This is a genomic window from Campylobacter sp. BCW_6877, from assembly GCF_001762445.1.
Taxonomy (GTDB): domain Bacteria; phylum Campylobacterota; class Campylobacteria; order Campylobacterales; family Campylobacteraceae; genus Campylobacter_D; species Campylobacter_D jejuni.
Window position 1 is genome coordinate 1 of record NZ_MJWW01000061.1, and the last position, 57,671, is coordinate 57,671.

Genomic DNA, 57,671 nt, shown 5'->3' on the forward strand with positions numbered 1-57,671 from the left:
TTCCACCTACAACTATAGTGTCTAATTTACCCGTATCTTTATCTGTAGTAACAAGCCAATCTTTAATTCCAACACTACCACTACCATTGTTAGTTACTGTATTACCATGATCATCTTTACCTACTGAGCCTTGGTTGGAAATAACTAAATCAGCATTACCATTATTTGTAATACCTCCACCTATAGTAGCACCTTCTCCATTAGAAATTTCAAGTTTATTATCACTATTGTTAGTGATAGAACCACTTATACCTGTATCAGAAGTAGAGGTGTTAGTGATGGAATCAAGTTTACTATCTTTATCTACAGTAATTGAACCAGAAATAGCTCCATTACCCTCATTGGTAATGGAATCAATACTACTACCACCACTTACTTGAACACTTCCTGAGATACTTCCATTACCTTGATTAACAAGACCACCTTCTACCTTAGCTCCACCTTCTATCTTGATATCGCTACCTATAGAAGCATCACCTGTATTGATTATATTTCCTTCAAGTTTAGTGTTTTCTCCACTAACTGTAATGCCACCTGTTATACTTCCTGAGCCAGAATTAGATATGGCTTGACCTGAAGAAGAAGTTACAGTAGCTCCATCTTTTATTGTCATAGATCCTGTTATTTTTCCACCATCATTAGATATACCAGCACCACTTCCACCTTCTACTCTAGAACCTTTTCCAGATAAAATCATTTCTCCGCTTAAAGAAGCTGCATTATCTAATCTTATGCCATTAATATTACCTTTAATAACACCACCATTTTTAAGTTCTATTTTTTGACTGCTTGATCCAGTTTCTAAAACAATTCCATTGATGTCGCCATAAATTCCACTTACTGTACCATCTTTTTTTGAGCTTGCTCCATCTATGTATAAATCCCCTAGAGTTTGCCATTGGGCTATTGCTATTCCAGCATCTTTTCCATAAACTACGCCTCCATCTTTTATGGTAAGTGTTCCAAATTTACCCCAAGTTACAACTATGCCAGAATAATTTGATTGTATAGTTCCTGTGTTGATGATATTTTCTATAGTGCCACCACTTTCTAGTTTTATGCCGGCATTGGCATCATAACTACCGTTAGATATTATAGTTCCAGAATTAACAAGGGTTTTTATGTTGCCACCTGCTACAAATATACCAGAAGAGCTACCACTGATAGTTCCATTATTATTAAAACTATTTATAGTTCCTCCAGATAAGCTTACACCTTGTTGTCCACTGATTAGACCGTTGTTGCTAAAGCTTTGTATATTAGTATTCTTTCCTTCGAAAAAAACTCCATCATCATTTGATTTAATAGTCCCACTATTATCAAATTTATCTATATTAAGAGTTCCTGAGTTACCTCCCCAAACTCCCATATAGACATTTCCATTGATTTGGTTTTTATTTTCAAAGGTATTAACAGTAATGGTTCCATTAAAATTGTTATCATGTTCTACAGCTACCTTACCGTTAATAGTTCCATTATTGGTAAGATTAGTAAGTGTAAGAGTGTTGTTACCACTAGCATGAGCATAGATAATTTTATTGTTGTTATTCTCATTGCCTAAAGTTCCACCTGCTTCAATTATTATGGTATGTGGACCTTGATCGGTAATGTTGATTTGATTGCTTATTGAGCCACTTACAGTTGTATTAACTCTAGCTTCAGGAGTATAAACACTTGCTGATCTAGCTTTAGTATTTTTATGAACTTCATCATAAGTTTTTATTTCAGAATTTAATGTAGCATTAGCACAACTCGCTAAGAAAGAAATAGTAGCTAAAGATAAAACTATCTTTTTAGAATTTAAACAGGATTCTTTAATCCCCCCCCCATGGACACCTTACTTGAAATAATATTTTTACTCAAATATTTTTCTCCTTCCTTATTTAAAATGGTTTATTTTGAAATTAATTTCATATTATTTATTTTTTAATAATAATATAAAATATAAAAATAAAATAGCGGAATATTAAAATATTTAAACTTAAAATATAATTAAATACTGATTATTATATAATTATAAAATTTCAATTTAAATTTTATTTTATATAAAAAATTGATTTAATGAGAGTAAATTTGTATGAAATGTTGTAAATATTTTTGTGGTGTTTATAATTAATTTATATCAATTAAAGCTAGCCTGTAAATTCAGTAGCTTCATAGCCTATAGGTTTATCTACAAAACAAGATTTTTCTTTTAAAAATATAACCTCTATAGTTCCGACCGGTCCATTTCTATTTTTTCCAACAATAATTTCAGCATTTTCTTGCATAGGATTTGGTATAAAAAGCCTTTGATAAGCTTTACCTTCAGCTTTAGCTTTATTCTCTCTTTCTTTTTCTTCTTGCTCCCTATAAACCTCATCGCGATATACAAATAAAATAGCATCCGCATCTTGCTCTATAGCTCCACTTTCTCGCAAATCACTCATCAAAGGACGCTTATTTGCTCTTTGCTCTAAACCACGATTAAGTTGTGAAAGTGCGATAATCGGCATATCAAGCTCCCTAGCCAAAAGCTTAAGTCCTCTTGAAATTTCACTCACTTGCAAATGCCTATCATTAAAATTTGAATTACTCATCATAAGCCCTATATAGTCAATCACACAAAGTCCTACACTTTCATCTTGAGATTTTAAACGCCTTAAAATAGCCCTTACATCAGCAATAGTTGCATAACCACTATCGTAAATATATAATTTCTTTTGACTATAATCATTACAAGCATCTCCTAAACGCTCCCATTCATCATCGTTTAAATCTGCGGTTAAAATTCTTTGTAAAGGGATAGAAGTTTTTGAAGAAAGCATTCTTTGCATGATTTGAGTTGCGGGCATTTCAAGAGAAAACAAAGCCACACCTTTATTTTGTCTTAAAACTTTATCAATGAAATTTAAACAAAGGGTTGTTTTTCCCATACCTGGGCGCGCAGCGATTATTATAAGCTCACCTCCTTTAAAACCTTTTGTCATTTTATTTAAACCCTCAAAACCTGTATCAAGGCCTATGATATTTTTATTTTCTAAAGTTTTTTGCTTTTTAAATTCTTCAAAAAGTTCTGATATTATTATATTAACATCTTTAATATCTCTAAAATTTACACGATTTGTAATGCTAAAAATTTCTTTACCAATTTCATCTGCGATTTCACTTACAGCACGATTTTCATTAATACGAGCTGGTAAAAGATGTGCAAAACTCAAAAGTTGTCTTTTGATGGACTTTTCGCGAAGTTCATTTACATAAGCAGGCAAATCTATCATAGAAGGAGTGGCAAGAATTTCTGCTAAAATCTCTTCATCTATTTTTTTATGTTTTTTTAAAAAACTTATAGAAATAGGCTCTTTGTTGTTGCTACAAGCTATAATTGCTTTAAAAATATCTTCATGAGCTTTAAGACTAAAATCTTTCGGACTAATATCGCCTGCTATACTAGCGTAAGCTTCTTCACTCATGATGCAACTGCTTAAAATAGCTCGCTCTAAATCCAAGTCATAATACTCTTGTTGCACTAAATTTCCTTATAAATATAAATAATTTTAAAAATTTTATCTAAAAAAACTTAAAATTATAAACTTTAATTTTTTATAAATATTTAAAGTAATATTAGTTACAATTATAATCACAACATTTATTTTATTAGGAGAACACTTGAAAAAACATTTATTTTCATGTATTTTAGCTTCCATCTTAGCCCAGTCAGCTATGGCTGTAGATTTTCAAGAAGGTTTTAGTGGAAATTTAAGCATAGGTGTAGGTGCAAGAGATATTAAAAGCAATATTTCAACTTTAGCAGATAGTGATTACTTGGGTGGTTATGATGCTGATAATTCGGACTCTTCTTTTATTCCTTTTATCGGTGTAGAACTTTACTATGGCAACCTTATAGACAATGATAGAGTTTTTATCAAAAACTACAATGGAAGAGATATCAGCGGTATAGCTTTAGGTTATGAAAAAGCCTATTTAGAGCGTTTTAGCACTTCTTTTTCTGTAATTTCTTCTTTAAGAGAAAAAGCTTATGCAAATCCTTATCAAATAGGCAATAGAGAAGAAACTGATGTTGATAGATATGGTTTTAAAATCTCTCAACTTTACGAAAGTGATTTAGGAAAATTTACAGCTTCATATTTATTTAGCAAAAACAAATATGATAAAGACGCAGTTGAGTACAACTCTTTAAAAAGAAAGGGGTATTATCACGAGTTTGAATTAAATTACAATTATAGTTTGTTAAATTTAGGACTAAGCTATGATTATAATGATGCAGATGGAAAAGCTCAAAGTTACTCAAGATATGGTTTAAGCATGGGAGCAAATTTAGCTTTTGCTAATGACTATATCTTCACCCCAAATTTAAGTCTTAGTAAATATGAAGCAGTAGGAACAGACCCTATCTTCCACAAAAAACAAGACGGTAATATAGTTAAGCTTAATCTAAAAGTTGTTAAAAATCAATTTTTGGGCTATAACGGACTTTATGGTTTTGCAAATTATGGTATAGAAAAAAGAAATAGCGATATAGGATTTTATGATGAAACCTATCAAGTTGTTTTAACTGGAATAGGATATAAATTCTAAAAAATTATAAAAAAAGCTCCTTTGATAAAATTTAAAAAAGATCTATCCACTATAAAGATAGATCTTTAAAAATCCTTTTAAGAAAAATCCAAGCTAAAATCAAAACACAAAATTCAGCAAAAAATGGACTTAACCATACTCCATTTAAACCTATAAAATAAGATAAAAGCAAAAGAAAAAATAAAGGTATGAATAAATTTTGCATTAAGCTTAAAACCAAAGAAAAACTTGCTTTATTAAAAGCTGTCAAAAAAGAACCACTTAGGACATTAAACCATGCAAAAATATAATTAAAAGCAAAAAGCATCAAAGCTGTATAAGCAAAAGTTTTAAATTCTTGATCATTTTCTTTTGCAAAAAGTGCTATCAAATTTTCTCCAAATATCAATATAAATACTATAGAAAATAAAGATAAAATTCCCCCTGCAAAAAATACCACTTTTATAATAGCTTTAATCCTTAAAAAATCTTTTTTAGCATAATTATAACTAAGTGCAGGTTGCATCGCATCTCCCATAGCAATAATGAGCATTATAATAAAACTATCAATATATAAAACAATAGAAAAAGCCGCCACAGCTTGAGTGGTAGAAATTTTTAACAAAACAAAATTTGCAAAAATACTATATAAAGAACCCGAAACATTGCCAAAAAACTCGCTACTTCCATTATAAAGAATATTTTTAAAAATTCTCAAATTTATATATAAACTTGAAAATTTAAGCTCTAAATTTTGAAATAAAAAAGGAATAATTCCAAAAATACCACTTAAAACAATTCCTAAACAAGTTGCAAGGGCTACCGAAAACAAGCCCCAACCAAATACAACTATAAAAAGATAATCAAATATAATATTACTTAAAGCTATGATTATGTTCATAATCATACTATAGGTTGTTTTTCCACAAATTCTTAAATAATTATCCAAGGCAAAAGAAAGCATGGTAAAAGGTGCAAATAAAGCAAAAACAAACATACATTCTTTAGCCATGGTTTTAATCTCATCGCTAACATTTAGACAATCAATCAAAACAGGTCCTAAAAAATACTCCAAAATTCCAATAAAACAAGAGATTAGAAAAATAATCAATATACTAGAACTAAATATCTTTCTAGCTAAATTCTTCTTGCCTAAACCCAAATGCATAGAAATTTGCACTGCTGAACCTATAGCTATCATATCAGCCAAAGCAAAAGACATCATAATAAAGGGAATAATCAAGGCTAGTGCTGCTAAAGCATCACTTCCTAGATATTTTCCAACAAAAATTCCATCAACTATATAATAAAAAGAAATAAAGGCCATGCTTATGACATTTGGCACGGCACATTTTATAAAAAGCCTAAAAGGGCTTAAAGTGCTAAAAATATTTGACATACAAATCCTTTAAAAATATTAAAATAAAATATTTTTAAAGACGCTAGTAGAGTGCTTGAAGTCCTAAAATATAGAAATTTAAACGATAAGTTCTTATTGTTGTTTTTGTATTAGTTTTATTTTGCATTTTCATAGATTTAAATTAAAATAACTAAGAATTATAAAATTTACTTATTAATAAGTCAAATTTAGCCCGAAGGCTAAAATTTAAAGCACGGAAAGAATTTTTACAGCGTCATTTAACCCTGTAACTATACTTGCTCCATTTTTAGTAGCAATATCTCCTGCTACAAAGATACCTTTAACATTGCTTTGTTTATTTTCATCCATTAAAGGCACTCCTTTATCATCAACATTAATCCCGCATTTTTGTAAAAAATCAAGTGGAGTAGAACCACCAATAGCATAAATAATTCTATCATAAATATCGCTTGTACCATCGGTAAAATTTACCTTAGCCTTGCCACTATCATCTTCTACCTCATTAATATCAATTCCTAGTTTTAACTCTACTTTACCCGAATTTCCAGCTTCGTGAATATCTTTAAGATTGATATCATTTAATCTTGTAAATTCTTTTTTGCGATAACAAAGGCTAACTTGATTTGAATTAGCCAAATCCACAGCGTATTCTGCTGCTGAATTTCCACCACCTACAACAAGAATTTTTTCATTGCCCAAAACTGAATTGGCATTAAAATTAATGATTTTTGTTAAAGTCATAGGAAGTTTGTAATCAGGCTTATTAGGCTTACCCATTCTACCTATAGCAACGATGATGTTTTTACACTCATAAGCGCCTTTAGCTGTGCTTACTAAAAAAACTCCATTTTCATTTTTAACGCTCTCAACTTCAGAGCCAAATTCAACTTCTATATTGTGCTCTTTTAATGCGTTTTGAAAAGTTTCTATAGTACTTTCTTTGGTACCATCTTCAAAAGGAACATGTCCATGATTAGTTCCTTCGCATCCCTTATAAGCTTTATCTACTCTTTTGCCATCTTTATAAAATTGCATTAAAGTTTGACAAATGTTATTTGATTTTTCCAGTATCAAAACTTCTTTGTTTTTAAGCTTAGCTTCAACCGCACAACCTATGCCTGTTGGACCTGCACCTACTATAATTAAATCTATTTTTTTCATTTATATTTACCTTTCAATTCTGATTTTTTTTGTATAATTTATCAAGTTTTTTGTAAATAAAGGATTAAAAATGCGAAATTTGCTTGAAAATATTAAGAAAAATTCTCAAAAACTACTTAACTTAACACCTAAAGATAAAGAAAAAATTATTTTAAAATTAGCTCAAATTTTAAGAGAAAATTTCAAAATTATCCTAGAAGCAAATGAAAAAGATATAGCAAATTTCACAAAAAGTGGAGCAATAAAAGATAGGCTTTTATTAGATGAAAAACGCATTTTAGCTCTTTGTGAAGGCCTAGAAAAAATCGCTTATATCGAAGATCCTATAGGTAAAATTTCTAAAGGCTGGAAAAATTATGCGGGTTTAAGCATACAAAAAATAAGCATTCCTTTAGGACTCATTTGTGTTATTTACGAAGCAAGGCCTAGTCTTAGTGCTGAAATCGCAGCTTTAATGATAAAAAGTTCTAATGCTTGTGTATTTAAAGGTGGAAGTGAAGCAAAATTTACAAATGAAGCTATATTTACTCTTGTTAGCAAAACACTTAAGGAATTTGGTTTACAAGATTGTTTTGCTATGTTTACTCAAAGAGACGAGATCAAACAAATTCTAACTTTTGATGATTTAATCGATGTGATCATACCTCGCGGTAGTTCAAATATGATACAAGAAATCGCAAACAATACCAAAATTCCTCTTATTAAACAAGATAAGGGCTTGTGTCATGCTTTTGTAGATCAAAGCGCTAACTTAGATATGGCTTTAAAAATAATCCTTAATGCAAAGTGTCAAAGAGTAAGTGTTTGCAACGCTTTAGAAACGCTTTTAATACATGAAAAAATTGCTAAAAATTTTATAAGTCTTTTAATCCCTGAATTTAAAAAATTTAAGGTAAAAATTCATGCCTATGAAAATGCTTTGGCTTATTTTAACAACTCAAATTTAGAAGTTTTTAAAGCAAATGAAAATACCTTTGATACAGAATGGCTTGATTTTGCTTTAAGTGTAAAATTAGTAAAAGATTGCGATGAAGCTATAGAGCATATCAATAAACACAGCTCCTTGCATTCTGAAACCATTATCTCAAATGATGCTTCAAATATCGCTAAATTTCAACGCCTTATAAACTCATCTTGTATTTATGCTAATGCTTCAACGCGTTTTAGCGATGGAGGAGAATTTGGCTTTGGTGGGGAAGTTGGAATTTCAACTAGCAAATTGCATGCAAGAGGTCCTATGGGGGTTGAAGATATTTGCACTTATAAATATATAATTAATGGAGAAGGACAAATTCGAGAGTGAATAAAATAGAAATACTAAAACAACACTTTAAAGAAATTGCTAAACTAAATTCAAGCGAACAAGTTTGGCAAATGCCTTTTTTTGCGGCTTTAGGCGTGGGTATAGTTTTAGGGTTTAGTGTATTTTTTGGAAAATTAAACTATGGACTCATTGCCATGATAGGAGCTTTATCTTTTTTATATGTTCCAAACACTCCTTTATATCATAGAATGGCTGTTGTAATGTGCTGTTCTTTTGGCATAGTTTCTAGTTTTTTCTTAGGAATTTTAACCCATTTTTTACCTTCAGTTTTTGCCTTCATCCCTATAGGACTTGTGGCCATGGGAAGTTCTATTTTAATTAGATATTATAACATTGGTGCACCTGGATATTTCTTCTTTGTATTTTCTTGTGTTTTAGGAGCTTATTCTCCTTTTGAAGCTAAGGATTTTATCTTTTTAGTGGGTCTTGTTTTTCTTGGAGCAATGGTAGCTAATTTAATGGCTTTTTTATACTCTATCGTTGTGATTTATGGATTTAAAAATGCTTTACCTAGCGAAATTCCACCTAGAGAATACATAGGTTTTGATGCAGTTTTTGTGGATTCTTTGATTATGGGTTCTTTTGTAGCTTTTTCTATATTTTTAGGAACTTTTTTAGAACTTGAAAGAAGTTATTGGATAGCCATTTCTTGCACAGCTATTATGCAAGGTGTAACTTTAAACTCTATATGGATTAAACAAATTCAACGTATCATAGGAACGGCCTTAGGAGTATGTTTTGCTTGGTGGCTTTTATCTAAACAATTTCACAATATAGAACTTGTTTTACTTATGATGTCTTTGTTTTTTATAGGACAATTTTTAGTCAATCGAAACTATGCTTTAGCTATGATTTTCTTTACTCCTTATGCCACTTATCTTTCAGAAGCAGCTAATTTTATGAGTGAGAATGCAAATACATTAATACTCGCTCGTTTAGTTGATGTCGTAATAGGAAGCATTTTAGGACTTTTGGGTGGTTTTGTAATTTATAAACCTTATCTAAGAGTACATTTTGAACGCATTGCAAAATACATCTTTAGGATAAAACGAAAAGCTTAAAAGTCAAATAAAACACAAGCATTATCCCCTAAAATTTGCTCTTGTTCTTTTTTAGATACGACAACTTCATTAAAAGCTGCTAGAGCCGATGAAAAATTAACATTTGCTTCAAAATTTGTATGTGGCCAATCGCTTCCAAAAACAAAATTGCTAAGTGGAAAATATTCTTTTAAAATTTCATATATTTTCTTTGCAAATTTTACAGTTTGTTCATTATTAACATAGTCTATTTTTGCCCTATAAAAACCGCTAATTTTAAAAAATATTCTAGAATTTTTTAAACAAATTAAATCCTCTAAATTTGTTAAGTTTGCATTAGCTCTTGCTAAATGATCAATAACAATATTACAACCATAAGGAATTAAATTTTTAACAATATCAACAAGATTATTATCCAAATCTCTTTGAATTTCTATTTGCATTTTAAGCTTACTTAAATTTTCAAAAAATTGAGTCCAAACCGTACTTTTAAAATTTGGCAATTCTTTGCCAATTAAATTTAATCTAACTCCACAAGCTTTTCTTTCTTTTAGTTTTTGAAGCTCATCAAATTTAATACCTTCATCAACCACAACTATAGCTTTTATATTTTCATCTTTTTCGATACTCTGAAGCAAAAATTCATTATCAACACCTAAAAAACTTGGCTGAACTAAAACCCCTTTATCAAAATCATAATGATCTAAATTTGCTTTATAATCTTTAAAACTAGCGTCATAATCAGGCTTATATCTTGCATTTGCAACTGTATTTAACTTTTTCAAAAATATATGTGCATGAGTATCAATCTTCATTAAATTATCCTTATAAAATAAAACTCATTATAATAGTAGCTAAAATCGCCGCCATAAATCCTATTGGCACAGCTTTAATAAGTAAATCTTTAAATAATTTTTCCTTATATTTATCAGGACAAGATCCTAAAATTAAACTTCCTCCAGAAGAAAAAGGAGAAATAGCGGAAGCTTGAGCCCCTACAACAATACAAGAAAAAAGCAATGCCTCGCTTAATCCACTGCTTGTAGCAATGCTTGGAACTATAGGAAAAAGCGCTGGAGTAACCACACCCAAAGTACTTGAAAAAAGCGACATAAAAGCTGCAATAGCACACATTATTAACGGGATAAAAATCACATTGATCTCATTTTCTACAAGATCTGAAAATAATTTTATAGCCCCTGCTTCAACTGCTATGCTAATTAACATCCCTACTCCACAAATCATTATTAAGGTTCCCCAAGGAATTAAAGCAACAACTTGTTTCTCATCGGCTAATTTTAAAAATAAAGCAATGGCAACAAAAATCATGGCTATCATAGCTATATCTATTTTTTTATTAAAATAACTAATTGTCTCATTATGTGGAAAAATAATATTTAGCACAGGAAAGATTAAAACAACAATAATCATCATAAACATGAGAATTAAAGTAGTTTTTTGTTTACAATCAAATGGATCAGGTTTTGAAATAACACTGGTTTGCATCTTATTTTTAAAAGCATTAAACACAAAAAAAGATAATACCACAATAGGCAAAATTATAGTAAAAGCAAAAATAATACTAGAATTTATAAAAGCTTCATTTGCTTCAATACCTGAATTTTGCATCAATCCTCGAAAAATAATCCCACTTTGAGAAGTCATAAAATTTGCTCCTCCTAAAGCACCATAGTTTATGGCCATAGCTCCGGCAATTTTACTTAAACCGATTTTATCGCAAAGTAAAAAAGTAAGGGGTGCCATAAAAGCCAAAACCGTATAAAAACCCGCTCCTAAAGCAGCTATAATAGCACTAACCACAAAAATAACAAAAGGAAGTAAATAGGGATGATTAGCAAAACGATACATCAAATGTCCAGCTAATTTTTCAAGAGTTCCATTTACGGTTGCAAAATTATAAAACAATGAAACAGCAAAAATAACAAAAAATATAGAAATAGGCCAAAAAGCTATGATTTTTTTAGGAGCTAAATCCATAAAAAAGGCTCCTATAATATAAGCAAAAATCATAGCAAAAATTCCAACATTATGTCTAGTAATATAGCCTAAAATGATGGCTACTATAATACTAGAGATGATTAAAAAAACCATTATCATCCTTTAAAATATTATAGGGCTTATGATATCAAAAAATATATTTTTCAAAGCATAAAAACAAAATCTAAAATTTAAAAAATATCTATTTAGTAACAAATTTACTCATCTTATAAAATATTTTACAGAATATCTTGAATTATAACAAGCAAAAACCCCTTTTTAGGCAAAAAACAATACCATAATCCCATCTAAAAATATTTGAAAATAGAAAGAATATTCTCATAAGCTCATCTTTATAATATAGAATTAAAACACTACAGAAAAGTCAAGTTTAAAAATTTAAAAAATGTCTTGAAGAATAAAATAAAGAAAATAAAAAATTGTATAAATTTAAAAAGCTTTGGAATACTCCAAAAGCTTTTTTTATATTATTTGTTCGCTCTTTCTATATACTCACCACGCACAGTATCAACGCGTATAACTTCACCTTCTAGCACATGAAAAGGAATTTGCACTACTGCGCCTGTTTCTAAAGTAGCTGGTTTTTTATTTGATCCTTGAGTATCGCCTTTGAAATTTGGAGCTGTTTCGATGATTTTGAGTTCAACAACTTGTGGAACTTCTACGCCAATAGCTTTACCATTATGAAAAAGTACATCTACCATCATACCATCAAGCATCCATTTTTTTGCCTCACCCACATCATCATCACTGATAGCTACTTGTTCATATGTTTGTGTATCCATAAATTGGCAATTTTCACCATCATCATAAAGATACTGCATAGTTTTATCTTCTAAATTTGGAGCTTCACATTTATCGCCTGCATGGAAAGTTTTTTCAAGTACTTTACCATCAATAAAAGATTTGATTTTAATACGCACAAAAGCAGGACCTTTACCTGGTTTTACATGCTGATACTCAACTATTTTAAAAGGAATTCCATCGATTTCTATTTTAAGTCCCTTTTTTAAATCACCCATTGAATAAGATGCCATAAATTTCCTTTGTTAAAAAATAAAAAATAATTCTATCAAATTTTGATTGATATCACAATAAAATTATTTTATTTGATAAAAAAATAAGTAAAATTACGCTAAAATTTAAATTTAAAGCATAGTAAATGCTCGCTTCTTTTTAGAAGAGGAAAGTCCGAGCTGCTAAAGACAAGCATTCCATCTAACAGATGGCTAGGGCAACCTAAGGGATAGTGCAACAGAAAGAAAACTACCACACAAGTGGAAAAGGTGAAACGGTGGGGTAAAAGCCTACCAGCGATTTTGGCAACAATTTCGGCTATGTAAACCCAATGTGCAGCAAGAAGGGATGGTTAGCGTCTTTGTTTTAACCCTTCGCTTGATTTTGTTTGTAAAAACAAAACTAGATAAATGAGCATTCAAGACAGAACTCGGCTTATCGCTATGCTTTTTAAGATCTAACATAGGTCAAAGCTTTTTGAAATTTTTGAATTTCAACAGCCTTTGCTTTTTTCTTTTGTTCAATTAGTGCAACAGCTTCTTGCAAAAGAGCTTGAATTTGATAAAATATATCATTTATATTTTCTTTTATAAAGTCTTCTGAGGGCGATCTTTTAGCTAAATTTTTAATAAAAGCTTTCATATCAAGTTTATCAAGCAAATTTTCAAGCTTATTAATATCTTCTTGAATTAACGCGAGTTTAAAATCATTGATCCACTGTTTCATTACTATGCACTTCTCTCCAAGCTTCTAGCAAACCTTTGGTTACATTTATAACTTCATTAATTCTTTCTTCGTTATTTTCTAAATTTGCCAAAGATAAAAGTTGAATTTCTCTTGTATAAAGCCCACTTAAATAATGCGCCACATCTCCACCTTTTTCATAATCTAAAGTATTAATAAGCTCTATAAAAATAGCTGTTGTTCTTTTTACAAAGTATACTCTTTGCTCTATATCCTCGTTTCTTATCGCTACTTTAGCCCTTGCACAAAAACGCAAAATTCCCTCATAGAGCATTTCGATAAGTTTTTGCGGAGATTCTATCCCCGCTTGATTTTGAGAATAAGCATTATAAGCTAAACTATTTTGCATCTTTTTTATCCTTAATTATTAGAATTATTTGCTGCATTGATCATATTAGTCACAGTTGTTAATTGCTGATTAAGTTTATTTAAGATACTCTCATATTGCAACCATTGATTTGCCATTGTATCATACCTTGTATCAATCAAAGTTTGAGTTGATTCTTTGGTTTGGGTTAAAGACTTAGTATCATTTGTTAAACTCTCATCGTATTTTGTTAAAGAGCCATCTTTGCCTGTTATACCTTGTAAAGTTGTTTTAAGTTGCGCAAAAACACCCACACCTTCAACTGCCTCAGCAGCAATGCTCGTTTGGCTTAAGCCAAATTGTTTAAGAAATTCGCTATCTCCTTTTATGGCAAAATCAGAACTTCCGTCGGTTTTAAAATTAAGCTTATATCCTTTTTCTCCATCTTTTTCATAAGTTTCAACTTTAACCGTTAAACCTTCAATACCTTTACTATTGATATGATCAGCTAGATTTTGAAGCATTTCTTGTTCTGTTTTTCCTGTTAATTTAAAATCAGTTCCATCAGCATTTTTAGATAAATCATAAGTTTCAAAATTCGTAACAATTTGAAACTTACCTGAAGAAAAACTTATACCTTTATCATCACCTTCGCCCACATATTTGTTAAGACTACCTTCTTTAATTAAATCACCAGTATAGTTTATATCCTTGTATTGAGTAATGCCTGAAAAAAAGCTTTCAGTTAAATCAGGATTTTCTTTCATCTTGCTTTCAAAAGTGGAAGAGTCAAAATTTAGAGTTCCTGACTCAGTCATACTTAAACCATAGTCTTGTAAAGAAAGCATTACCTTAGCACTTACTTTATTTCCATTAGTATCTTCTACGGTACCATCAACTGATTGAGTTTTAAAAAGCGCAGAAATAATACTTGAGCGTATAGAGTTTACTTCGGTTACGCCTTGTAAAGAACCTTTGGTTCCTGTTTCGCTGTTATAGTCTGTAGCAGCATTAAGATTTAACACTAAATCATTATAGGCATCAACCATATCTTGCATAGCTTTGGTAACAGACTCACTATCTTGCTGAACATCAAAATTAATTTCACCTGTTTTATTTAAAGTCAAAGTAATACCTACACCAAGATCGGTTATAGTATTGCTCGATCTTGTCATCTTGATGCCATCCATGGTAAATTTAGCATCCTGAGCTTTTTGAATATGCAAAGGATTATCTTCGCTATCAATAATGCCAACACCTTTTTTACTTTTAGCAGGATCAAAATCTTCAGCTTTTAAAGCATCTTCATCGAGTTTCCAACCAAGACTTTCAAAAACACTTTTAGCATTTTCATCAACCTTATATTTACCATCAGAATCTTTTGCACCCGGATAAAAGCTTATAGCACTATCTTCACCTGTTTCCTTACTCGTTAAGGTTAAGCGATAAGGTGCGTCTTTTTCTCCTGTATTTACCATCTTAGCTACAATTTCTCCACCCGTAGCAGTATTAATCTTATCAACTAAATCACTATAGGTTGTATTTTTATCTATAGTAACGCTATATTCTTTTCCATTAGAAAAAAAAGTTAAATTTGTAGGTTCTTTTAAACTTGCATTGATAATTCCTGTATCATTTACCAAACCCTTGCTTTGATAAACATCTTTTTGGGCAAGTTGAGTTACATTGATATTCATGCTTTGCAAAGCAACACCTGAAGTCACACTAAGGCTTGCAGGAGGATTATCAGTGATACTTGCTATAACCTTTCTTTTTGCAAAAGCCGTAGAGTCTCCTAAAGACGATACAGCTGCTTGAAAAGCAGAAAGCTTGGTTTTAAGCTCGGTTAAATCTTTTTGTTTGGTTGTATTTTCTTCGATTTTTTTAGTATAAGGATCAATACGAGCTTTTTGTTCTGCTTCTTTTAACTTGTCTAAAGTTTCTTGAGTTAAAACCCCAGAACCAAATCCTAAACTAGATAAACTACCAAATGCCATTTTTAACTCTCCTTATCAAATATCATTCCTATCACATCTCTAAAATACTCAGCTAATCTCATAGCTTCTTCGCTAGGAATTTGACGAATTTCCCTTCCAGTACTTTTTTCAGTCACGCTAATATACATAGAATTAATTTTATCACTATAACCAAAACGAACATTAGTATCTAAAGAATCCATTTGTTCATTTAACTTTTTTGTAATATCAGCTAACTTTTCACTCACACCTTGTTGTTGTCCATCATCGCCTCCTTGGCTTTGACTTCTATCGGTTTGAATGTTTAAACTAGCCTGTGTCTCACTTGTTCTTTGGCTAATGTTTGCCAAAGCTGTATCCATTTGCCCATTTGCCTTCGATATTTCCATTTTAAAATCCTTTTTAAAATTTCTTATTGCTAGTTACAAGCTTATATCGACAAATTTATAAAATTATGAACACCTAGTAAAGAAAAAATTTATTTTTCAATATAAAAAATAGTAAGCAAAAACTGTGCCAAAATTTTAAAAAAATCTCAACTATCTTAAAAAATTTCAAATTTATTAAAAAGATCTGGATTATTTTCTAAGATATTACGCAAGATTAAATCTTCTATCACACTTTTAGTGCAATCTGTTTGCTTAGGCCAAGTTCTTAAATAGCCCTCAGCTTCACCCTTAGCACTTGCATCCACTCCAAGTCTTTCTTCTTTGATAAAAATATCTCTTTTAGCATCTATATTATTTACCACACGCCAAACAAGCATATAAGGGTTTTCAAGCTTATTTGCGGTATCCAAAAATACTAAAATCCTAAAATGTTTTTTAAATTCTAAAAGTTTATTAAAACTTTGTTCGATTTTTTCTTTTTTATCAAGCAAAATGCAAACTATAGGACTTTTGCTTTCTTTATAAAATTGCTTTAAATTTAAAAGCTCTACCTTGGTTTTAAAAAGTTCTAACAATTTTTCATCTTCTAAAATTTCAAGCTCTTCTACTTGCGTTTCCTTGCAAGCATCAAGTCCTGCTTTACCCCCAAAACAAGCATTAGGCGAAGCATGATCTAATTGATCGCAAATTCCTTCTGAAATTAAAATTTTTTCCGTATCAAAACGATTTAAAATATAAGGAATTAAAGCATCATAATCTTTCAAAGAAGGTGCATTTTTATCCACAAAAATTGCATGTTTAACAAAGCTCATTTGCCCCACTCCCCAAAATGCATGCATGATTTGTTGCGCATGAGCGGGATATTTTGCATCGATTTTTGCTAAGATAAGATTATGAAAGACTCCATTTTCGGGCATATTATAATCAATTAAATCAGGTACTGAAGTTTGAAGCAAGGGTAAAAAAATTCTTTCGGTACCAAGCCCCATAATCTTATCTTCTAAAGGAGGCTTTCCTACAACCGTTGCTTGATAGATCGCATCTTTTTTAGTATAAATTTTTTCTACTTTCATCACAGGAAAAAGTTCGGCAGGAGTGTAAAAACCCGTATGATCTCCAAAAGGACCTTCAATTTTAAACTCTTCTAAATCCACATAACCTTCAATAACCACATCACTATCATAAGGTACAAAAATACCATTTTCACAAGGGGTAAGTTTTGCAGGAGTTTTTTTAATAAAACCATAAAGCAAAAGTTCAAAAATTCCTTTAGGTAAAGGTGCTTGAGAACACCAAATATAAAGCGGATCTCCGCCTATAGCTATACTTATAGGCATTTTTTTAAAACCAGCATTTTTGTATTCGTGATAAAAATTTGCCCCATCTTTATGAATTTGCCAATGCATTAAAAGTTCATTTTTATCGCTCATTTGCAAACGATACATTCCAAGATTATTTTGAGTTTTATCTAAATTTTGTGTATAAACTTGCCCCATAGTGATAAATTTACCCGCATCATATTCCCAAGTTTTTAGTATAGGAAGTTCTTCAAGTGAGTTTAAAATTTCATAATCATACAAGGCTTTATTTTTTTTCAGTCTTTTAGGAGGAACATTTTTAAAACTTAACAAATTCATAAAAAAATCCATTTTTGCTTTAAAACTCGTAGGAATATGAAGCTTGGTGAGTTTTGAAATTTCTTCAGCCACCTCTTCATAATCACGCCCAAAAGCTAAATTTAAAGCCTTTTCATTACAAAAAGTATTCATCAAAACAGGAAATTTATATTGTTTATTTAATTTTTTATCTATAGGATTTTTAAATAATAAAGCCTTACCTTTTTCTCCTTTTTTAGCTTCTATATAAGCTAAATGAGCGATTTCAAGATCTACATCTACAGGCTCTTCAATTACCCTTAAAAGATCATTTTCTTTTAAAATTTGAATAAATTCTTTCATATCATACTCTCAGCTTTTTTTAAAAGTTCTTTAGCACCTTTAGCAATAAACTCCTTAGCCAAACTCTCCCCAAAACCTTTAAAATCATTCTTTTTAATCATTCTTTTATCTTTTAAAATTTCACTTCCATCGGGTAGTCCAAGCACCGCACGCACACAAATTTCATCCCTTAAAAGCTCTGCGTTAATACCTATAGGAACCTGACAACCCCCTTCTAAAGTAGCGATAAATTCCCTTTCAATGCTTGTTTCAATCAAAGCATTTTCATCATTTAAACATTTTAAAAGTTTTAAAATTTTTTCATCATTTATACTTTCTATACCTAAAGCTCCTTGAGAGGCTGCAGGAATTAGTTCATCCTTGCTAAATTCATAAACAAAATTCACTTGCTTATCTAAGTTTAAGCGTTTAATTCCCGCCATAGCTAAAATAATCGCATCAAATTCATTATTTTTTAATTTCTCTATACGAGAATTAACATTACCGCGCAAAGAAATAATCTCTAAATCAGGTCTTAATAATAAAATCTGCATCTTGCGTCTAAGACTAGTAGTGCCTATTTTTGCACCTTTTGGCAAAGAAAGAAAATCTTTATAATTTTGACTTAGCATAGCATCATTGCTTTGCTCTCTTTTACTTACCGCTGCCAAAACTAAACCTTGAGGAAAAAAACTAGGCACATCTTTTAAACTATGCACCGCCAAATGTGCTTCTTTTCTTAACATACTTTCTTCAAGTTCTTTTGTAAAAAGTCCCTTGCCACCAATTTTTGCCAAAGGAGAATCCAGCAAAACATCGCCTTTTGTTTTAAAACCTTCTAAAAGCACTTCAATTTGATGTGTATTTTTTAAAATTTGGGCTACATGTTCACTTTGCCAAAGAGCTAATTGACTTTTTCTTGTTGCGATAATAAGCTTCATTTTCTATCCTCTATAATTTCAACATCAATGATTTCTTCATTAGAATTTTGATACTCTTGCTTAGTGTATTGATATTTTGATTTAGTCATTATTTTCAAAACAATACCAAAGAAAAACACAAAAATTCCAAAAACACTTGTAATAATCCCTGGAAAAACAAGTAAAAACCCTGCGATAACAAAAGAAAATTGTGTTAACATATCCTTTAAGCCACCCATTTGAAATTCAAGCATATTTTTCCAAAAAATTCCCAATAAAACCACACCAAAAATCATACTCAAAAGTATGAAAAATAAAAAATTACCAAAACCAAAAAACACTATAAAAAATATACTTGCAATAATTTCAAGTACAAATAAAGGACTTAAGCTTAATTTATAATTCATAACACTTTCTTTTTAAGAATTTCCATAAGTTCATCAGTTTTTATAAGTTCTTTTATCAAACCCTCTCTTTGGATAAACTCTATTTCATTATTTTCTAATCCTTTGCCAATAACTAACGCATAAGGAAAACCCATAAGTTCAAAATCATTCATTTTAACCCCAAAACGCTCATTTCTATCATCAAGCAATACCTCTAATCCAAGATTAGTTAAATCCTCATAAAGCTTATTAGCAAATTCTAAAGCCTTTTCATCTTTGAGATTTGAAACAATAATTTCAAGCACAAAAGGAGCTAAAGTTTTATTCCAGATACATCCTTTTTCATCATGATTTGCTTCAATAGCTACAGCCAACAAGCGTGAAACACCTATGCCGTAACATCCCATATAAAAAGGCTGACTTTTGCCATTTTCATCTAAGAAATTTGCATTCATCGCTTTAGAATATTTTTGTCCTAATTTAAAAATATGCCCTACTTCTATACCTTTGCTTTGTTTTAATTTTGCTCCACATTTAGCACAGCAATCCCCTTCTTTAACTTCAATCAAATCTTTAAAACGATCTTTGTTTAAATTTACAACATCAATGCCGATTAAATGATAATCTTTTTCATTCGCACCCATAATCATTTGCTTTTCGTTTTCAAGCTCAAAATCTATATAAAAATCTATATCTTTTAATCCCACAAAACCTATAAAACCAGCTACTAAACCAGCTTTTTCTAATTCTTCTTCGCTTGCATCGACTAGTTCAAGGGCATTGCAAGCATTTTGAGCCTTGATTTCTTGTAAATCATCACTTCCTCTTATAAAAAACACAACTAACTTGCTTTCATTTTCATAAATAGCTTTTTTTACCACTGCTTTAATCGTATAAAAAGCATTGATTTTAAAAAATTGTGCTAAAGAATCTATAGTTTTAATATTTGGAGTGTGAAATTTACTTGCATAATTTGCTTCAGGACGCTCATCTTGACAAATTTTTTTAGCTCTTTTTGCAGCTTCAACATTAGCCGCATAATCACAATTTTCGCAAATTAAAATATCATCTTCCCCATTTTTTGCCAAAACCATAAATTCCTTAGAACCGCTTCCACCAATAGCCCCACTATCAGCTTCAACTGCTCTAAAATCAAGTCCCATTCTTTGTAAAATTTGAGAATAAGTTTTATACATAAGCTCAAACTCACGCCCTAAATCTTCTTCATTAGCATGAAAACTATATCCATCTTTCATTAAAAATTCACGACATCTTAAAAGCCCAAATCTAGGCCTTGCTTCATCACGAAATTTAAGTCCGATTTGATATAAATGCAAAGGAAGTTGCTTATAGCTTGTGATTTTGTTTTTTACCAAAGAAAGCATAGCTTCTTCATGTGTTGGGCCTAAAACAAATTCATTTTCTTTTCTGTCTTTAAAACGCAGAAGTTCTTTTCCAAAAACATTATAACGCCCACTTTCTTGCCACAAACTTGCAGGAGTGATAAAACTAAGATTTACTTCTTGTGCTCCAGCCTTATCCATTTCTTCTTTAACTATATTTTTAATCTTATCTAAAACTCTTTTTCCTAAAGGCAAGAAATTATAAAGTCCACTGCCAATTTGTTCTACAAAACCTGCACGCGTTAAAAAAATATGACTAGGTAAACTGGCATCTTTTGGTGCTTCTTTTAAACTTGGTGCATAAAATTTAGTAAATCTCATCATTATTCTCCATATCAAATTCACATTTATATTGATTTAAACCTTCAAGATTATTTTGCAAATCAAAAACATAACGCATAGCATTAATCACTGTATCGCTTTGCATTTTACCTTGTAAATGCTTCAAATTTACAGTAGGTGTGTGTAAAAAAGCCTTAAAAACTTGATGAATCAACTTTCTAGCCTCTTCTTTGTCGGATTTTTTCAAGTATCCTTTTTTTAACGCAATTTCAAGTTGTTTATCTGCATATTCTTTAGCTTGCAAGCGTATAGCTTTGATAATAGGCATCAAAGCCAAATCGTTTAAATACCTAAAAAATTCACTTGTTTCACGGCCTATTATCCCATAAGCCATGCGAGCTTCTTGTTCTCTTAGTGCTAAATTTTTTTGAACTACAATCTCAAGATCATCTACAGCAAAAACAGATATATTTTCATTTTCATTAATATCAATATCCCTTGGAACTGCAATATCAAAAAAATACCTTTTGTAAGGAAGTTCTTCTATTAGAGAATTTGTAATAATAGCATTTGGTGCATTAGTAGCTGAGAAAAAAAACTCATATTGATTTAAATATTTTTTTAAATTTTCTAAACTATCATATTCGCTTAAAACACCAAGTCTCTCACACAAATCTTTAGCTTTTTGCAAGTCACGATTTAAAATAATCACTTTAGCACCCGCAGCAATTAAATGTTTTGCCGCAAGTTCTCCCATCTCTCCAGCTCCAATAACAACAGCTTTTTTTTGCGTTAAATCTGCAAGTTCTTTTGCTTTTGCTACAGCAACGCTAGCTACAGAAATAGGATTTTTAGAAATTTGAGTTTCATTGCGTACCTTAGCAGCACATTTAAAAGCACTATGTACCGCTCTTGAAAGGTGTACTCCGCAAAAATTATTTTTTACAGCAAAAGCAAAGGCATCTTTTAATTGCCCTGCTATCTGAGTTTCTCCAACCACCAAACTATCCAAAGAACTTGCTACAGAAAAAAGATGGTGAATTGCTCCACTATCTTCAAAAATATCAGCTTTTTCAAGTAAAATATCTTTATCCATATCACAAAGCAAAGCCAAAGATTTAACAATAAACTCCGCACAGGCCATTTTTACAAAAGCAACAATTTCAACACGATTGCAAGTACTTATAACCAAACATTCTTCAATATTTTCATGAGTGCTAATAACTTTTAAAAACTCACTTTTTTTAGCTTCATTGGAAAAGCTTAACCTTTCCCTTAAGGCAATATCTGTATTTTTATGAGTAAAAGATATACAATAATACATTAAAATTCCCTATCTATCATAGCTTTAATAATATCATTAAGCTTGTTATTATCATATTTTTCAATCGCTTTACTAGCCTTTTTTGCATAAGTTTTAGCTTTCAAAATAGCTTTTTCCAAAGCTTTTTGTTCTTCAAATTTAGTTTTTAACCATTCTTTTTCATTTTCATTTAAATCTTTTTTAAATAAAGTCTGCAAATATGTCCTATCTTGTTCTTGCAAATTTTCATAAAGATAAATATAGGGTAAGGTAGTTTTACCCTCTTTAAAATCATTCATAGCAGGTTTTCCAAGAATTTTTTCATCGCTCTTAATATCTAAAATATCATCAATCATCTGAAAAGCGAGTCCTAAATTTTTACCATATTCTGCAAAATCTTTTTCATATAATCCAGCCAAAATAGCTCCGCATCTCGCACTTGCTTCGATCAAAACAGCTGTTTTATTATAAATCATTTTCAAATAAGCTTCTTTATTGATATTAAATTTCTCTCCCAAATCAACATCCATAAGTTCGCCTATAGCAAGCTTTACAACAGCATCTGAAATAATACTTGCAAATCTAGCATCCATTTTGCTTAATTCATAAAAGGCTTTGGAATACAAAATATCGCCCAACATAAGAGCATTTTTTGTACCAAATTCAGCATTAACAGATCTTGCTCCACGTCTTAACTCACTCTCATCAATAATATCATCATGTAACAAACTAGCAAGATGTATCAATTCTATAGCTGCGCAAATTTTAAAAGCAATCTCACTCTCATCTGCGATAGCTAATAATAATTTAGAACGTAATTTTTTTCCTGATTTTACATTTGAAAGCATATTTAAAATAGGTTCATAGCCAAGCTCTTGTAAAAACTGTTTTATTAATTCATCTATTTTTTGCACTATCTTTTCCTTGTTAATTACTATTATTATTTTCTTTGCTTGTTAATGGTTTTACCTGAGGTTCGTTAAAATTAATCATAGGAACAACCTGATTATTTTGCGGTGGATTTTGTAAAGCTTTTTTTCTTGGATCTAAAAATTCTACCATTAAGCGAGATTCCTTATCTTCTATATAAACTGTAAAAGTTGCCAAACCTTTATTATAAGCACTAAATTCTAAAATCAGTCTTGCTCTATCAATATGTGGATTGGTATAATCAGGTATTAAAGTTTGAGTTACCCAATCTAAATTTCTTCTTAAACTCATCACAAATTGACGCGGATATTTGCGAAATTTCGAATGTACGATGATATTAGTATTATCAAACAAAGTCCAATAAAAATCAAAATTTTGCACCTTATCTTCATAGCCTATTTCTTTAATCTGCACACTAGCTCTCTCATCTTTTTTAAGTATAAATTTATAAGTATAATCAAAAGTTGGTTCAGATGCTAAAACATTGCTAAAAATAAAAAAAATACAAATTAAACAAGGGCTTATTTTAAACAATTTTAGCCTTCGTGTCCTAAAATTTTTGCGCCTAATTCTATATAAATATCATTTTGCCTTTCTTCTATAAAATCACCATTTTCTAATATGAAATTTTTTACATCCATTTCTGTTAAACCTTGTTTTTCTAAAAGTTCTACCATGGCAATATGATCAGCAAAAAATTCCTCAAAAACTTTTTCTAAGGCTCCTAAATTTCCATTTTGTATAATTTCTATAAATTTTTCTTTTGGAGTTTTATTAAACATTTCATCAAAAAAATCCATTAATTTTCCTTGAAAATATAAGTTTTTGATTATAAAATTTTAATCGTTAAAAGTAGCTAAATTAAAATAATTAAAATTTAAATTTTATTTGCAATATGTAAAATTTTAGAAGTTAAATTCCGCATGGTGCGGAATTTATTATGAATGTGGTTTTGCTTGAGTGGCGTATTTTACACCCAAATCAAAAGCTTTAGCATTTGCATCACGAGTTTTTGCAGGAACCATATGAAGCATAGTGTCTTTTAAAACATCTAAATCTATACATTTGCTCATATAAGCAGCAATTGCAAGTGCTACAACTGATTGAGTAGCCACATTTCCTACCTCATCTTTAGCTATGGTAATAATAGGAATTTCAAAAATTTGCCATTTTTTATAATCTTCACTTTCAGGATGCACCAAATTTGGCTCTACAACTATGATGCCTCCTTCTTTTACACCGCCACGAAAACCTTTATAGCCCTTATCTGCAGTCGAAAGCATAAAGTCTATCTCCCCTTCTACAGCATAAGGAAATAAAATTTCTTTATCATCAATGATAATATCCACTTTAGTAGGACCGCCACGTACTTGTGAAGTATAAGTTGAAGCCTTAAAAGCTTGACGGCCTTCTTTAATGGCTGCTTCTGCTAAAATTTCTCCTGCGGTGATAACACCTTGTCCGCCTTCACCGCCAAATCTTAATTGATATTTCATTTTAAAACTCCTAAATCCACCATTCTTTTTTCTTTGGCTGCACGACGTACTTCTTCATAAGCGTGGCAGTATTCTGGCTGAGAATTATCTTCATGTAAAATTCCTGTTGGAAATTTATCTTTTCTTTCTTCAAAATCCATGCTTTCAAATTTAGCTTTATCCACAACGCGATTTTTAATCCAATCAAGCATAGCTACAGCTTCGCCCATTTTGTTTTTTCTACCTAGATTAATATGACAATTTGAAAAAACATCTACAAAACTATAACCCTTATGCGCTAAAGCCTTATAAATTAAATTTTCAAGCTTATTAGCTTCGATCACATTACCCCTTGCCACAAAAGAAGCTCCTGCAGCTTTAGTTAATTCACACGCATCAAAATTTGGATCAATATTTCCAAATTGAGCTGTTACTGTATAAAAACCTTTTGGAGTAGTTGGACTTGTTTGAGAATTCGTAAGTCCATAGATAAAATTATTGATCACAATATGTGTTAAATCGATATTTCTACGACAACCATGTATGGTATGATTTCCACCAATTGCCAAAGTATCCCCATCTCCACTTACTACAATAACATGTTTACTAGGATTGGCTAATTTAATACCTGTTGCATAAGCTATGGCTCTACCATGAGTTGTATGAACTGTATTGCAATTTACATAAGAACTCATTCTACCACTACAACCTATACCCGAAACAAGACAAACATCATCCATATTCCAACCAAGTTTTTCTATTGCACGGATAATACATTTTAAAACAACACCATCGCCACATCCCCAGCACCACTGAGTAGGCATTTTATCTACTCTTAGATATTCATCATAATTAAAAGCCATTTATATACTCTCCTTTACCTTAGCAATAATTTCACTTGGAGTGATAGGACGACCATTTGCACGGTGCAAGCTAATAAAATCGCGACGCGAAGTTACTCTTTCAATCTCTTCAAGATATTGCCCCATATTAAGCTCGCTTACCATTACTTTTTTAAATTTGCTTACAACTTCAGCGATTTTTTTCTCAGCCACTGGATAAAGAGTAATTGGACGGAAAAGTCCCACTTTAATCCCTTGCTCTCTTAATCTTTGTATAGCTTCTTTTGCTGAACGACTTACGCTTCCATAAGCAATGATTAAAAATTCAGCATCATTAAGCATATACTCTTCATAAGCACAAATATCTTCTTGATTGTTTTTTATTTTACCTATGAGTCTTTCCATATTTTTTTTCACTATAACTCCATCTTCAGTTGGAAAACCTATATCTCCATGATGAAGTCCTGTAACATGATAACGATAACCTGTAAAGAAAGGATTTAAAGTTGCAGGCTCATTTTCTCCTGCTGCATAAGGTTTATAATCCTTTTTGTCTCCTTCAAATTTTTTACGGTTATACACTTTAATATCTTTTAAATCAGGTAAAACCGCTTTACCATTCATGTGCCCTACAGTTTCATCCATAAGTAAAAATACTGGAGTCATATATTTTTCAGCTAAATTAAACGCTCTAATGGTTTCTGTATAAGCTTCTTCAAGACTTGCAGGAGCAATAGCAATGCTTGCAAAATCCCCATGAGTTGGTGCTTTAGCTTGAAACAAATCTCCTTGTGCTACACGAGTTGGAAGACCTGTCGAAGGACCACCTCTCATAACATTTACAATCACAAGTGGAATTTCAGCAATAAATGCAAGTCCTATTTGCTCCGCTTTTAAAGAAATTCCAGGACCGCTACTTGCAGTCATGGATTTTACTCCACTCATTGCCGCACCAATAGCCACACTAATACCTGAAATTTCATCTTCCATTTGTATAAAAGTTCCATCATTTGCAGGAAGCATATGACTTAGCTCGTGAGCTATCTCACTACTAGGGGTAATAGGATAGCCTCCAAAAAATTTACATCCACAATCAATCGCAGCTTTGGCGATTAAAACATTACCTGTTGCTATAACTTCTCTCATTATTTTTCCTATGCTAATTTTTTGTATTTGTTATTTTTTACGGCTACAGCTCTATCTTTAGACTCAGCAGTAAGTTTGGCAAATTTAAATTCATCTCTTTTTGCCACCATAATAGCAAAATCAGGGCAATGTGTCTCACACTCGGTACAGCCTATACAGGATTCAGGGTGTACCACCTCTATCATTTGTCCTAAAACCGCATGCACATCATCGCGCATAGCTAAAACCCCAGCGGGGCAATAGCTAACACAAATATTGCATGCTTTGCATCTATGCTCATCTACCCAAACAGGGGTATCTTTTGGAGCTGTCATACTCATGTTTTTCCTTTATCAACCTAATATTTTTTGAATTTCTTCACCAATTAAAGCCGGAGAATCCACCACATGAATTCCGTAACTTTTCAAAGCTTCTTTTTTAGCTGCAGCACTTTCATCAGCACTTCCTACTATGGCACCTGCATGCCCCATTCTTTTACCTTTTGGAGCAGTTGCACCTGCAATGAATGCTACCACAGGTTTGCTAATATTTTCTTTAATAAATTTAGCCGCTTCCACTTCCAAACTACCACCAATTTCACCTATCATTACAATAGCTTTAGTTTCATCATCTTTTTGGAATTCACTTAAAAGTTCTTTATAAGCAAGACCTATGATAGGATCACCACCAATTCCTACTGCAGTAGAAATTCCATAACCACCTTGAACTACCTGATTAGCAGCTTCATAAGTTAAAGTTCCACTTTTTGAAATAAGCCCCACGCAACCTTTTTTAAAAATAAAACCTGGCATAATACCTAATTTGCATTCTTCAGAAGTGATAATACCTGGACAATTTGGTCCAATGATTTTCATACCCTTTTTATTGGCATATTGCTTAGCAAACATCATATCTTTTACAGGCGTATGCTCGGTGATTACAACTGCAAGCTTAATACCCGCATCAGCTGCTTCAATCACGCTATCACCCACAGCAAAAGCAGGTACAAAGATCAAGCTCACATCAGCCTTTGTTGCTTTAACCGCATCTACAACGGTATCAAAAACTGGTTTACCTAAATGAGTTTGTCCGCCTTTATGAGGGGTGACACCTCCAACTATATTTGTACCATAAGCCATGCATTGCTCAGCGTGAAAAGTTGCTTCTTTACCTGTAAAACCTTGAACTATTACTTTTGTATTTTTATTAACCAATATACTCATTTTCTATCCTTATCCTACTAAACTTTTTACAAGCTCTGCACCGTTTTTAAGATTGGTTGCTGCTTTGATATTTTTAAGATTTGAATTATCTAAAATTGTCTTTGCTTCTGCTGCGTTAGTGCCATCAAGACGCACTACAATTGGAATATTTACCTCAACATTCTTAGTAGCTTCTAAAATTCCATTTGCTATCCTATCACAACGAACAATACCACCAAAGATATTGATAAATATAACTTTTACATTCTTATCTCTTAAAATGATTTCAAAAGCCTTTGCAACAGTTTCAGGAGAAGCTCCCCCGCCTACATCTAAGAAATTTGCAGGTTTTGCACCACTATAATTAATAATATCCATAGTTGCCATTGCTAGACCCGCACCATTTACCATACAAGCTACATCTCCATCTAATTTCACATAGCTTAAGCCAAATTCAGCCGCTTCTCTTTCAGCAGGATTTTCTTCAGTAATATCTCTAAGTTCAGCAATTTCAGGATGACGATAAAGCGCACTATCATCAAAACTGCATTTTGCATCAAGGGCATAAAAATCCCCTTCTGCAGTTTTAATTAAAGGATTGATTTCAAGCATATTCATATCTTTATCCATGTAAAGCTTATAAAGTTTAGCTATCATAGAAATAAGTTTTTTGCCTTCATCTTTATCAAGTCCTAAAACTCTCGCTACTTCAAGTCCATGAAACATTTTAAAACCAATTTGTGGATCAATGCCTACTTTTGCAATTTTTTCAGGACTTTCTTTGGCTACTTTTTCTATATCCATCCCTCCTTCACTTGAAGCGATAATGGTAATTTGCTCTGCCATTCTATTAAATAAAATAGCCAAATAATACTCTTTTACTATATTAGCGCCACTTTCTATATAAAGTTTTTGCACGAGCTTACCTTCAGGTCCTGTTTGATGAGTTACTAAATTCATTCCTAAAATTTTACTTGCATAATCTTTTACCTCATCTAAATTTTTAGCGATTTTAACACCACCACCAAGACCACGGCCTCCTGCATGAATTTGAGCTTTAACCGCCCAAACACTACCGCCTAATTCTTTAGCATTAGCCACAGCTTCATCTACGCTAAATGCAACTTTTCCCTTTAAGGTAGGGATACCATTATCCGCAAAAATTGCTTTTGCTTGATACTCATGTATGTTCATTTATTCTCCTTTATATTGATATTTGATTAAAGATTTTTCCAATTTGTCTTTTTCTTGTGAACTAAGATCTAATCTCATGATTTCAATCACACCTTCAAGTCCTAATCTTGCCATAACTCCCAAGGCTTTGTTTTGCACTCCAAATTCTCCATGTAAAATCACACTCATGGGTAAAAACTCGCCACTTCTTATGGACTCAAGCATTCTTATGCAAGCACTAGCAGGGGCTAAATAAGCTGAAGTTTTAAGATGTTTGATTACTTTAGCTCCACCTGTTTTAACTTCATTTTCCAAATCATCAAATTCTTCTTCATTTAAAAATTCGCTTATATTTTTATTTTTAACACTTGCGTAAGATTTTACCAAAACCATATCATCATTATGAAAACCAATAAGTCTTGTATCCACGCTTGACATTTTGACATTAAGTTTTTTGGCAAGCTCATACTTAAATCTTGCATTGTCTAAAACTCCCGCCATGGCTATAATTTTCTTTGATGAAAAAATTCCGCTTTCATAAAGAGTATTAAGTAGAAAATCCACAGGATTAGTTAAAATAATAAAAAGCGGATCTTCTGTAAAATTTTTAATTTTTTTAGCGCAATCAAGCATAATGTTTGTATTCAACTGAAGCAATTCTTCTCTACTTTGCCCATCTTTTCTAGCAAAACCTGCACTAAAAAGCACTATATCTGAATTTTTGGTATGAGTATAATCTTTAGTGCAAAGTAAATCTATATTTAAATTTAAAGCAGCTATGCTTTGAGTAAGTTCTAGTTCTTTTGCATAAAGTAAATCCTCATTGATATCTACTAAAACAATTTCATTTGCTATTTCTCTTAAAATCAAAGCATAAGCTACGCTTGAGCCCACATTACCAGCCCCTATAACAGTAATTTTCATCTTTGTCCTATTTTTTCTAAAATAGCGTTAAAAGTTGCACTTGGACGCATGATTTTATTTGCTTTTTCATCATCAAATTTATAATATCCACCCAAATCCACTTTCACACCTTGTGCATCATTAAATTCGGCTCTGATTTTTTCTTCATTAGAAGAAAGCTCTAGGGCAATATCTTTAAAAAAGCTTTGAAGCTCCATATCACTTGCTTGTCTTGCTAAATGATTTGCAAAATACATTGCTAAATAAAAATGACTTGTTCTATTATCATCTTCTTTAACTTTTCTTGATGGAGCTTTATTATTTTCAAGCCATTCGCCTATAGCCTCATCAAGACATTCTGCCAAAACCTTAGCTTTATGATTACTACACTTATTTGCATAAAATTCCAAACTTGCTTGCAAAGCCAAAAATTCACCCAAACTATCCCAACGCAGATGATTTTCTTCGACTAATTGTTCTACTTGTTTAGGCGCTGAACCCCCTGCTCCTGTTTCAAACATAGCTCCACCCTTTAACATAGGCACAACAGAAAGCATTTTTGCACTTGTTCCAAGCTCTAAAATAGGAAAAAGATCGGTTAAATAATCCCTTAAAACATTACCCGTGATAGAAATAACATCTTTACCTTCTCGGATTAACTCTAAACTTCTTAAACAAGCTTCTTTTGGAGCTAAAATGGCTATATTTCTACCCTTTTCTTTTAAACGATTTTGTACCAAAGTTATCATGATTTTATTACTAGCTCTTTTGCTATCTAACCAAAAAATAGCTTCGGCTCCACTAAGTTCTGATCTTTCTATACCTAAATCAATCCAATTTAGCACCGCATCAAATTTAGCCTGATTGACTCTATAAATATCACCTTTTCTAACCTTATGCTCTAATAAAACTTTACCGTTAGAAACTATTTTAAAAGTTCCTTCTTCTTTAGCCACAAAGGTTTTATCGTGCGAGCCATATTCTTGAGCCTTTTTAGCCATTAAACCTACATTAGATACACTGCCAAGTTTTGAAGGATTTAAAGTACCATTTTTATGCAAATCTTCAATAACCGCCTCATAAATAGTTGCGTAAGTTTGATCAGGAATTACGGCATTTGTGTCCTTTTCCTTACCTTCCTTATCCCACAATCTTGCGCCATTTTTAAGCATTGCAGGCATAGAAGCATCAACGATAACATCGCTTGGAACATGAAGATTTGTGATGCCTTTATCTGAATTTACCATAGAAATATCTGCAGATTTAGCTAAAATTTCATTGTATTTTTTTAAAATTTCATCTTTTTTGCTTGAATTTTCGATCTTACTTAAAAGCTCACTTAAACCATTATTTGGATTAATACCTAATTTTTCAAATTCATCTTGAAATTCGATAAATAATTCTTTAAAAAATACTTTTACCGCATAGCCAAAAAGTATAGGATCACTTACTTTCATCATTGTAGCTTTTAAATGCAAAGAAAAAAGCACATCATCATCTTTGCTTGCTTTAATTTCTTTTGCATAAAATTCCTGAAGTTTTTGCACATCCATAAAAGTAGCGTCTAAAATTTCATTTTTTTCAAGTTTTAAGCCCTCTTTTAAAATTTCATTTTTACCATCAACGCTTGTAAATTCTATATTAGCCACACAATCTTGATCGATTAAAACCGCTTTTTCATTAGAGAAAAAATCCCCTTCTTTCATGTAAGAAACACGAGTTTTTGAGTTTGGATTAAACTCAACCACACGATAAGGATTGTTTTTTGCATAGTCTTTTACCGCTTTTGTTGAACGACGATCTGAATTTCCTTGTCTTAATACAGGATTAACCGCTGAACCTAAAACTTTTTGATATTTTGTTTTAATTTGCAATTCTTCATCATTTTTTGGCTCATCTGGGTAATTTGGTAACATGTAACCCTTATCTTGCAATTCTTTAATCGCCGCCTTAAGCTGAGGAATAGAAGCTGAAATATTTGGGGTTTTAATAAGATTTGCATCCGATCTTTTGACAAGCTCGCCTAAAAGCTCTAAAGCATCTTCACATCTTTGCTCCTCTTTTAAATACTCACTAAAAGTAGCTAAAATCCTTCCAGATAAAGAAATATCCGAGGTTTTTACTCCTATATACGCCCTACTTAAAAAAGCTTTCACTATAGGCAAAAACGAATAAGTCGCAAGAGCTGGGGACTCATCTGTTAAGGTATAAGTAATTTGCATTTTTAGTCCTTTAAAAACTTATTTTTATTTTCATTTTTAAGTATATTACAAATAAAAAAAAATGCAAGAGTAAGTTTAAAGTTTGTTTTAGTTTTCAAACAAACTTTAAATATTTTTAATTAAGTAAATTAGCAGGAAGTTGTATGATATTTTTAATAAGATTAAAAGGGGTTTTTAGGGTATCTGTTAAAATTTCGGTATGAAATTTAGGGTCATCTATACTTCCATCTATTTTTAAGTTTGTGCTAATTTCTTGATTTTTACCTAAAATTACATAATTTAAAATTGGAACCTTGGATATAGCTTCTGAAGCTGATTTTAAAGTTTTAAGCTCTAAACTAAAATCCACTGTATTTAATCTTAAATTTGCTGATCCTAAACCATATATATCTACACTATCGCCGTTTAAATTAATAGCTGAAACACTTAAAAGATCTTTTTTTCTATTAAAAATAATCTTTCCATCATGTAGGCTTAAACCTTTTTGATTAAAAGTTGGAGATTTAAACATCAATAAACTTGGTACAGTATCAATAAAGGAAATAAGCTGATTTACACCTTTTAAATCCTTCACATAAGTGTTTTTAAAATCGATCTGTCCGTCAAAATACTCCAATCCACTTCCTTTTATACTTAAGTTAAACACTCCATCTTGAACAGCTTGTTTTTGTAAAAACTCATTTAAATAATTATCATCAATATTGCTAACGTTTAAATTTAAATCATTAGAAGAATAATAAAGATCAAATTTTGCATTTCCTCTAGAACCTTTAAGATCCAAAGCATTGCCTTTTAAATCAGCCTCTACCCTATCAAAAGCCAAAGTTTTATTAGAATCTGGCAAAATTAAAGCTACATTTGCTCCACCAAAACTAATATTTTGGGTATTAGTAGAAATATCAAATGTTGAATTTGAAGAGTTGGAATCTTTTCTATAAATATAACTTAAATTTTTCAAATGAATTTCTTTATTATCAGAACTTATTTTAGCACTTGCTGTATCACTTTGAGTATGAATTTCCATAACGCCTTTATTTTTTACAATATCAAAGCTATCATTTTCATAAGGAGTTTGACCGTTGATAAGTAAATTATTTTTAAAATAAGCATCATTAACGCTTGCATTAAAATCTTCGAAATTTAAAGTTTTATAATAAACATTTTTAGCATCGATAAACCCAAACTTTTTAAGCAATGGAGAAAATGAAAATAAAATCTTAGGATTACTAAGATTAGCCTCAAGTCCATCTTTAAAATTTAAAATCAAATTCCACTGAGGAATGCTAATGTTAACATTTTGCGAATAATCTAATTTTACTTCTACATTTTGATTTTTTAAATCTAAAAGCTCCCCATTGTCAAAATAAAGCCTTGAAATCTGAGTATTGAAATTTCCTTGCTGTTTTTGCAAGTCAAATTTAGCATTAAAATCAGCTTTTAAAAAGCCATTTTCAACACTAGCATTTTCTATATTTAAATTATTTTGATTTAATTTGACAAATGCTTTTGCAATATTAAAATCAGCCAAAGAAATACTAGCATTCTCTAAAGCTAAAATACCACTATAAAAAATTTCACCCTTATCATGAAAATCAATTTTAAGCTCTAAATCACTTTTAATTTTTCCGCTTTTTTGATAAAAAGGTAATGAAAAATGATAATCTTCCAAAGCTTTAGCAAGTTTTTCGTCAAATTTTAGATTATTAGACTTAATACGCAAATAAATCCCAGCTTTTTTTTCATCAAATAAATCATATAGATAAACCTTACTAGAACTTAAATCAGCACCATTATAGAAAGCTTTATTAAAGACAAAATCAAGCTTTTGTTTGTTTAAATTTAAATCGAGTTTTGGAATTTCAATAGCATTCATTTTATCATCCAAACGAACTTTGACATTATTAACATAACCTGATGCGCTAATATTGTCTAAATAATAATTATTTTTAGTAAAATCTATAAAGCCCTGTAAATAATCTAAATGATAAAATTCTCCCTTAGCCCTATATGCCATCCAAAGATTTAAACTCTGTGGAAGTTCTATTCTTTTATTAACTCTTTTAAAAATTTCCGTAATATTTCTAATATTTAAATCTTCTATTTTATAAGCTAAATTTTTATCTTTGTAAGAGATACTTGCGTTAAAGTCAAGCAATTCTCCAGTTGCTCTACCTTGAAAATAATAAAACTCGCTCTTAGTATTGATACTTAAATTTCCATCAATATTTAAATCATAATCTTTTAATAAAAGTTTTTTAATACCAGCTATAAGTTCTTTATTTTGACGCTGTAATGTTAATTTTAAAAACAATAAATCATTATCTATAAAAAATTCATTATCTTTAAATAAAATACGCACATGATTATCTTTTATATTTAAATTTTGTATATCAATCTCTTCAACAAAAGTATATAGATATTTTAAATTTTTTGTTATTTTTAAAATCTCTGTTGAAGCATTATCAGAAGAGTGAGTTTGTGATGAAATTTCGGAATTTTGAGTCTCATTTATAGTGATATTTTTTGCTCGTACAATTAATTTTTTATCTAATTTAATATATAATTGTTCTAATTTTAAAAAATCAAATTGGATACTAGAGATGACAATCCCATTTTTAAGCACTATAAACAAAGCTAATATAAGCACAACAAAAAATACAACAATATATAAAATTTTCTTTTTCATACGCAACTTCTTTTTGATATTTATTTTGGGGATTTTTTATTATCTAACTCAGCCTTTAAAAAGCAATTCTGTGGTATTTATTCCCCAAGGTTCAATTTCTCAAATTATAACATATTTAAAGCAAAATAAATATCAGATGAGTAGTATTGATAAATATATTTTATTTTTTTTAGGACACCCTCAATCAGGCTGGATCAACATAGGTACAAAAGATTTAAATAGGGCTGAATTTCTACATAAACTCACTATTGCCAAAGCAGCGCTTCAAACCATTACTCTTATCCCAGGAGAAACAAGCGTAATCTTTTTAGAACAAGCAGCCAAACAACTTGGACTTGATAAAGATATACTTTTAAAAGAATTTCAAGCTCAAGCTCCTTATGATGAAGGAGTTTTTTTACCAGAAACTTATAAAATCCCAAAAGGCATTACAGAAAATCTACTCATTCAAATGCTTTTAAACCATGCTGAAATTTCCAATAAAAAAACTTCTGAGAAAATTTTTGGGGATTATAATCCAAAAAAATGGCACCAATATATCATCATCGCTTCTGTAATACAAAAAGAAGCTGCCAATGAAAATGAAATGCCTATAGTTGCAAGCGTAATTTATAATCGACTTAAAAAAGGTATGAAGCTTCAAATGGATGGAACTTTAAATTATGGAATTTACTCCCATGTAAAAGTTACCCCACAAAGAATAAGACAAGATAATAGCTCTTATAATACCTATAAATTTACAGGATTGCCTAAAGAAGCGGTTTGTAATGTTTCTTTAGCTGCTATTCGTGCAGCTATTTTTCCTTTAAAGACAGATTATTTATATTTTGTGCGTGATAAAAATACTGGAGTTCATATTTTTAACACAAATATAGATGATCACAATAAAGCCATAAATTTACAAAAAGGAAAATAATTTTGATATTTTTATGCAAAATAGTTAAATTGGAACAGTATTTGCTTGTTAATATTAAAAATTATAAAAAGGATAAAAAATGATCAACCCATTTAAGTCAAAAGAACTAGTCACTGGTGCTTTAGCGGGTAGAAATCTAAGAAATCAACTCATCAATGCCAATCTTGCAAATGTTGATACTCCTTTTTATAAAGCAAGAGATATTGAATTTGAAACAGCTTTGGTAAATCGCGCAAATGAAATTTTTAAAAAAAATGATAATAAAGAATTGCAATTAGCCATAACCGAAGAAGGACATCAAAAACCTTGGAAATTTCCAGATCCTAGTAAATCTACTATTTACTTAAGAGACGGACATTTAGCAAGAAATGATGCAAATACTGTTGATCTAGATGTAGAAACCACAGAAATGAGCAAAAATACAGTTATGATAACAGCTCTTGATGGAGTTTTAAGAAGACAAAGCAATATCTTTAGTTCTATACTTGACGCAAGCTCTAAATTAAGTTAAAGGTAAATTATGGCATACTTAAGTGATTTTGATATTAGTGGTTATGGTTTAAGTGCTCAACGTTTTAGAATGAATGTTATTAGCTCTAATATAGCTAATGCAAACACTACAAGAACAGCTGAGGGTGGGCCTTATAGAAGACGCGAAGTGATCTTTAAAGCAACAGATTTTGATAAGCTTTTAAATGAGCAAATTAACAAAGATAATAATTTTTTAAAATATGAAAATCCTTTAAATGATCCAAGTTCGCCAGAAGAAGCTAAACCTGCTATTCAAAGTGTTGTAGTGGATAAAGTGGTCAGAGATGACAAAGATTTTCGCATGAAGTATGATCCGAGCCATCCTGATGCAAATGCTGAAGGTTATGTAGCGTATCCAAATGTAAATCCTGTTATTGAAATGGCAGATTTGATTGAAGCTACAAGAGCTTATCAAGCGAATGTAAGTGCTTTTACAAGTGCAAAAACTATAGCTCAAAGTGCGATTGATTTATTAAGAGGATAATAAAAAATGAACAATATTAATGATTTAAGATTAAATAATAATATTTCAAATACCAACAAAAGTCAAAATTCCACAGGAATTGGTGATGAATTTGCCAAGATGCTTAAAAATGAAATCGATGATTTAAATAAAGCACAAGAAAGTGGAGAAGCTGCAATGACAGACATTGCCACAGGACAAGTAAAAGATCTGCATCAAGCAGCTATAGCTATCACTAAAGCTGAAAGCAGTATGAAATTTATGCTAGAAGTAAGAAATAAAGCGATCAGTGCTTATAAAGAAATCACAAGAACTCAAATTTAAACCCTAATGCAAGAATATAAAAAAAATAGGGTTTCAAAAGTTGCCTTTGCCTACTGCATGGCACTTTTGTTTATGATTATTTTTATCAGCTCTACTTTTTTTCTTACATCAAAACGTCATATACCTAACACTGAAAAAGATCAATACGCTCTTGCTCTAAGAGGATCGATTATAACTAAAGATAATTTTACTATCACAAGTTCTAAACAAATTTATCGTGCTGAAATTGATCTTAGAAGTATCAACAAAGATAAATTTGATCTATTTTTAAAGCTTTTTCAAATTTATAGTGGGATAAGTAACGATCAAATAGCAGATATTAAAAAAAGAATGCAAAATCAAAAAAAACGTTCTTATAATTTTGTTCTTTTACAAAACTTAGATTCCAAGCAAGCAAGCTACCTTAAAGACCTTGCTAAAAAACTTTATATACAAGGCTTTTTCAAAGCTTTTACAAATAATTCTGGAAGAGTTGAAACAAGAGGATTAAATATCATCGAACATGAAGAAGATAGAATTTACATGTCAAAAGATTCTTTTACTCCTATTATCGGTTATACTAAAATGATATTAGATCCAGAAAGTGGAATTTTAAAAAATATAGGAGTTAAAGGTTTAGAAAAATACTACGATGAATGTCTAAGTCCTGTTCAAAATGAAAAAATTCAAGGACTTAAAGATATAGGTGGAAATATTATTTTAAATCTAAATTCACTACAGCAAAAAAAGATCAATGGTTGTGATTTATATTTAAATCTTTCTTTGAAACTACAAAAAAGCATAGAAAAAGCTATAGATCAAAGAAATGAGGATTTAAAAGCCAATGAAATCATCGTTGGGGTAATGGAAAGCAAAACAGGAAGAATTTTAGCTTTAGCAAGCTCAAGGCGCTATGACCCGCAAAATCGTGGAAAAGATCTATCAGTTCTTAATGCAAGTGCTATAGAATACGGCTATGAAGCAGGTTCTGTTATAAAACCTTTTATCTTTACAACAGCCTTAAGACTTGGTAAAATAAAAATGGATGAAGTCATTAATACTTATGGCGGTTCTTATAAGCTAGGACGTTTCACCATCAAAGACGATCACAAAATGGACAAAATGACTATGGAGGAAGTTATAAGATATTCTTCAAATATAGGCATGATACAAATTGCTAAAAGACTTAACAATATAGAAATCGTATCAGGACTTAAAATATTTAAATTTGGCGAAAAAAGTGGTATTGACCTACCCTATGAACAAAAAGGAGAAATTCCAAATCCTAAGCGCTTAAGAGATATAGAAAAATCTGTTTTAAGTTATGGTTATGGACTTAAAACAACCTTTATACAACTCCTTGCAGCTTATAATGTTTTCAACAATGATGGGTTTTATATCACACCGCGTTTAGCTGAAAAATTCTATCAAAATGGACGCTTTACAAATCTTGATAATGATGTAAAAAAAGAAAAAATTCTTTCTAGCGAAGCCACTAAAACGATGCAAAATGTTCTTATAAATGTTATAGAAAAAGGAACAGGAAAAAAGGCAATTACACAAGGTATTATTGCAGGAGGTAAAACAGGAACGGCAAGAATAGCCGAAAGACAAGGTTACACCTCAAATCGCTACAATGCATCCTTTTTTGGTTTTGCAAATGATTTAAATCACGCCTATACCATAGGAGTTCTCGTAAGACATCCTACTAAACCTTATAGTTATTATGCTGCACAAAGTGCTTTGCCTATGTTTAAAGATGTTGTTGATATTTTAATCAATGAAGAATTTCTAACGCCTATACAAGACAATAACCAAACTAACACAAACAACTAGTTTGATATATCTTTAGAAAATATCACCTCAACAGCACCTATAAGTTCTTCAGCAATCTTAGCAGCAAAAGTTGTATCATTAAGTATTGAAATTCCTTCAGCTGTTGTGATTTTTCTTACTGAAATAAGATGTTCAACATTGCTCAAGGTTAAAGTATCGATTTCTTTTAAAATTTCTTTTCCTTTTTGAAGATTTTTAATAATCAAATAAAGCTTTTCACGATCTTCAACCACTCTAAGCTCTTCGATACTTCTTAAAAGCTCTCCTAAATTCGATCTAATTTTATTATACTCTAAAGCCAAAAATTCATTAGAAGAACTAGAATATTTCTTAATATTTGCTTGGATAATTTTTAAATTTTTAGTTGTTTCGACTAAATTTTTAGCTGCCATCTTAAAGGTAAAAATTTTATGATTCTTTGTTTCATCGTTAATATAAACTTGTGCTTTAGTTGAAAAATCAATAATAGCTTCAAAAAGAACCTTTATCCTAGTTTGATACAAATAGTCCAAATCCACATTTTTACTAAACCACCTTTTATTTTCTAAAATTTCTTTAAAACTTTTATCACTTTGTATATCTTTACGACTAAAACCTATAGCATGAGCAACAATTGCATAGGTATTGTTATAAAGATGCTCGCTTTCTTTCCTTAAAGCTTCGATGGCTGTGTCGCTAAACTTAACCAAACTACTATCAAGATATAAAGGTTTGTCTTTATTCTTATCTTTAGGAGCTTTTACTATCTTATTTAAAAAAAGAACAATTTGAGGAGTAAAGAATGAAAAAAGCACAACACCAATTAAATTAAACAAAGTGTGAAATAATGCTACTTTCAAAGCTATATCTTCTATGTTTAATATAATGGATAAAAAATTAAGAAAATGTATAAAATAAGGAAAAATAAGCACTATTAAAAAAGCTATACCAAAATTAAAAATACAATTTGCAAACGCTAATTTCTTTCCTTCAATATTGGTACTTAAAGAAGCTAAAACAGCCGTTACAACCCCTCCAACACTAGTACCTAAAGTTGCTGCTAAGGAATTTTCCAAACTGATTTGTCCAGCAAGTAAAGCAGCAACAATAATAGCCATTGTAGCTGTGCTTGATTGTATAACTCCTGTAAGCAAAGCACCTAATCCTAAAAAAACAAAAACTCCTTTAAAACCAGCAAAATCAAAGCGAGAAAGATCAATTATATGTTTAAAATTTTCAAAACCACTTTTAATATAATCCACACCCAAAAAGAAAAATCCTATACCAATAAAAATATTACCCAAACCCTTTAATACACTATCTTTTTGAAAGAAAAATAATACTCCAATAATCAAAAGTGGGATAGCTAACATTGAAATTTTAATATTTGTCAAACCAACAATCAGCCAAGAACTTGCCGTATTTCCTAAATTTGCTCCAAAAATAATCCCTATGCCCGCACCTAAAGAAATAAGCCCTGCACTCAAAAAAGAAATCGTAATAATAGAAACTAAAGTTGAAGATTGCATAATTAAAGTACTTAAAGTACCAAAAAGTATACTTTTTATCTTTGTATCAGTTGACTTTGCTAAAATTTTTTCAAGCAAACCACCACTAAAAGCTTTAAAACCTATACCTAAATTAGTCATTCCAATAAGAAGTATTGCCACTCCTGCTAAAAGATTGGCAAGCTCATCATAACGAATTAAAATAAAAATCAGAACTAAAGTAAAAATGCTCCATGAAATAAATTTAAAATATTTTAAAGAATTTCTTTCCTCTTGCAATACCTAACCTTTTAATTTTTCAAATTCATTCATCAGAAATTCCCTCAAATTTTCAGCTTCTTCTTCCCCTTTTTCTAGATACTCAAGCAATAAATTTTCTAATTCTTTTAAAAAAGAAAAAAGTTCGTTTTGCCAAATACTATCGTTTTTATTACTCAAATTCATGGTTTGTATGAAAGTCAGCTCCCTGCTTAAATCCCCAAGTTTTTCTAAAAATTCATCTTTTTGATAAGAAATTTTTAATGCTAAATTAGTATTTTGGATATTTTCTTTAAATTCTCTGATTTTTTCATCGATTAAATCACAAAATTTCGGATAAATATCCATTTTAATAGGCTCTAAAAGAGTTCGCTCATCTATATTTAAAGTAAGCTTTTTAACAGCAAAATAAAGAGCTAAAAAAGACAAAGCTGCTATGAGTAAATAAATTCCTAGCATTAATAACCCTTAAGGGCTAGCATGCCGCCATCTAAATTAATGCTTTCAAGTCCCAATTTTTCGGCTATAAATTCAGCTGCAACCATGCTTCTATGACCACTACGACAAATAAAAGCAAGTTTTTTATTTTCATCTCTTTTACTTTGAAATTCATCTAAAAATTTAGCATTTAAAAGCCCTTTATTATCATATAAAGCCACACATTGCGCATTAGGTAAAATACCTTCTTCCCATTCTAAAGGAGTGCGCACATCAAAAATTTGATATGCGTTTAAATCTTGCTTTGTCCAAAGACTTGCAGGGATATTCTCTATCATGAAAAAGCCTTGTTGATGATTTTTGTAAGGCTTGCATTAAATTCAGCAGGATTATCCACGCCCATACCTTCGCTTAGTTTTGCCATATTTAAAACTAGGGTTGCTATATCTGCGCTAAAAGTTTCGTTGTTTTTAAGACCTGTAAAAATAGCGTGTTTTGGATTGATTTCTAAAATAGGTTTGAAATTTTGCTCTTGACCCATTTGTTTTAAGAGTTGCTGCATAGCAAAATCAGGTTTATTTTTATCATAAACTATACAACTTGGGCTATCTTTTAAACGACTGGTTAGTCTTACATCTTCGACTTGATCTTTTAGAAGTTCTTTAAATTTAGCTACAAGTGGAGCAAAAGTATTTTTTTCTTCATCACTTAGTTCATTTTTATCTTCTACTTGATTGATGGCTACAAATTTCAAACCTTCAAATTCTAGCATAGGAGTTACTAAAGAATCAATCTCATCGTCCATGAGTAAAACTTCTATATTTTTTTGTTTATACTCTTCAAGCAAAGGAGAGGTTCTTAATAAACTTTCATTATTTCCTGCTATATAAAAAATTTCCTTTTGTTCGCCTTGAAGGTCATTTTTATACTCCTCTAAAGAGCGTAAATTTTCACCTTTAGTGCTTTTATAAAGCATGAGTTTTAAAAGACTATCTTTTTCTCCGCCAAAACCATAAAGTCCTTCTTTTAATACTTTACCAAAGGTTTTAAAGAAAGATAAGTATTTTTCTTTATCATTGTTTTTTAGTTTTTCAAGTTCACCTAAAATCTTTTTAACGCTAGCTTCTTTAACACCTTTTAAAATTTGATTTTCTTGCAAAATTTCACGGCTTACATTAAGCGGCAAATCTTCTACATCGATAATCCCACGCACAAAACGCAAATAAGTTGGTAAAAGTTCTTTATCGTCATCGCTGATAAATACGCGTTTTACATAAAGTTTTAAGCCACTTTGATAATCCACACGGAATAAATCAAAAGGTGCATTTTGTGGTATAAAAAATAAAGAATTGTATTCTAATTTTCCTTCGCTTTTAGTGTGAAGATAAAGTAAAGGTTTGTTTGAATCATGAAAATTTTGCTCATAAAATCTTTCATAATCTTCTGCTTTAAGGCTTGATTTTTGCATTCTCCATAAAGCATTGGCTTTATTGATTTGAGAAATTTTAAGTTCAGTTTTCCCTTCTTCTTCGCCTTCTTTAGCAGGAGTAAATTCTTCTTTTTCCATGAAAATTGGAAATTGAATATGATTAGAATATTTTTCTATAATGCTTTCGATTTTATAAGTATTAGCAAACTCATCATCTTTTAAGTATAAAGTAATGCTTGTACCTTGTTCTTCTTTGCTTGCGTCATTAATCTCATAACCATTTGCATCAGAACTCCAAAGATAAGCTTTATCATCTAAAGCTTTTTTGCTTAAAACTTCGATTTTGCTAGCCACCATAAAAGCAGAATAAAAACCTACCCCAAATTGTCCTATGAGTTGAGAATCTTTTTTAGCATCACCGCTTAAATTTTCTAAAAAACTTTTAGTGCCGCTTTTTGCTATGGTTCCAAGGTTGTTGATAAGATCATCTTTATCCATACCTATGCCATTATCACTAATGCTTAAAGTTTTTCTATCTTTGTCAATTTTGATTTCAATTTTAGGTTCGAATTTTAAGCTTTTATATTTATCATCACTTACGCTTAAAAAATTAAGCTTATCTAAAGCGTCACTTGCGTTTGAAATAAGTTCTCTTAAAAAAATTTCTTTATTAGAATATAAAGAGTGTATCATAAGCTGTAAAAGCTGATTTACTTCGGTTTGAAATTGCATTTTAATCTCCTTTGTAATTTTTTAAAGTGGTATTTTAGCAAAAAATACAAATTCTAAAGTAAATTTAAAGATTTATTTGAAAATTATAAAACCAAGCCATGCGGCAAATAAACAAAGAAAGACATTTAAGAGAATATTTAACGCAAAATAAAGATAATTTCCACTTTGTAAAAGAAGTAAATTTTGATAAGAAAAAGTAGAAAAAGTTGTAAAAGCTCCTAAAAAACCTGTACTTATAAAGCTTTTAAGCAAAGGAGATAAACCTTTATTTTGCGCATAAGAAAACAAAAGTCCTATGATAAAAGAACCCAAAACATTAACAAAAAGAGTTCCAAGGCTGATAGAATAAGGGAAAAATTTATTCACTAAATTTATAGAAAGCATTCTTAAGATTGCCCCTATAAATCCCCCAAAACCAACAACTAAAAGGGTATTTAGCAAAGCTTAGCTCTTTCTTGATCGAGCAATTCTTGCATTTTTTTTCTGGTGTTTTCAAGCCACTTTTCATCATTTGTATCGACTAAATCCATACAAATGATTTTAAGCACTCCACTGCTTGCACTAAAACTTTTTGTGTCTAAAATTTTTGCAGAATCCACAATTAAAATAGGTTGAACTTTAAGATTTAATTTTTCACTTAAAATTTTTGCTCCACTTTGAAATTTAAGCATTTTTTCATTTTTAGATCTAGTTCCTTCTGGAAAAATAGCCAAAATCCTATCTTCACTAATTCTTTCTTTTGCTTCTTTTAAAACTCGCACTAAATCACGCGGATTTTTTCTATCTATACAAAGAAGTTTTGGTTTTTTCATAGCAACTTTGAAAATAGGAATTTCTCCTAATTCTTTTTTGGCAATCCAGCATAAATTTTTAGGATATAATTCTTCTAAAGCGATAATATCTAAAGCACTTTGATGATTCATTAAAATCATCTGAGCTTGCGGATTAAAAGTGCCAATGATTTCTTGTTTATAAGAGATGGTGTATCTTTGAAATTTAGCCCAAATTTTGCGGATTTTCCAAAGTGTGTTTTGAGATTTTGTAAAGCAAAAACAAAAAACCACTAAAGCAACGCTTAAAACAAAAAAAATCCAAAAATAAAGAGCTTTAATTTTTTTGTAAATCATCTTTATTAATCCAACCTATTTTTCCATCAGAAAACAGTACTTTAATATAATTTTGTCTTTTGCCTAAAACTTCTACTTTTTCATCTGCATTTGCCGTATAAAAATAAGTTGAAGGCTCTGTAGGTAAAATTTTAGCCCTAGAACCAGCCTTGATAATCGCATTTTGAGTATTGGTATCTACAAGAAAACTAAGTGCAAAACAAACAACTGCCAAAGCCAAAATAATGTAATTTTTTCTCCATACAAATAAAGCTCCAAATAAAACCGCTAAAAACCATAAGGTATATTGTTTATAAATATTTAAGTCTTTATTTATAGGATTTAAATCACTCTGAGTACTGATCTCATCGTCACTAATTTTTAGTTTTAAATTTATATTTTCAAGCTTTTTACTGTCCTTATTGAAATACGAAAATTCAAAATTTGTTTTACTTAATGGCAAAATAGCATAATAAAAAGCATTAGAAGCATTAAAATCCCCTTTTAAATTTTCAATGCCTTGCTTTTGAATTCCTTCTATAAAAAAGCTTTTAAGATTTGTATTGGTTGCGTTTAGTTCTACCATCATAATGATATTAGCATCATCAAAATAACTCGCTTTAACTTTTTTAATTTCCAAAGAACTTGCCACAAGGTGTGAAAAATCTTTATTGGATAAAGTATTTTCAAATTTGATAGGATTAAGATTGATATCAGCCTCTTGAAAAGCTTCATTATTTCTAAGAAGTTTGATAGAAATTTTACTCAAACTAGCATTTGAATTTTTAGCTTCAAACCATAAAGTTGTTTTATATTCGTTATTGATAAATTCCCATTTTGCATCTGGATTTAAAAAAGATAAATTAGTTTTTTCTACGCTTATGTTAAAATCAAATTTTGTATTTTCCGTAGTGCGAGCATAGATCGTAATAGGAAAAACTTCTCCAACATATACCCTACTTGGATATTCATCATTTGTAAGAACCAAACTCCCTTTAGCTATAAAAGGATCATCTACATTGCTTTCAAAGTCATTATTTTCATCGCTTGGCGGAATATTTTGATAAATTTTTTGTTCTTCTTGGGGTAATTTTTGTAATTCTTTTTGCATATTTTCATCTTGGCCGCTAAATACAGAAATTTCACCTCTGCCAAACAATACAACAACACTAAAAATTAAAGTTAATAAAATTTTCAAAATAAAAAGCCTTTAAGCATTTTCAAACCTAGATCATTACCTAGAACTTTTTCACAAGCACGCTCAGGATGTGGCATGAGTCCAAAGATTTTTTTGTTTTCATCACAAATTCCTGCGATATCAAATACAGAACCATTTGGATTTGACTCGTATTTTAGAGTAATAAGATCTTTATCTTGCAATTCTTTTAAAGTAGCCTCATCAGCGTAATAATTTCCCTCTCCATGGGCAATTGGTAAATTAATAATTTCATCTTTTTTGAAATTTTTCAAAAAGGCATTATCATTAGAAACTACTCTTAAATTTTGGTTTTTTGAGATAAAACTAAGATTGTTGTTATGCTTCATTGCACCTTTTAAAAGACCGCTTTCAAGTAAAATTTGAAAACCATTACAAATACCTAAGATATATCCTCCCTTTTTTGCATGATTAAAAACACCTTGCATAACAGGAGCAAGTTTTGCAATAGCTGCACATCTTAGATAATCTCCATAAGAAAATCCGCCTGGCAAAACAACTAAATCTGTATCAAATTCTTTTTCTTCATGCCAAACAATCTGCGTTTTTACTCCAAGTTTTTCAAAGGCATAAGCTGTATCAAATTCACAATTTGTCCCTGGAAATCTAATAATAGCAACTTTCATTTTACTCTTTCTCAATTATAAGCTCATAATCTTCAATGACGCTATTTACCAACAACTCTTCACACATTTTTTTGACTTGTTCTTTGGCTAATTTTTCATCTTTCTCATCAAGAGAAATTTTGATTTGTTTTGCTATTTTTACTTCTTTTACGCTATTAAAATTTAAAGAATGCAAAGCTTTTTCCACCGCTTTGCCCTGTGGATCTAAAACCCCATTTTTTAAAGAAATATTTACAATAACTTCCATATTTTTCCTTAATTTAATATTCTTTTTAAAACTTCTTCATAAGCCATTTTTACATTACCTAGATCTTGACGAAATCTATCTTTGTCTAATTTTTCATTACTAAATTTATCCCAAAATCTACAACTATCAGGACTTATTTCATCAGCTAAAACAAGTTCATTATCTTTAGTTAAACCCAGTTCGATTTTAAAGTCAATCAGCCTTAAATTCTTATTGTCAAAAAATGGAGTTAAAATAGAGTTAATCTTTCTAGCTATATTTTTAATTTCACTAATTTGAGCTTCATTTTGCACTAAATTTAAAATCAAACAATGCTCATCATTGATAAAAGGATCGCCTAAGGCATCATCTTTAAGACAAAATTCCACCAAAGCAAAAGGTAGTACAGTGCCATCTTTAATGCCCAGTCTTTTTGTAAGAGAACCTGTTGCAACATTGCGTACTATAACTTCAATAGGAACAATTTTACATTTTTTAACCACTTGTTCTGTATCGCTTATAGTTTCTACCAAATGGGTTTTAATCCCATTTTTTTCAAGCAAATGAAAAATTTCAGTACTGATTTTACAGTTTAATGCGCCTTTTCCACTTTCATTGCCTCTTTTTTCTGCATTAAAAGCAGTTAAATCATCTTTAAACTCACTAATTAGTAAATTTTCATCATCGGTTTTGAAAAGTTTTTTACCTTTTCCTTCGTAGAGCATTTCTTTTTTTGTCATTTTATTGTCCTTGTTTGATATTTAAAATTTTAATAGTATCAATAGCTGATTTTAACTGTGCGTCATCATTGATTTGTTTTTGACTGATTAGATTTTTATTGTCTTTATTTTCTTGTTTATCTTCTTTTTTATTTTTATCTATTTTTTCAAGCTCACTTTCTAAATGTTGTTTTAAGTCGCTTTCTTTTATAGAAAAACCATCTTCTTGAGTATTTACTTTACCTGGAAAAACTTCAATATCAGGTTTTACACCCACTGCTTGAATAGTACGCCCGCTTGGAAGATAATATCTTGCAATAGTAAGCCTTAAAGCTTCAGTTTTATTAATAGGTATGATTTGTTGAACACTACCTTTTCCAAAAGTATTTTCACCCACAATAACACCGCGTTTAAGATCTTGTAAAGCTCCGCTTACGATTTCACTTGCACTAGCACTTCCACCATTTACAAGCACAACCAAAGAAGCATTAGAAATTTTGTTTTTAGGATCGGCTTTATATTCTTGATTTTCACTTGCAATGCGTCCTTTTTGAGAAACAATAACACCTTTATCTACAAATAAATTTACAAGTCCTATAGCTTGATTTAAAAGTCCACCAGGATTATTTCTAAGATCTAAAATAACCCCTTTAACATTAGGATATTTTTTAAGTTCTTTACTTGCCACATCTACAACATTTTTATCAAAATTTGTAACTCTAAGATAAAGAATGTTTTCATTTTCTATCATTTTTGCATAAACACTTTCTATCTTAATAATTTCTCTTGTAAGTGTAACATCAAAAGGTTTTGTTGCACCTTTTCTAAAGATGGTTAAAGTGATTTGAGTTTTTGGCTTACCACGCATTTTATCTACAGCATCATTGAGATTAATTCCTAAAGTGGCCTCATCATTAATTTTTAAAATAATATCTCCTGATTTTATCCCTGCTTTATCTGCTGGTGTTCCTTCTATAGGAGAAACAACTGTTAAAGCGCCATCTTTCATACCTACGGTTATACCAAGGCCACCAAATTCACCATTGGTTTGAATTTTCATATCATTAAAATCTTTTTCATTTAAAAAAGAAGAATGCGCATCAAGATTGCTTAAAAGCCCTGATAAAGATTTATCCACCAAATCGCTGATATTTTGATCATCCACATAATATTGCTCTACTATGGCAAGAGTTTTTGTAAGCTTATCTAAAGCTTCTAGGCGTTTTTGAACCTGCTCTTCTTTTTGATCAACTTTAGCTTGTAAATGACTTGTTAAAAATAGACATAAAATAAAAGTAGTGGCAAAGCCTACAAGACCTGCAAAAAATCGTTTTGTTTTCAAAATAAGCTCCATTATTGAGTTTTAGTTTAAAGAGTAAATTTTAATAAAAATTACTTAAAACTTCGTAAATAAATTTAAATTCTTAAAAATATGTTAAAATAGACTAAAAATTCCAAAAAGAAAGTTAATACAATGTGCCAAGAAAAACATACTCATACACATTCTCAAAAACATCTTAAAGCAGTTTGCAATCGTCTAAGTAGAACCATAGGGCATTTAAGTGCTATTAAAAGAATGGTTGAAAATGACAAAGACTGTAGTGAAATTTTAATCCAGCTTGCTGCTGTAAAAGCCGAAGTTAACAATACTGCAAAAGTAGTTTTAAAAGAACATTTAGCTCATTGTATGGTACATGCTGTAGAAGAAAATGATATTCAAAGTATAGAAGAATTAAACAAGGCTATAGATATGTTTATGAAATAATCTAAAATTAGTTATTTGTCCTATTATTTAAAAAATTTTACTCAATTAACTTGACATTATATGACTAAAGTTATATAATAGCAAGTATATAAACTAAATAAAGGATAAAACATGGCAAATATACAAGATTTTTTAACTGATAATATGCTTTCAAACCTTGAAAGTGCAGCATCTTTAGCTATACATTCTAAAAATAATGAAGTTGTACCTTTACATCTTTTATGGGCTTTAAGCGTAGATAGTACAAGTATTTTAAATCAAATTTTAAATAAATTAAATATTTCTAAAGAAGCCTTAGAGCTTGAAATTAAAAGCAGAATTTCAAAACTTGCAACGAGTTCAAATGTAAGCCGTGAAAATATACGCTTTTCCAATGAACTTATAAATTCATTAGAAAATGCTAAAGGATTGATGAGTGCTAATGGAGATAGTTATTTAAGTGTGGATACTTGGCTTATAAGTGAAAGTCAAAAAAGTCCTATTAAAGAAATTTTGGCGCAATTTTTAGATTTAAGAGAATTTCAAAAAGAGCTTGAAAGTCTAAGAGCGGGACGCAAAATCGATAGCAAAACAAGCGATGAAACCTTAGATAGCTTAAATAAATTTGGTATAGATTTAACCTTAAAAGCAAGTGAGGGTAAACTTGATCCTGTTATAGGCAGAGAAGAAGAAATCGAACGTTTGATGCAAATTTTAATACGCAAAACCAAAAACAACCCTATACTTTTAGGTGAACCAGGCGTAGGAAAAACAGCTATAGTAGAAGCTTTAGCACAAAGAATTATCAAAAAAGATGTTCCAAAATCTTTACAAAATAAAAAAGTCATCGCTCTTGATATGAGTGCTTTAATTGCAGGTGCAAAATACAGAGGAGAATTTGAAGACAGATTAAAAGCTGTGGTTAATGAAGTGATAAAAAGTGAAAATATCATTCTTTTTATCGATGAAATTCACACTATAGTAGGGGCTGGAGCGAGTGAAGGCAGTATGGATGCGGCAAATATTTTAAAACCCGCTCTTGCAAGAGGTGAACTCCATACCATAGGCGCAACCACTTTAAAAGAATATCGTAAATATTTTGAAAAAGATGCGGCCTTGCAGCGCCGTTTTCAACCTGTAAATGTGGGCGAACCAAGTGTTAATGAGGCTTTGGCCATGTTAAGGGGTATAAAAGAAAAGCTTGAAATTCATCATAATGTAACCATAAATGATAGTGCTTTAGTAGCCGCGGCTAAACTTTCAAAGCGTTATATAGCAGATCGTTTTTTACCTGATAAGGCTATTGATTTAATCGATGAAGCTGCAGCTGAACTGAAAATGCAAATTGAAAGTGAACCAAGTTCTTTAAGAAAAGTACGCAAAGATATAGAAACTTTAGAAGTTGAAAATGAAGCTTTAAAAATGGAAAATGATGAGAAAAATCAAAAAAGACTCGATGAAATCGCAAAAGAACTAGCTAATTTAAAAGAAAAACAAAATGCCCTAAATTCACAGTTTGAAAATGAAAAAAGTGTTTTTGATGATATAAGCACTAAGAAAAAAGAAATTGATTTGCTTAAAAATGAAGCTTCTTTAGCTAAAGCTAGGGGTGAATTTCAAAAAGCAGCTGAGTTAGAGTATGGAAAAATTCCAAGTCTTGAAAAAGAAGTAGAAATTTTAGAAGATAAATGGAAAAAAATGAGCGAAAATGGAGTTTTACTTAAAAATCAAGTAGATGAGGATTTGGTTGCTGGAATTTTAAGCAAATGGACAGGTATTAGCGTGCAAAAAATGCTAACCTCTGAAAAACAAAAATTCTTAGAAGTGGAAAAACATTTAAAAGAAAGTGTCATAGGACAAGATAAGGCCTTAAGTGCTTTAGCTAGAGCCATTAAACGCAACAAAGCAGGACTTAATGCGGACAATAAACCTATAGGAAGCTTTTTATTTTTAGGGCCAACAGGGGTAGGAAAAACACAATCAGCTAAAGCTTTGGCAAAATTTTTATTTGATGATGAAAAAGCAATGATTCGCTTTGATATGAGTGAATTTATGGAAAAACATAGCGTTTCAAGACTCTTAGGTGCGCCTCCAGGATACATAGGACATGAAGAAGGTGGAGAGCTTACTGAAGCCGTACGAAGAAAACCTTATAGCGTACTTTTGTTTGATGAAGTTGAAAAAGCACATAAAGATGTATTTAATGTGCTTTTAGGGATTTTAGATGATGGTAGAGCAACCGATAGCAAAGGTGTAACAGTGGATTTTAAAAATACCATTATCATTTTAACTTCTAATATTGCCTCAAGTGCTATTATGAATTTAAGCGGAAAAGAACAAGAAGATGTAGTAAAAAATGAGTTAAAAAATTTCTTTAAACCTGAGTTTTTAAACCGCTTAGATGATATTATCACCTTTAATCCACTTGGAAAAGATGAAGCTTATGAAATAGTTAAGCTTTTATTTAAAGATTTACAAATGAGCTTAGAAAACAAAGGGATAAAAGCAAGTTTAAGCGAAAATGCAGCTCTTTTAATCGCTAAAGATGGTTTTGACCCTGATTTTGGTGCTAGACCTTTAAGAAGAGCTATTTATGATCTTATAGAAGATAAATTAAGCGATATGATACTTGCTGATGAACTTCATGAAAATGATAGCATTATCATTGATGCAAAAGATGATGAAATAATCATCAAAAAAGCTTAATCATTTTGAAAGTAGATCTTTCTACTTTCAAAATATAATCTCGCTTTCATTAAATTTCATATTTGCTTTTGGTAATGGTGATTTGGTGGTATAATAAGCACTTTCTCCTTTATAATTTCCACGATAAACCCCATTAGGAATGCTAAATTTTCTAGTTGTATCAGGGAATTTTTCTATATATTGAGTTAAAAATTCTCTAAACACAGGAGCAGCTGTTCTAGCCCCACCTTCTGTATAACGCATAGGCTTGTTATTATCATTTCCATACCAAATGATTGCTTCTATTTCAGGCGTAAGTCCACAAAACCAAGCATCAACACTTTTATTCGTTGTTCCTGTTTTTCCTGCTATTTCTATATCTTTTACTCTTGCATTACGTCCTGTGCCTTTTTCAACAACATTTCTCATCATATCTAAAACCAGAAAACTTTGCGCTTCATCGCTGACTTTACGCTCATTTGAGTTAAATTCCATGATGGTTTTACCGGTTTTATCCTGAACTTGTCTGATAATTTGAGGATCTTTAATCGTTCCATAGTTCCCAAACATGGTATAAAATTTCGAATACTCCAAAGGAGAAATACCAAAACTTCCCAATACGATTGATAAATTAGGCGGTATATCTTTAAATCCAAATTCCATTAGTTTAGAGTAAAGAACATCAAGCCCCATATCAAGTGCGAGATTAATGGTAGCTAAATTTCTTGATCTTGTTAAAGCTTCTTTTAAGGTAATTAAACCTAAAAATTTACCCCCTTCATTTTTAGGTTTCCAATCCTCATTATTACCCGCTCCACCTTCAAAAATTCTAGAAATATCAGCAATTTCACTCATAGGCGAATATCCTAAATTAATCGCCACTTGATACACAAAAGGTTTAAAAGAGCTTCCAGGTTGACGCATACTTTGAGTAGCACGGTTATAATTACTTTTTTCATAATCAACCCCACCTACCAAAGCTAAAACATCGCCACTTTGATGATTTACCACGACCATAGCTCCGTTTAAAGTGCTTAAATTTGCATCTTTATCGCGTTTTACTATCTCATCATAACCAAATTTCAAAGCATTCTGCGCCATATTTTGAACATCTAAGTCTATATTTAAAATGATTTTATATCCACCTGTTTTTAAGTCTTTGATATTAGGGCTTAATTGTTTAATCACTTCATCTACGACATAAGGAGCAGCATTTTGAGTAAGCGTATCATCATAAACTTGCGGAATTTCTTTGATGGCTGTATCATAATCTGCTTTTGAAATCCAACCTAGATTATACATTCTTGAAATAACATTATTTGCTCTTGAGATGGAAAGATCTAAATGCTTTGTAGGATCATAACTGCTAGGTGCTTTTGGCATACCTACTAGCATAGCAATCTCTTTAAGGCTTAATTCATTTAAATTTTTATGAAAATACCCCAAAGCTGCGGTTTTTACTCCATAATACCCATGTCCAAAAAAGATAAAATTTAAATACCTTTCTAAAATTTGCTCTTTAGTTAAAATGGTTTCCATTTTATAAGCAAGCAAAGCTTCGCGAATTTTACGCGTAATAGTTCTTTCAGGGGTTAATTCCGTATTTTTAATAAATTGCTGGGTAAGAGTGGAAGCTCCTTCCATGGTTTTTCCACCGCTTTTTATGATTTTTACAGCAGCTCTAAAAATGGCATCGATATTAACTCCATTATGTTCAAAAAAGCTTGTATCTTCTATAGCAACTAAAGCTTCTATAAGGCGTGGAGGAAGCTCTTCATAAGGAGCGTAAAAACGATGCTGTTCAAAAATATTAGCCACAAGCTTGCCATTTCTATCGTAAATTTGTGTTGTAAGAGGAGGTTTATATTCTTTAAAAGTATAACCCTCAGTATCAGCACTTGTGAAAAGATAAGCCACATAAATAAATCCAGCTATAAACAAAAGAGTAAAAAATGAAAAAATATATTTTAATATTTTCATAAATAAGCCTTTAAAGTTTGGATATCAAGCCCTAAAGCAGTGCTTAGATTTCCTACTTGTTGGGTGATGAAATTTTGATGAAAACCCTCACACATAATACAACCCGCCTTGCCTTTATAAAGATCATTTTCTACATAATCTCTTAAAGCATTTTCATCAAAATTTTTAAAATAAAGCGTAGTTTTTGAAAGAGAAAAAACTCTTTTTTCAGGTTTTACAAGCAAAAAAGCCGATAAAATACTTGCATACTTTCCATTTTGCAAGGCAAGCATTTCATAAGCTTCTTTTTTATCCTTTGCTTTGGTAAGAATTTTTTCATCTATACAAACTATACTATCTGCAAAAAGCAAATTTTGGTTTTGAAAATCTTTGCCTAAAGTACTTAAAAATTGTCTTTCTTTTTCAAGAACTATTTTTTGAACATATAAAAAAGGTGAAATATTTTTATTTAAATTTTCATCATAATCAAAACTAACTTGCCTAAAATCAATCTTTGCGGTTTTAAGCAAGTTAGCTCTTGAAATGGAACTTGAAGCAAGAATTAACATTAAAGTGATTTTTCTATCGTTTCTAAGCTTTGTTTTAAAGCTTCATTGATTTTGCTTAAATCTTTTCCACCTGCAGTAGCAAAATCATCTCTTCCGCCACCATTTCCACCTAAAATTTGCGCCGCTTCTTTAACTAAAGCTCCTGCTTTTAAAGGCACATCTTTAACGCCAGCTGCTAAAGTGATTTTTTCATCTTTTACTTGGATAAGTAAAATCACCGCTTTAGCAAATTTGTTTTTAAAATCATCAATCATAGCTTTAATATCGCCATTATCTACGCGTTTTACGCAAATTTCAACACCTTGGATATTTTTAGAATCAAGCTCGGTTTTACTTGAGTTTTTAAGCTCATTTTTTAAACTTAAAATTTCATTTTTAAGCTTTTTGAGCCCGCTTAAAATATCATTATTTTTAAGCTCATCTTTTGCTTTAGAAAGTTCTTCAAGTTGATTTTTTACAAATTCTAAAGCCGCTTTAGAAACCACAGCTTCAATGCGTCTAACTCCAGCACTCACACCACTTTCTTTAACTATGTAAAAACTTCCTATTTGAGCAGTATTTTTAACATGAGTTCCCCCGCAAAGCTCCTTGCTTTCACCTAGAGTTAAAACACGCACATTGCCTTGGTATTTTTCATTAAACAATGCTATAGCGCCGCTTTTTTTAGCTTCTTCTAAAGGCATATTTTCTAATATAGCTTCACTTGAGTTTATAATCATTTTATTCACTCTTTTTTCAATGCTTTCTAGCTCTTCTTTGCTTAAAGCTTTATGATGAGTAAAATCAAATCTTAGTTTATTGCTTTCAACTAAAGATCCTGCTTGGCTTACATGAGAACCTAAAATTTCTCTTAAAGCATGATGTAAAAGATGAGTAGCTGAGTGGTGGCGTGCGATTTGCTCTCTTTTTTCTGTATCGATTCTTGCATGAACTATATCGCCAACTTTTAGTTCTTCGCCTGCTTTTACAAAGCTAAGATTGAGATTAAAAAACTTTTGCGTATCTAAAACTTCACGCTTAGCTATAAATCCACTATCAGCACTTTGCCCTCCACTTGTTGCATAAAAAGGTGTGTTTTCAAGCATCACCCAACCCGCATCTTTAAGGGTGGAAACTTCTTTAAAATCTTCATCTAAAAGGGCTAAAATTTTACTTTCGCATTCTGCTTTTTCATAACCTACGAAATGATTTTCTCCAAATTTTTCAAGCAAGTTTTTAAAATCTCCGCTTGCAGTTTTATCTCCACTTCCTTTCCAAGAAGCTTTAGCGCGTGCTTTTTGCTCATTCATTAAAAGTTCAAATTTTTCTTCATCAACTTTAAGATTTTTTTCCCTTAACATATCAGCTGTTAAATCAAGCGGAAAACCATAAGTATCATAAAGCTTAAAAGCTACTTCTCCGCTAAAAATTTCTTTAGTGTTTTTAAGCTCTTCATTAAAAATTTCAATTCCATTTTCTATAGTGCTTAAAAATCTTTCTTCTTCAAGGCGAATTTGTTCTTTTATAAAGTCTTTTTTCTCATTAAGATAGGTATAATGTCCGCCCATTAAATCGCATACAACATCAACTAGTTTATACATAAAAGCTTGTTTAAAACCTAGCAAATATCCATGTCTTAAAGCACGACGCAAAATACGACGCAAAACATAGCCTCTGCCTTCTTTATCAAAACTTACCCCTTGCGCAAGTAAAAATACACTTGATCTTATATGATCAGCTATTACTCTAAAACTTGCTCCACTTTCATAAACATAAGTTTTATTACAAAGTTTTGAAATTTCATTGATGATTGGCATAAAAAGCGAGCTATCAAAATTGCTAAATTTACCTTCTTTAATCGCTGTTACCCTTTCAAGCCCCATTCCTGTATCAATACTTGGCTTTGGCAGTGGGCTAAGCACTCCATCAGCGCTTCTTTCGTATTGCATAAAAACAAGATTCCAGATTTCTAAAAATCTATCTCCATCTCCGCCCATATAATCTTCGCTTGAGTTAAAATGCTCTTGTCCTTGATCATAAAAAATCTCGCTGCAAGGACCACAAGGACCAGTATCGCCCATTTGCCAGAAGTTATCTTTATTACCAAATTTGTAAATTCTTTCTTTTTGAATGTGTTTTTGCCATAGATTAAAAGCTTCATCATCGTTTTCATGCACAGTTACATAAAGTCTATCTTTAGGTAGTTTTAAAACTTCAGTTACAAATTCCCAAGCATAAGCTATGGCTTGTTCTTTAAAATAATCTCCAAAGCTAAAATTTCCAAGCATTTCAAAAAAAGTATGATGGCGTGCGGTATATCCTACATTATCTAAATCATTGTGCTTTCCACCCGCTCTTATACAAGTTTGACAGCTTGTTTTGCGTGGAGGGTTTGGGCGTGGAATTTCTCCTGTAAATATACTTTTAAAAGGCACCATGCCCGCATTGGTAAAAAGTAAAGTTGCATCATCAGGAACTAAAGGACTTGACGGGGTTACCTCATGTCCTTTTGATGCAAAAAAATCCAAATAAGCTTTTCTAATATCCATGAATTTTCCTAAAGAAATTTTTATAAAAACATATCATACCAAAATTACTTTAAATTAAGTAAAACTAAAATACAATAAACATTTTTATTTAATTTTATTTCTCTAAGGTTTTTTATGAATTTTATCAATCTTCAAGCTCAATATCTCGCATACAAAAATGAAATCAATGCTGAAATTGAAAGCATTTTATCAAGCTCTTCTTTCATAGGCGGTGCAAAACTTAACGAATTTGAGCAAAATTTATCTCATTTTTTAGGTGTTAAACACGCTATAGGTTGTTCAAGCGGAACCAGCGCTTTATATCTTGCCTTAAGAGCCTTAGATATTGGCAAAGATGATGAAGTTATAGTACCTAGTTTTACTTTTATAGCAACAGCTGAAGTTGTGGTCTTAGTAGGCGCAAAACCTGTTTTTGTAGATATAAATTTATCAAATTACAATCTTGATTTTGAAGCAGTACAAAAAGCAATAACTCCAAAAACTAAAGCTGTTATAGCAGTAAGTATGTTTGGACAAATGAGTGATTTAAGGGCTTTGGAAGAAATTTTAAAAGATAAAAATATCACTTTGATCGAAGATGGTGCACAAAGTTTTGGCGCAAGTTTCAAAGGAGAAAAATCCTGCTCTATAGCTAAAATTTCATGTACGAGCTTTTTTCCTTCGAAACCTTTGGGAGCTTATGGCGATGGTGGGGCTATTTTTTGCCATGATGATGAAATTGCTAAAAAAATAAGAATTTTACTCAATCACGGACAAACTCAGCGTTATAAACATGAATTTATAGGTATAAATGGACGCCTTGACACCTTGCAAGCGGCGATTTTAAATGTTAAGTTAAAATACCTAGAAAAAGAATTAGACAAAAGACAAAAATTAGCACAAACTTATAATGCAAATTTAAAAAACTGCCAAATTCCACAAATTGATCCAAATGCTTTTAGCGCTTATGCGCAATACAGCGTTTTAGTTGAAGATAGAGCTAGTGTATTGCAAAAATTCGAAAAAACTAATATACCTTATGCTATACACTATCCAACCCCTTTGCATAAACAACCTTGCTTTAGTGAGTTTTCAAATTTAGAACTTAAAAATTCAGAATATGCAAGCAAACACATCTTATCTTTGCCTTTTTCACCTTTTTTAAGTGAAGAAGAGCAAGAGCAAGTTATTTGTATTTTTAAAGATTAATTCCATGA

General features: G+C 30.8%; 53 protein-coding genes, 1 other RNA gene and 1 pseudogene (1 of these 55 running past the window's edge). 13 read left to right on the forward strand and 42 right to left on the reverse strand.

The features are described from left to right. Together AJ936_RS09065 and AJ936_RS09070 are read right to left on the reverse strand one after the other, a co-directional pair. The coding region (locus tag AJ936_RS09065) for a beta strand repeat-containing protein (RefSeq protein ID WP_407918713.1) at positions 1 to 1,819 on the reverse strand (1,819 nt) is incomplete at its 3' end. Between the two features lie 313 nt (positions 1,820 to 2,132). Continuing rightward, positions 2,133 to 3,509 carry a replicative DNA helicase gene (locus AJ936_RS09070; RefSeq protein ID WP_044794230.1) on the reverse strand — a complete coding sequence of 459 codons (1,377 nt, stop codon included), beginning with the start codon at positions 3,507 to 3,509 and terminating at the stop codon, positions 2,133 to 2,135. A 139-nt stretch (positions 3,510 to 3,648) separates the two neighbouring features. Here AJ936_RS09070 and AJ936_RS09075 point away from each other — a divergent pair, with 139 nt between their 5' ends. After that, positions 3,649 to 4,578: a DUF2860 family protein gene (locus AJ936_RS09075; protein WP_070248457.1), complete on the forward strand. Its 930-nt coding sequence runs from the start codon at positions 3,649 to 3,651 to the stop codon at positions 4,576 to 4,578. Between the two features lie 49 nt (positions 4,579 to 4,627). Here AJ936_RS09075 and AJ936_RS09080 read toward each other — a convergent pair whose 3' ends face one another. Further along, positions 4,628 to 5,956, reverse strand: coding sequence for an MATE family efflux transporter (locus AJ936_RS09080; protein ID WP_070274437.1), 1,329 nt, complete (start codon positions 5,954 to 5,956; stop codon positions 4,628 to 4,630). Between the two features lie 207 nt (positions 5,957 to 6,163). Next, positions 6,164 to 7,099 carry an NAD(P)-binding domain-containing protein gene (locus AJ936_RS09085; RefSeq protein ID WP_070274439.1) on the reverse strand — a complete coding sequence of 312 codons (936 nt, stop codon included), beginning with the start codon at positions 7,097 to 7,099 and terminating at the stop codon, positions 6,164 to 6,166. A 70-nt stretch (positions 7,100 to 7,169) separates the two neighbouring features. On the opposite strand from AJ936_RS09085, the gene AJ936_RS09090 reads away from it, so the two are divergent. Together AJ936_RS09090 and AJ936_RS09095 are read left to right on the forward strand one after the other, a co-directional pair. Further along, on the forward strand, positions 7,170 to 8,402 hold the full coding sequence (locus tag AJ936_RS09090) for a glutamate-5-semialdehyde dehydrogenase (protein ID WP_070274441.1): 1,233 nt from the start codon (positions 7,170 to 7,172) through the stop codon (positions 8,400 to 8,402). Beyond that, the gene (locus AJ936_RS09095) at positions 8,399 to 9,484 is read left to right on the forward strand and encodes an FUSC family protein (RefSeq protein WP_044779920.1); all 1,086 of its coding nucleotides are present in this window, start codon (positions 8,399 to 8,401) and stop codon (positions 9,482 to 9,484) included. The genes AJ936_RS09090 and AJ936_RS09095 overlap by 4 nt, the downstream gene beginning before the upstream one ends. On the opposite strand, the gene AJ936_RS09100 is transcribed toward AJ936_RS09095, so the two are convergent. The 3 genes from AJ936_RS09100 to efp form a co-directional block, all read right to left on the reverse strand. Further along, complete coding sequence (locus AJ936_RS09100) at positions 9,481 to 10,278, reverse strand: amidohydrolase (protein WP_044778752.1); 798 nt, start codon at positions 10,276 to 10,278, stop codon at positions 9,481 to 9,483. The two genes, AJ936_RS09095 and AJ936_RS09100, sit on opposite strands and share 4 nt — an antisense overlap. Positions 10,279 to 10,288: 10 nt before the next feature. Then, on the reverse strand, positions 10,289 to 11,581 hold the full coding sequence (locus AJ936_RS09105; protein ID WP_079396968.1) for an SLC13 family permease: 1,293 nt from the start codon (positions 11,579 to 11,581) through the stop codon (positions 10,289 to 10,291). 368 nt (positions 11,582 to 11,949) lie between these two features. Beyond that, on the reverse strand, positions 11,950 to 12,519 hold the full coding sequence (gene efp, locus AJ936_RS09110) for an elongation factor P (protein WP_002855210.1): 570 nt from the start codon (positions 12,517 to 12,519) through the stop codon (positions 11,950 to 11,952). 113 nt (positions 12,520 to 12,632) lie between these two features. On the opposite strand from efp, the gene rnpB reads away from it, so the two are divergent. Then, an RNA gene (gene rnpB / locus AJ936_RS09115) (RNase P RNA component class A) lies at positions 12,633 to 12,953 on the forward strand. On the opposite strand, the gene AJ936_RS09120 is transcribed toward rnpB, so the two are convergent. The 21 genes from AJ936_RS09120 to AJ936_RS09220 all read right to left on the reverse strand — a co-directional run bounded on the left by AJ936_RS09120 (position 12,950) and on the right by AJ936_RS09220 (position 34,704). Beyond that, the gene (locus AJ936_RS09120; RefSeq protein ID WP_002861272.1) at positions 12,950 to 13,225 is read right to left on the reverse strand and encodes a hypothetical protein; all 276 of its coding nucleotides are present in this window, start codon (positions 13,223 to 13,225) and stop codon (positions 12,950 to 12,952) included. The genes rnpB and AJ936_RS09120 overlap by 4 nt on opposite strands. Then, the gene (fliS, locus tag AJ936_RS09125; RefSeq protein WP_002861271.1) at positions 13,206 to 13,592 is read right to left on the reverse strand and encodes a flagellar export chaperone FliS; all 387 of its coding nucleotides are present in this window, start codon (positions 13,590 to 13,592) and stop codon (positions 13,206 to 13,208) included. Before fliS ends, AJ936_RS09120 begins: the two co-directional genes overlap by 20 nt. Positions 13,593 to 13,603: 11 nt before the next feature. Further along, positions 13,604 to 15,547: a flagellar filament capping protein FliD gene (gene fliD, locus AJ936_RS09130; protein ID WP_044778754.1), complete on the reverse strand. Its 1,944-nt coding sequence runs from the start codon at positions 15,545 to 15,547 to the stop codon at positions 13,604 to 13,606. 2 nt (positions 15,548 to 15,549) lie between these two features. After that, positions 15,550 to 15,915 (reverse strand): FlaG family protein, encoded by a 366-nt coding sequence (locus AJ936_RS09135; RefSeq protein WP_002870942.1) that lies wholly within the window; start codon positions 15,913 to 15,915, stop codon positions 15,550 to 15,552. Between the two features lie 155 nt (positions 15,916 to 16,070). Further along, positions 16,071 to 17,873: a menaquinone biosynthesis decarboxylase gene (locus AJ936_RS09140; RefSeq protein WP_070210647.1), complete on the reverse strand. Its 1,803-nt coding sequence runs from the start codon at positions 17,871 to 17,873 to the stop codon at positions 16,071 to 16,073. After that, on the reverse strand, positions 17,870 to 18,793 hold the full coding sequence (hemC, locus tag AJ936_RS09145; RefSeq protein ID WP_002870944.1) for a hydroxymethylbilane synthase: 924 nt from the start codon (positions 18,791 to 18,793) through the stop codon (positions 17,870 to 17,872). The genes AJ936_RS09140 and hemC overlap by 4 nt, the downstream gene beginning before the upstream one ends. After that, positions 18,790 to 19,179 (reverse strand): FxsA family membrane protein, encoded by a 390-nt coding sequence (gene fxsA / locus AJ936_RS09150; RefSeq protein ID WP_002870945.1) that lies wholly within the window; start codon positions 19,177 to 19,179, stop codon positions 18,790 to 18,792. The genes hemC and fxsA overlap by 4 nt, the downstream gene beginning before the upstream one ends. After that, a complete protein-coding gene (locus AJ936_RS09155) occupies positions 19,176 to 20,885 on the reverse strand; it encodes a proline--tRNA ligase (RefSeq protein ID WP_072223793.1) in 1,710 nt (569 codons plus the stop codon). The genes fxsA and AJ936_RS09155 overlap by 4 nt, the downstream gene beginning before the upstream one ends. Next, positions 20,869 to 22,167: a glutamyl-tRNA reductase gene (gene hemA / locus AJ936_RS09160; RefSeq protein ID WP_044778757.1), complete on the reverse strand. Its 1,299-nt coding sequence runs from the start codon at positions 22,165 to 22,167 to the stop codon at positions 20,869 to 20,871. Before hemA ends, AJ936_RS09155 begins: the two co-directional genes overlap by 17 nt. Continuing rightward, positions 22,167 to 23,060 carry a hexaprenyl-diphosphate synthase gene (locus tag AJ936_RS09165; RefSeq protein WP_044778758.1) on the reverse strand — a complete coding sequence of 298 codons (894 nt, stop codon included), beginning with the start codon at positions 23,058 to 23,060 and terminating at the stop codon, positions 22,167 to 22,169. Before AJ936_RS09165 ends, hemA begins: the two co-directional genes overlap by 1 nt. Positions 23,061 to 23,073: 13 nt before the next feature. Continuing rightward, positions 23,074 to 23,610: a hypothetical protein gene (locus AJ936_RS09170; RefSeq protein WP_044778759.1), complete on the reverse strand. Its 537-nt coding sequence runs from the start codon at positions 23,608 to 23,610 to the stop codon at positions 23,074 to 23,076. Positions 23,611 to 23,612: 2 nt separating this feature from the next. Continuing rightward, positions 23,613 to 23,876: a DUF2018 family protein gene (locus AJ936_RS09175; RefSeq protein ID WP_002854834.1), complete on the reverse strand. Its 264-nt coding sequence runs from the start codon at positions 23,874 to 23,876 to the stop codon at positions 23,613 to 23,615. A 138-nt stretch (positions 23,877 to 24,014) separates the two neighbouring features. After that, positions 24,015 to 24,572: a 2-oxoacid:acceptor oxidoreductase family protein gene (locus AJ936_RS09180; protein WP_070274443.1), complete on the reverse strand. Its 558-nt coding sequence runs from the start codon at positions 24,570 to 24,572 to the stop codon at positions 24,015 to 24,017. Next, the gene (locus tag AJ936_RS09185) at positions 24,569 to 25,414 is read right to left on the reverse strand and encodes a 2-oxoglutarate ferredoxin oxidoreductase subunit beta (RefSeq protein ID WP_070274445.1); all 846 of its coding nucleotides are present in this window, start codon (positions 25,412 to 25,414) and stop codon (positions 24,569 to 24,571) included. The genes AJ936_RS09180 and AJ936_RS09185 overlap by 4 nt, the downstream gene beginning before the upstream one ends. After that, complete coding sequence (locus AJ936_RS09190) at positions 25,415 to 26,539, reverse strand: 2-oxoglutarate synthase subunit alpha (RefSeq protein WP_070274447.1); 1,125 nt, start codon at positions 26,537 to 26,539, stop codon at positions 25,415 to 25,417. An 8-nt stretch (positions 26,540 to 26,547) separates the two neighbouring features. Beyond that, entirely contained in the window at positions 26,548 to 26,859 is a 312-nt protein-coding gene (locus tag AJ936_RS09195) for a 4Fe-4S binding protein (protein WP_032599199.1), read from the reverse strand. Between the two features lie 12 nt (positions 26,860 to 26,871). Next, entirely contained in the window at positions 26,872 to 27,741 is an 870-nt protein-coding gene (gene sucD / locus AJ936_RS09200) for a succinate--CoA ligase subunit alpha (RefSeq protein ID WP_044779927.1), read from the reverse strand. A gap of 9 nt (positions 27,742 to 27,750) precedes the next feature. Further along, positions 27,751 to 28,914, reverse strand: coding sequence for an ADP-forming succinate--CoA ligase subunit beta (gene sucC, locus AJ936_RS09205; protein WP_002855069.1), 1,164 nt, complete (start codon positions 28,912 to 28,914; stop codon positions 27,751 to 27,753). Beyond that, positions 28,915 to 29,817: a malate dehydrogenase gene (locus AJ936_RS09210; protein WP_070274449.1), complete on the reverse strand. Its 903-nt coding sequence runs from the start codon at positions 29,815 to 29,817 to the stop codon at positions 28,915 to 28,917. After that, the gene (locus tag AJ936_RS09215) at positions 29,814 to 32,018 is read right to left on the reverse strand and encodes an NADP-dependent isocitrate dehydrogenase (RefSeq protein ID WP_053872537.1); all 2,205 of its coding nucleotides are present in this window, start codon (positions 32,016 to 32,018) and stop codon (positions 29,814 to 29,816) included. Before AJ936_RS09215 ends, AJ936_RS09210 begins: the two co-directional genes overlap by 4 nt. Positions 32,019 to 32,133: 115 nt before the next feature. Beyond that, complete coding sequence (locus tag AJ936_RS09220) at positions 32,134 to 34,704, reverse strand: DUF3971 domain-containing protein (protein WP_070274451.1); 2,571 nt, start codon at positions 34,702 to 34,704, stop codon at positions 32,134 to 32,136. On the opposite strand from AJ936_RS09220, the gene mltG reads away from it, so the two are divergent. From mltG to AJ936_RS09245, 5 genes are all read left to right on the forward strand, one after another. Continuing rightward, a complete protein-coding gene (mltG, locus tag AJ936_RS09225) occupies positions 34,619 to 35,620 on the forward strand; it encodes an endolytic transglycosylase MltG (RefSeq protein WP_044778761.1) in 1,002 nt (333 codons plus the stop codon). The genes AJ936_RS09220 and mltG overlap by 86 nt on opposite strands. Before the next feature lie 79 nt (positions 35,621 to 35,699). Beyond that, positions 35,700 to 36,131, forward strand: coding sequence for a flagellar basal body rod protein FlgB (flgB, locus tag AJ936_RS09230; protein WP_002861254.1), 432 nt, complete (start codon positions 35,700 to 35,702; stop codon positions 36,129 to 36,131). A 9-nt stretch (positions 36,132 to 36,140) separates the two neighbouring features. Next, positions 36,141 to 36,635: a flagellar basal body rod protein FlgC gene (flgC, locus tag AJ936_RS09235; RefSeq protein ID WP_002855235.1), complete on the forward strand. Its 495-nt coding sequence runs from the start codon at positions 36,141 to 36,143 to the stop codon at positions 36,633 to 36,635. A gap of 6 nt (positions 36,636 to 36,641) precedes the next feature. After that, a complete protein-coding gene (fliE, locus tag AJ936_RS09240) occupies positions 36,642 to 36,938 on the forward strand; it encodes a flagellar hook-basal body complex protein FliE (protein WP_002856884.1) in 297 nt (98 codons plus the stop codon). 6 nt (positions 36,939 to 36,944) lie between these two features. Beyond that, positions 36,945 to 38,753 carry a penicillin-binding protein 2 gene (locus tag AJ936_RS09245; RefSeq protein ID WP_002870954.1) on the forward strand — a complete coding sequence of 603 codons (1,809 nt, stop codon included), beginning with the start codon at positions 36,945 to 36,947 and terminating at the stop codon, positions 38,751 to 38,753. Here AJ936_RS09245 and AJ936_RS09250 read toward each other — a convergent pair. The 11 genes and pseudogenes from AJ936_RS09250 to AJ936_RS09300 all read right to left on the reverse strand — a co-directional run bounded on the left by AJ936_RS09250 (position 38,750) and on the right by AJ936_RS09300 (position 48,347). Further along, positions 38,750 to 40,519, reverse strand: coding sequence for a Na/Pi cotransporter family protein (locus tag AJ936_RS09250; protein WP_052857920.1), 1,770 nt, complete (start codon positions 40,517 to 40,519; stop codon positions 38,750 to 38,752). The two genes, AJ936_RS09245 and AJ936_RS09250, sit on opposite strands and share 4 nt — an antisense overlap. A gap of 3 nt (positions 40,520 to 40,522) precedes the next feature. Continuing rightward, the gene (locus AJ936_RS09255) at positions 40,523 to 40,957 is read right to left on the reverse strand and encodes a hypothetical protein (RefSeq protein WP_070233415.1); all 435 of its coding nucleotides are present in this window, start codon (positions 40,955 to 40,957) and stop codon (positions 40,523 to 40,525) included. Next, the gene (locus tag AJ936_RS09260) at positions 40,957 to 41,274 is read right to left on the reverse strand and encodes a rhodanese-like domain-containing protein (RefSeq protein WP_002861250.1); all 318 of its coding nucleotides are present in this window, start codon (positions 41,272 to 41,274) and stop codon (positions 40,957 to 40,959) included. Before AJ936_RS09260 ends, AJ936_RS09255 begins: the two co-directional genes overlap by 1 nt. Next, positions 41,271 to 43,097, reverse strand: a complete 1,827-nt coding sequence (gene htpG, locus AJ936_RS09265; RefSeq protein ID WP_002861249.1) for a molecular chaperone HtpG — start codon at positions 43,095 to 43,097, stop codon at positions 41,271 to 41,273. The genes AJ936_RS09260 and htpG overlap by 4 nt, the downstream gene beginning before the upstream one ends. Positions 43,098 to 43,169: 72 nt before the next feature. Continuing rightward, positions 43,170 to 43,538, reverse strand: coding sequence for a fluoride efflux transporter CrcB (crcB, locus tag AJ936_RS09270; RefSeq protein ID WP_002861248.1), 369 nt, complete (start codon positions 43,536 to 43,538; stop codon positions 43,170 to 43,172). Continuing rightward, positions 43,532 to 44,224, reverse strand: coding sequence for a lysophospholipid acyltransferase family protein (locus AJ936_RS09275; RefSeq protein ID WP_002861247.1), 693 nt, complete (start codon positions 44,222 to 44,224; stop codon positions 43,532 to 43,534). The genes crcB and AJ936_RS09275 overlap by 7 nt, the downstream gene beginning before the upstream one ends. Then, the gene (locus AJ936_RS09280; protein ID WP_002861246.1) at positions 44,205 to 45,401 is read right to left on the reverse strand and encodes an SH3 domain-containing protein; all 1,197 of its coding nucleotides are present in this window, start codon (positions 45,399 to 45,401) and stop codon (positions 44,205 to 44,207) included. Before AJ936_RS09280 ends, AJ936_RS09275 begins: the two co-directional genes overlap by 20 nt. After that, positions 45,373 to 46,045, reverse strand: a pseudogene (gene purQ / locus AJ936_RS09285) (phosphoribosylformylglycinamidine synthase I). The gene AJ936_RS09280 and the pseudogene purQ overlap by 29 nt, the downstream one beginning before the upstream one ends. 1 nt (position 46,046) lies before the next feature. Continuing rightward, on the reverse strand, positions 46,047 to 46,292 hold the full coding sequence (gene purS, locus AJ936_RS09290; protein WP_002858611.1) for a phosphoribosylformylglycinamidine synthase subunit PurS: 246 nt from the start codon (positions 46,290 to 46,292) through the stop codon (positions 46,047 to 46,049). An 8-nt stretch (positions 46,293 to 46,300) separates the two neighbouring features. Beyond that, a complete protein-coding gene (purC, locus tag AJ936_RS09295) occupies positions 46,301 to 47,011 on the reverse strand; it encodes a phosphoribosylaminoimidazolesuccinocarboxamide synthase (RefSeq protein WP_002880951.1) in 711 nt (236 codons plus the stop codon). 1 nt (position 47,012) lies between these two features. Then, entirely contained in the window at positions 47,013 to 48,347 is a 1,335-nt protein-coding gene (locus tag AJ936_RS09300; RefSeq protein WP_079861662.1) for a S41 family peptidase, read from the reverse strand. A gap of 117 nt (positions 48,348 to 48,464) precedes the next feature. Between AJ936_RS09300 and AJ936_RS09305 the strand changes: the two genes are divergently transcribed. Together AJ936_RS09305 and AJ936_RS09310 are read left to right on the forward strand one after the other, a co-directional pair. Continuing rightward, complete coding sequence (locus tag AJ936_RS09305; RefSeq protein WP_002855280.1) at positions 48,465 to 48,755, forward strand: metal-sensing transcriptional repressor; 291 nt, start codon at positions 48,465 to 48,467, stop codon at positions 48,753 to 48,755. Between the two features lie 111 nt (positions 48,756 to 48,866). Then, on the forward strand, positions 48,867 to 51,440 hold the full coding sequence (locus AJ936_RS09310) for an ATP-dependent Clp protease ATP-binding subunit (protein WP_070274455.1): 2,574 nt from the start codon (positions 48,867 to 48,869) through the stop codon (positions 51,438 to 51,440). A gap of 27 nt (positions 51,441 to 51,467) precedes the next feature. On the opposite strand, the gene AJ936_RS09315 is transcribed toward AJ936_RS09310, so the two are convergent. The 3 genes from AJ936_RS09315 to alaS are packed head-to-tail and all read right to left on the reverse strand — an operon-like array spanning position 51,468 to position 56,475. After that, positions 51,468 to 53,399, reverse strand: coding sequence for a penicillin-binding protein 1A (locus AJ936_RS09315; protein WP_002867666.1), 1,932 nt, complete (start codon positions 53,397 to 53,399; stop codon positions 51,468 to 51,470). Continuing rightward, positions 53,396 to 53,947 carry a septum formation inhibitor Maf gene (gene maf, locus AJ936_RS09320; protein WP_002855005.1) on the reverse strand — a complete coding sequence of 184 codons (552 nt, stop codon included), beginning with the start codon at positions 53,945 to 53,947 and terminating at the stop codon, positions 53,396 to 53,398. The genes AJ936_RS09315 and maf overlap by 4 nt, the downstream gene beginning before the upstream one ends. Then, the gene (alaS, locus tag AJ936_RS09325; protein WP_070274457.1) at positions 53,947 to 56,475 is read right to left on the reverse strand and encodes an alanine--tRNA ligase; all 2,529 of its coding nucleotides are present in this window, start codon (positions 56,473 to 56,475) and stop codon (positions 53,947 to 53,949) included. Before alaS ends, maf begins: the two co-directional genes overlap by 1 nt. 114 nt (positions 56,476 to 56,589) lie before the next feature. Here alaS and AJ936_RS09330 point away from each other — a divergent pair, with 114 nt between their 5' ends. Both AJ936_RS09330 and AJ936_RS09335 read left to right on the forward strand, forming a co-directional pair. After that, positions 56,590 to 57,663, forward strand: coding sequence for a DegT/DnrJ/EryC1/StrS aminotransferase family protein (locus AJ936_RS09330; protein ID WP_070274459.1), 1,074 nt, complete (start codon positions 56,590 to 56,592; stop codon positions 57,661 to 57,663). 4 nt (positions 57,664 to 57,667) lie between these two features. Continuing rightward, positions 57,668 to 57,671, forward strand: partial view of a Gfo/Idh/MocA family protein gene (locus AJ936_RS09335; RefSeq protein WP_002861237.1) — the beginning only. 863 nt of this gene lie beyond the right edge of the window; 4 of the gene's 867 nt are visible here — the first part of the coding sequence; its start codon is at positions 57,668 to 57,670; its stop codon lies off the right edge, out of view.

What these genes read in the sequence shown, in the direction of transcription:
- AJ936_RS09275 (WP_002861247.1), bottom strand. Translation starts at nt 44,224, where the DNA reads ATGATTTACAAAAAAATTAAAGCTCTTTATTTTTGGATTTTTTTTGTT.
- AJ936_RS09135 (WP_002870942.1), bottom strand. Translation starts at nt 15,915, where the DNA reads ATGGAAATATCGAAGGCAAATGGGCAAATGGATACAGCTTTGGCAAAC.
- AJ936_RS09180 (WP_070274443.1), bottom strand. Translation starts at nt 24,572, where the DNA reads ATGAAATATCAATTAAGATTTGGCGGTGAAGGCGGACAAGGTGTTATC.
- mltG (WP_044778761.1), top strand. Translation starts at nt 34,619, where the DNA reads ATGACAATCCCATTTTTAAGCACTATAAACAAAGCTAATATAAGCACA.
- AJ936_RS09090 (WP_070274441.1), top strand. Translation starts at nt 7,170, where the DNA reads ATGCGAAATTTGCTTGAAAATATTAAGAAAAATTCTCAAAAACTACTT.
- AJ936_RS09190 (WP_070274447.1), bottom strand. Translation starts at nt 26,539, where the DNA reads ATGAGAGAAGTTATAGCAACAGGTAATGTTTTAATCGCCAAAGCTGCG.
- alaS (WP_070274457.1), bottom strand. Translation starts at nt 56,475, where the DNA reads ATGGATATTAGAAAAGCTTATTTGGATTTTTTTGCATCAAAAGGACAT.
- AJ936_RS09105 (WP_079396968.1), bottom strand. Translation starts at nt 11,581, where the DNA reads ATGATAATGGTTTTTTTAATCATCTCTAGTATTATAGTAGCCATCATT.
- AJ936_RS09330 (WP_070274459.1), top strand. Translation starts at nt 56,590, where the DNA reads ATGAATTTTATCAATCTTCAAGCTCAATATCTCGCATACAAAAATGAA.
- AJ936_RS09185 (WP_070274445.1), bottom strand. Translation starts at nt 25,414, where the DNA reads ATGGCTTTTAATTATGATGAATATCTAAGAGTAGATAAAATGCCTACT.
- flgC (WP_002855235.1), top strand. Translation starts at nt 36,141, where the DNA reads ATGGCATACTTAAGTGATTTTGATATTAGTGGTTATGGTTTAAGTGCT.
- AJ936_RS09155 (WP_072223793.1), bottom strand. Translation starts at nt 20,885, where the DNA reads ATGATGAGATTTACTAAATTTTATGCACCAAGTTTAAAAGAAGCACCA.
- htpG (WP_002861249.1), bottom strand. Translation starts at nt 43,097, where the DNA reads ATGCAATTTCAAACCGAAGTAAATCAGCTTTTACAGCTTATGATACAC.
- AJ936_RS09305 (WP_002855280.1), top strand. Translation starts at nt 48,465, where the DNA reads ATGTGCCAAGAAAAACATACTCATACACATTCTCAAAAACATCTTAAA.
- hemC (WP_002870944.1), bottom strand. Translation starts at nt 18,793, where the DNA reads ATGAAGCTTATTATCGCAACAAGAAAAAGTCAATTAGCTCTTTGGCAA.
- fliD (WP_044778754.1), bottom strand. Translation starts at nt 15,547, where the DNA reads ATGGCATTTGGTAGTTTATCTAGTTTAGGATTTGGTTCTGGGGTTTTA.
- maf (WP_002855005.1), bottom strand. Translation starts at nt 53,947, where the DNA reads ATGTTAATTCTTGCTTCAAGTTCCATTTCAAGAGCTAACTTGCTTAAA.
- AJ936_RS09310 (WP_070274455.1), top strand. Translation starts at nt 48,867, where the DNA reads ATGGCAAATATACAAGATTTTTTAACTGATAATATGCTTTCAAACCTT.
- AJ936_RS09140 (WP_070210647.1), bottom strand. Translation starts at nt 17,873, where the DNA reads ATGAAAGAATTTATTCAAATTTTAAAAGAAAATGATCTTTTAAGGGTA.
- purC (WP_002880951.1), bottom strand. Translation starts at nt 47,011, where the DNA reads ATGACAAAAAAAGAAATGCTCTACGAAGGAAAAGGTAAAAAACTTTTC.
- sucD (WP_044779927.1), bottom strand. Translation starts at nt 27,741, where the DNA reads ATGAGTATATTGGTTAATAAAAATACAAAAGTAATAGTTCAAGGTTTT.
- efp (WP_002855210.1), bottom strand. Translation starts at nt 12,519, where the DNA reads ATGGCATCTTATTCAATGGGTGATTTAAAAAAGGGACTTAAAATAGAA.
- AJ936_RS09245 (WP_002870954.1), top strand. Translation starts at nt 36,945, where the DNA reads ATGCAAGAATATAAAAAAAATAGGGTTTCAAAAGTTGCCTTTGCCTAC.
- fliE (WP_002856884.1), top strand. Translation starts at nt 36,642, where the DNA reads ATGAACAATATTAATGATTTAAGATTAAATAATAATATTTCAAATACC.
- AJ936_RS09175 (WP_002854834.1), bottom strand. Translation starts at nt 23,876, where the DNA reads ATGGATTTTTTTGATGAAATGTTTAATAAAACTCCAAAAGAAAAATTT.
- AJ936_RS09210 (WP_070274449.1), bottom strand. Translation starts at nt 29,817, where the DNA reads ATGAAAATTACTGTTATAGGGGCTGGTAATGTGGGCTCAAGCGTAGCT.
- AJ936_RS09085 (WP_070274439.1), bottom strand. Translation starts at nt 7,099, where the DNA reads ATGAAAAAAATAGATTTAATTATAGTAGGTGCAGGTCCAACAGGCATA.
- AJ936_RS09255 (WP_070233415.1), bottom strand. Translation starts at nt 40,957, where the DNA reads ATGCTAGGAATTTATTTACTCATAGCAGCTTTGTCTTTTTTAGCTCTT.
- purS (WP_002858611.1), bottom strand. Translation starts at nt 46,292, where the DNA reads ATGGAAGTTATTGTAAATATTTCTTTAAAAAATGGGGTTTTAGATCCA.
- sucC (WP_002855069.1), bottom strand. Translation starts at nt 28,914, where the DNA reads ATGAACATACATGAGTATCAAGCAAAAGCAATTTTTGCGGATAATGGT.
- AJ936_RS09220 (WP_070274451.1), bottom strand. Translation starts at nt 34,704, where the DNA reads ATGAAAAAGAAAATTTTATATATTGTTGTATTTTTTGTTGTGCTTATA.
- AJ936_RS09100 (WP_044778752.1), bottom strand. Translation starts at nt 10,278, where the DNA reads ATGAAGATTGATACTCATGCACATATATTTTTGAAAAAGTTAAATACA.
- hemA (WP_044778757.1), bottom strand. Translation starts at nt 22,167, where the DNA reads ATGTATTATTGTATATCTTTTACTCATAAAAATACAGATATTGCCTTA.
- AJ936_RS09215 (WP_053872537.1), bottom strand. Translation starts at nt 32,018, where the DNA reads ATGCAAATTACTTATACCTTAACAGATGAGTCCCCAGCTCTTGCGACT.
- AJ936_RS09195 (WP_032599199.1), bottom strand. Translation starts at nt 26,859, where the DNA reads ATGAGTATGACAGCTCCAAAAGATACCCCTGTTTGGGTAGATGAGCAT.
- AJ936_RS09120 (WP_002861272.1), bottom strand. Translation starts at nt 13,225, where the DNA reads ATGAAACAGTGGATCAATGATTTTAAACTCGCGTTAATTCAAGAAGAT.
- AJ936_RS09315 (WP_002867666.1), bottom strand. Translation starts at nt 53,399, where the DNA reads ATGAAAATATTAAAATATATTTTTTCATTTTTTACTCTTTTGTTTATA.
- fxsA (WP_002870945.1), bottom strand. Translation starts at nt 19,179, where the DNA reads ATGAATTATAAATTAAGCTTAAGTCCTTTATTTGTACTTGAAATTATT.
- AJ936_RS09080 (WP_070274437.1), bottom strand. Translation starts at nt 5,956, where the DNA reads ATGTCAAATATTTTTAGCACTTTAAGCCCTTTTAGGCTTTTTATAAAA.
- AJ936_RS09260 (WP_002861250.1), bottom strand. Translation starts at nt 41,274, where the DNA reads ATGATAGAGAATATCCCTGCAAGTCTTTGGACAAAGCAAGATTTAAAC.
- flgB (WP_002861254.1), top strand. Translation starts at nt 35,700, where the DNA reads ATGATCAACCCATTTAAGTCAAAAGAACTAGTCACTGGTGCTTTAGCG.
- fliS (WP_002861271.1), bottom strand. Translation starts at nt 13,592, where the DNA reads ATGCAAAATAGTTTAGCTTATAATGCTTATTCTCAAAATCAAGCGGGG.